This is a genomic window from Streptococcus sp. 23.2 (genome assembly GCF_016648665.1).
GTDB lineage: Bacteria > Bacillota > Bacilli > Lactobacillales > Streptococcaceae > Streptococcus > Streptococcus salivarius_E.
In genome coordinates, this window is record NZ_JACLQJ010000001.1 from 114,652 (window position 1) to 172,322 (window position 57,671).

At 41.2% G+C, this 57,671-nt stretch carries 57 protein-coding genes and 3 pseudogenes (2 of these 60 only partly in view); 53 read left to right on the forward strand and 7 right to left on the reverse strand.

Features of this window, described 5'->3' with window-relative positions; all coding sequences use genetic code 11:
• The 18 genes and pseudogenes from pbp2X to H7T98_RS00645 form a co-directional block, all read left to right on the forward strand.
• A protein-coding gene (pbp2X, locus tag H7T98_RS00570; protein ID WP_201061005.1) for a penicillin-binding protein PBP2X crosses the window boundary here: on the forward strand, positions 1-1,290 show its 3' portion. Its footprint begins 978 nt before the window's first position; only the last 1,290 of its 2,268 coding nucleotides appear in the window; its start codon lies off the left edge, out of view; its stop codon occupies positions 1,288-1,290.
• A gap of 1 nt (position 1,291) precedes the next feature.
• Entirely contained in the window at positions 1,292-2,314 is a 1,023-nt protein-coding gene (gene mraY, locus H7T98_RS00575; RefSeq protein WP_002891748.1) for a phospho-N-acetylmuramoyl-pentapeptide-transferase, read from the forward strand.
• Between the two features lie 72 nt (positions 2,315-2,386).
• A complete protein-coding gene (locus tag H7T98_RS00580; protein WP_070839243.1) occupies positions 2,387-3,730 on the forward strand; it encodes a DEAD/DEAH box helicase in 1,344 nt (447 codons plus the stop codon).
• 479 nt (positions 3,731-4,209) lie between these two features.
• Positions 4,210-4,440 carry a Blp family class II bacteriocin gene (locus H7T98_RS00585; protein WP_002884558.1) on the forward strand — a complete coding sequence of 77 codons (231 nt, stop codon included), beginning with the start codon at positions 4,210-4,212 and terminating at the stop codon, positions 4,438-4,440.
• Between the two features lie 273 nt (positions 4,441-4,713).
• The gene (locus H7T98_RS00590; protein WP_201061007.1) at positions 4,714-6,069 is read left to right on the forward strand and encodes a bifunctional metallophosphatase/5'-nucleotidase; all 1,356 of its coding nucleotides are present in this window, start codon (positions 4,714-4,716) and stop codon (positions 6,067-6,069) included.
• Positions 6,070-6,123: 54 nt separating this feature from the next.
• Positions 6,124-6,852: a YutD family protein gene (locus tag H7T98_RS00595; RefSeq protein ID WP_002891743.1), complete on the forward strand. Its 729-nt coding sequence runs from the start codon at positions 6,124-6,126 to the stop codon at positions 6,850-6,852.
• 63 nt (positions 6,853-6,915) lie between these two features.
• Positions 6,916-8,025: a 23S rRNA (adenine(2503)-C(2))-methyltransferase RlmN gene (rlmN, locus tag H7T98_RS00600; RefSeq protein WP_096832658.1), complete on the forward strand. Its 1,110-nt coding sequence runs from the start codon at positions 6,916-6,918 to the stop codon at positions 8,023-8,025.
• 1 nt (position 8,026) lies between these two features.
• Positions 8,027-8,554 (forward strand): VanZ family protein, encoded by a 528-nt coding sequence (locus H7T98_RS00605; protein WP_195918165.1) that lies wholly within the window; start codon positions 8,027-8,029, stop codon positions 8,552-8,554.
• Positions 8,555-8,713: 159 nt separating this feature from the next.
• Positions 8,714-9,103 carry a hypothetical protein gene (locus H7T98_RS00610; RefSeq protein WP_223896453.1) on the forward strand — a complete coding sequence of 130 codons (390 nt, stop codon included), beginning with the start codon at positions 8,714-8,716 and terminating at the stop codon, positions 9,101-9,103.
• Between the two features lie 63 nt (positions 9,104-9,166).
• Positions 9,167-10,927 (forward strand): ABC transporter ATP-binding protein, encoded by a 1,761-nt coding sequence (locus tag H7T98_RS00615; protein WP_201061016.1) that lies wholly within the window; start codon positions 9,167-9,169, stop codon positions 10,925-10,927.
• Positions 10,917-12,665, forward strand: a complete 1,749-nt coding sequence (locus tag H7T98_RS00620; protein ID WP_398578495.1) for an ABC transporter ATP-binding protein — start codon at positions 10,917-10,919, stop codon at positions 12,663-12,665. Before H7T98_RS00615 ends, H7T98_RS00620 begins: the two co-directional genes overlap by 11 nt.
• A gap of 159 nt (positions 12,666-12,824) precedes the next feature.
• Positions 12,825-13,004: a Blp family class II bacteriocin gene (locus H7T98_RS00625; RefSeq protein ID WP_002891738.1), complete on the forward strand. Its 180-nt coding sequence runs from the start codon at positions 12,825-12,827 to the stop codon at positions 13,002-13,004.
• Positions 13,005-13,019: 15 nt separating this feature from the next.
• On the forward strand, positions 13,020-13,187 hold the full coding sequence (locus H7T98_RS00630) for a hypothetical protein (protein ID WP_002891737.1): 168 nt from the start codon (positions 13,020-13,022) through the stop codon (positions 13,185-13,187).
• Positions 13,188-13,328: 141 nt separating this feature from the next.
• Positions 13,329-13,418 (forward strand): ComC/BlpC family leader-containing pheromone/bacteriocin, encoded by a 90-nt coding sequence (locus H7T98_RS00635; protein ID WP_022495887.1) that lies wholly within the window; start codon positions 13,329-13,331, stop codon positions 13,416-13,418.
• Positions 13,406-13,531 carry a hypothetical protein gene (locus H7T98_RS10150; protein WP_022495888.1) on the forward strand — a complete coding sequence of 42 codons (126 nt, stop codon included), beginning with the start codon at positions 13,406-13,408 and terminating at the stop codon, positions 13,529-13,531. Before H7T98_RS00635 ends, H7T98_RS10150 begins: the two co-directional genes overlap by 13 nt.
• A 74-nt stretch (positions 13,532-13,605) precedes the next feature.
• On the forward strand, positions 13,606-13,773 hold the full coding sequence (locus tag H7T98_RS00640) for a hypothetical protein (protein WP_022495889.1): 168 nt from the start codon (positions 13,606-13,608) through the stop codon (positions 13,771-13,773).
• A 329-nt stretch (positions 13,774-14,102) separates the two neighbouring features.
• Positions 14,103-14,503: pseudogene (locus tag H7T98_RS10240) on the forward strand (hypothetical protein).
• A gap of 769 nt (positions 14,504-15,272) precedes the next feature.
• Positions 15,273-15,569 carry a bacteriocin immunity protein gene (locus tag H7T98_RS00645; protein ID WP_021152512.1) on the forward strand — a complete coding sequence of 99 codons (297 nt, stop codon included), beginning with the start codon at positions 15,273-15,275 and terminating at the stop codon, positions 15,567-15,569.
• A 198-nt stretch (positions 15,570-15,767) separates the two neighbouring features.
• Here H7T98_RS00645 and H7T98_RS00650 read toward each other — a convergent pair whose 3' ends face one another.
• A complete protein-coding gene (locus H7T98_RS00650; RefSeq protein ID WP_201061018.1) occupies positions 15,768-18,035 on the reverse strand; it encodes a Xaa-Pro dipeptidyl-peptidase in 2,268 nt (755 codons plus the stop codon).
• A gap of 120 nt (positions 18,036-18,155) precedes the next feature.
• On the opposite strand from H7T98_RS00650, the gene gla reads away from it, so the two are divergent.
• Positions 18,156-19,022: an aquaglyceroporin Gla gene (gla, locus tag H7T98_RS00655; RefSeq protein ID WP_037602504.1), complete on the forward strand. Its 867-nt coding sequence runs from the start codon at positions 18,156-18,158 to the stop codon at positions 19,020-19,022.
• 88 nt (positions 19,023-19,110) lie between these two features.
• Here gla and H7T98_RS00660 read toward each other — a convergent pair whose 3' ends face one another.
• The gene (locus tag H7T98_RS00660; RefSeq protein ID WP_201061020.1) at positions 19,111-19,782 is read right to left on the reverse strand and encodes a CPBP family intramembrane glutamic endopeptidase; all 672 of its coding nucleotides are present in this window, start codon (positions 19,780-19,782) and stop codon (positions 19,111-19,113) included.
• A 173-nt stretch (positions 19,783-19,955) separates the two neighbouring features.
• Here H7T98_RS00660 and H7T98_RS00665 point away from each other — a divergent pair, with 173 nt between their 5' ends.
• The 3 genes from H7T98_RS00665 to H7T98_RS00675 are packed head-to-tail and all read left to right on the forward strand — an operon-like array spanning position 19,956 to position 22,316.
• On the forward strand, positions 19,956-20,711 hold the full coding sequence (locus tag H7T98_RS00665) for a CppA family protein (protein WP_022495893.1): 756 nt from the start codon (positions 19,956-19,958) through the stop codon (positions 20,709-20,711).
• The gene (locus tag H7T98_RS00670) at positions 20,711-21,658 is read left to right on the forward strand and encodes a serine hydrolase domain-containing protein (RefSeq protein WP_201061022.1); all 948 of its coding nucleotides are present in this window, start codon (positions 20,711-20,713) and stop codon (positions 21,656-21,658) included. The genes H7T98_RS00665 and H7T98_RS00670 overlap by 1 nt, the downstream gene beginning before the upstream one ends.
• Positions 21,642-22,316: a hypothetical protein gene (locus H7T98_RS00675; RefSeq protein WP_201061023.1), complete on the forward strand. Its 675-nt coding sequence runs from the start codon at positions 21,642-21,644 to the stop codon at positions 22,314-22,316. Before H7T98_RS00670 ends, H7T98_RS00675 begins: the two co-directional genes overlap by 17 nt.
• Positions 22,317-22,332: 16 nt before the next feature.
• On the opposite strand, the gene H7T98_RS00680 is transcribed toward H7T98_RS00675, so the two are convergent.
• The 3 genes from H7T98_RS00680 to pflB form a co-directional block, all read right to left on the reverse strand.
• A complete protein-coding gene (locus H7T98_RS00680) occupies positions 22,333-22,785 on the reverse strand; it encodes a GNAT family N-acetyltransferase (protein WP_073688431.1) in 453 nt (150 codons plus the stop codon).
• A gap of 85 nt (positions 22,786-22,870) precedes the next feature.
• Positions 22,871-23,653, reverse strand: coding sequence for a carbonic anhydrase (locus H7T98_RS00685; protein ID WP_145516610.1), 783 nt, complete (start codon positions 23,651-23,653; stop codon positions 22,871-22,873).
• Positions 23,654-23,913: 260 nt separating this feature from the next.
• Positions 23,914-26,226, reverse strand: coding sequence for a formate C-acetyltransferase (pflB, locus tag H7T98_RS00690; RefSeq protein WP_022495898.1), 2,313 nt, complete (start codon positions 26,224-26,226; stop codon positions 23,914-23,916).
• A 267-nt stretch (positions 26,227-26,493) separates the two neighbouring features.
• On the opposite strand from pflB, the gene dinB reads away from it, so the two are divergent.
• From dinB to H7T98_RS00760, 14 genes are all read left to right on the forward strand, one after another.
• Complete coding sequence (dinB, locus tag H7T98_RS00695) at positions 26,494-27,603, forward strand: DNA polymerase IV (protein WP_060971655.1); 1,110 nt, start codon at positions 26,494-26,496, stop codon at positions 27,601-27,603.
• Between the two features lie 100 nt (positions 27,604-27,703).
• The gene (locus H7T98_RS00700) at positions 27,704-28,594 is read left to right on the forward strand and encodes a peptidase (RefSeq protein ID WP_201061025.1); all 891 of its coding nucleotides are present in this window, start codon (positions 27,704-27,706) and stop codon (positions 28,592-28,594) included.
• Between the two features lie 215 nt (positions 28,595-28,809).
• Complete coding sequence (locus H7T98_RS00705) at positions 28,810-29,640, forward strand: transporter substrate-binding domain-containing protein (RefSeq protein WP_201061027.1); 831 nt, start codon at positions 28,810-28,812, stop codon at positions 29,638-29,640.
• A 387-nt stretch (positions 29,641-30,027) separates the two neighbouring features.
• Positions 30,028-30,774 carry an amino acid ABC transporter permease gene (locus H7T98_RS00710; RefSeq protein WP_195187891.1) on the forward strand — a complete coding sequence of 249 codons (747 nt, stop codon included), beginning with the start codon at positions 30,028-30,030 and terminating at the stop codon, positions 30,772-30,774.
• Entirely contained in the window at positions 30,774-31,517 is a 744-nt protein-coding gene (locus H7T98_RS00715) for an amino acid ABC transporter ATP-binding protein (protein WP_002891704.1), read from the forward strand. Before H7T98_RS00710 ends, H7T98_RS00715 begins: the two co-directional genes overlap by 1 nt.
• A 211-nt stretch (positions 31,518-31,728) precedes the next feature.
• Positions 31,729-31,953: a DUF4059 family protein gene (locus tag H7T98_RS00720; protein ID WP_002884393.1), complete on the forward strand. Its 225-nt coding sequence runs from the start codon at positions 31,729-31,731 to the stop codon at positions 31,951-31,953.
• Between the two features lie 32 nt (positions 31,954-31,985).
• A complete protein-coding gene (trxB, locus tag H7T98_RS00725) occupies positions 31,986-32,939 on the forward strand; it encodes a thioredoxin-disulfide reductase (protein ID WP_311636323.1) in 954 nt (317 codons plus the stop codon).
• A gap of 93 nt (positions 32,940-33,032) precedes the next feature.
• Positions 33,033-33,629 carry a 16S rRNA (guanine(966)-N(2))-methyltransferase RsmD gene (gene rsmD / locus H7T98_RS00730; protein WP_311636324.1) on the forward strand — a complete coding sequence of 199 codons (597 nt, stop codon included), beginning with the start codon at positions 33,033-33,035 and terminating at the stop codon, positions 33,627-33,629.
• Positions 33,630-33,661: 32 nt separating this feature from the next.
• A complete protein-coding gene (gene coaD / locus H7T98_RS00735) occupies positions 33,662-34,159 on the forward strand; it encodes a pantetheine-phosphate adenylyltransferase (protein ID WP_073949696.1) in 498 nt (165 codons plus the stop codon).
• A complete protein-coding gene (locus H7T98_RS00740; RefSeq protein WP_037598428.1) occupies positions 34,137-35,213 on the forward strand; it encodes a SepM family pheromone-processing serine protease in 1,077 nt (358 codons plus the stop codon). The genes coaD and H7T98_RS00740 overlap by 23 nt, the downstream gene beginning before the upstream one ends.
• 85 nt (positions 35,214-35,298) lie before the next feature.
• On the forward strand, positions 35,299-36,243 hold the full coding sequence (locus H7T98_RS00745) for a TIGR01212 family radical SAM protein (RefSeq protein WP_060971650.1): 945 nt from the start codon (positions 35,299-35,301) through the stop codon (positions 36,241-36,243).
• Positions 36,240-36,788: a tRNA (mnm(5)s(2)U34)-methyltransferase gene (locus H7T98_RS00750; RefSeq protein ID WP_060971649.1), complete on the forward strand. Its 549-nt coding sequence runs from the start codon at positions 36,240-36,242 to the stop codon at positions 36,786-36,788. The genes H7T98_RS00745 and H7T98_RS00750 overlap by 4 nt, the downstream gene beginning before the upstream one ends.
• Positions 36,785-37,027, forward strand: coding sequence for a hypothetical protein (locus H7T98_RS00755; RefSeq protein WP_002891697.1), 243 nt, complete (start codon positions 36,785-36,787; stop codon positions 37,025-37,027). Before H7T98_RS00750 ends, H7T98_RS00755 begins: the two co-directional genes overlap by 4 nt.
• 8 nt (positions 37,028-37,035) lie before the next feature.
• Positions 37,036-39,102: a cation:proton antiporter gene (locus H7T98_RS00760; RefSeq protein ID WP_037602478.1), complete on the forward strand. Its 2,067-nt coding sequence runs from the start codon at positions 37,036-37,038 to the stop codon at positions 39,100-39,102.
• Positions 39,103-39,285: 183 nt separating this feature from the next.
• On the opposite strand, the gene H7T98_RS00765 is transcribed toward H7T98_RS00760, so the two are convergent.
• Positions 39,286-40,068 (reverse strand): ABC transporter ATP-binding protein, encoded by a 783-nt coding sequence (locus H7T98_RS00765; protein ID WP_175057281.1) that lies wholly within the window; start codon positions 40,066-40,068, stop codon positions 39,286-39,288.
• A gap of 109 nt (positions 40,069-40,177) precedes the next feature.
• Between H7T98_RS00765 and H7T98_RS00770 the strand changes: the two genes are divergently transcribed.
• The 4 genes from H7T98_RS00770 to H7T98_RS00785 all read left to right on the forward strand — a co-directional run bounded on the left by H7T98_RS00770 (position 40,178) and on the right by H7T98_RS00785 (position 44,412).
• On the forward strand, positions 40,178-41,509 hold the full coding sequence (locus tag H7T98_RS00770; RefSeq protein ID WP_013991098.1) for a hemolysin family protein: 1,332 nt from the start codon (positions 40,178-40,180) through the stop codon (positions 41,507-41,509).
• A 353-nt stretch (positions 41,510-41,862) separates the two neighbouring features.
• Positions 41,863-42,603, forward strand: a complete 741-nt coding sequence (locus H7T98_RS00775; protein WP_037602472.1) for an LPXTG cell wall anchor domain-containing protein — start codon at positions 41,863-41,865, stop codon at positions 42,601-42,603.
• A 186-nt stretch (positions 42,604-42,789) separates the two neighbouring features.
• Positions 42,790-43,590 carry a pyruvate formate-lyase-activating protein gene (gene pflA / locus H7T98_RS00780; RefSeq protein WP_021143691.1) on the forward strand — a complete coding sequence of 267 codons (801 nt, stop codon included), beginning with the start codon at positions 42,790-42,792 and terminating at the stop codon, positions 43,588-43,590.
• Positions 43,591-43,659: 69 nt separating this feature from the next.
• Complete coding sequence (locus H7T98_RS00785; RefSeq protein WP_014634961.1) at positions 43,660-44,412, forward strand: hypothetical protein; 753 nt, start codon at positions 43,660-43,662, stop codon at positions 44,410-44,412.
• A gap of 78 nt (positions 44,413-44,490) precedes the next feature.
• Here H7T98_RS00785 and H7T98_RS00790 read toward each other — a convergent pair whose 3' ends face one another.
• Positions 44,491-44,943, reverse strand: a complete 453-nt coding sequence (locus tag H7T98_RS00790) for a universal stress protein (protein WP_002891687.1) — start codon at positions 44,941-44,943, stop codon at positions 44,491-44,493.
• Positions 44,944-45,302: 359 nt separating this feature from the next.
• On the opposite strand from H7T98_RS00790, the gene H7T98_RS00795 reads away from it, so the two are divergent.
• The 13 genes and pseudogenes from H7T98_RS00795 to yqeH form a co-directional block, all read left to right on the forward strand.
• Positions 45,303-46,517, forward strand: a complete 1,215-nt coding sequence (locus tag H7T98_RS00795) for a pyridoxal phosphate-dependent aminotransferase (RefSeq protein WP_002884715.1) — start codon at positions 45,303-45,305, stop codon at positions 46,515-46,517.
• A 267-nt stretch (positions 46,518-46,784) separates the two neighbouring features.
• A complete protein-coding gene (codY, locus tag H7T98_RS00800; RefSeq protein ID WP_002884784.1) occupies positions 46,785-47,570 on the forward strand; it encodes a GTP-sensing pleiotropic transcriptional regulator CodY in 786 nt (261 codons plus the stop codon).
• Positions 47,571-47,635: 65 nt separating this feature from the next.
• The gene (locus H7T98_RS00805; RefSeq protein ID WP_151404292.1) at positions 47,636-48,187 is read left to right on the forward strand and encodes a cysteine hydrolase family protein; all 552 of its coding nucleotides are present in this window, start codon (positions 47,636-47,638) and stop codon (positions 48,185-48,187) included.
• A gap of 191 nt (positions 48,188-48,378) precedes the next feature.
• Positions 48,379-49,818, forward strand: coding sequence for a 6-phospho-beta-glucosidase (locus H7T98_RS00810; RefSeq protein WP_049546025.1), 1,440 nt, complete (start codon positions 48,379-48,381; stop codon positions 49,816-49,818).
• A 20-nt stretch (positions 49,819-49,838) separates the two neighbouring features.
• Positions 49,839-50,279 (forward strand): annotated as a pseudogene (locus H7T98_RS00815) (glycosyltransferase); the annotation flags it as partial.
• 139 nt (positions 50,280-50,418) lie between these two features.
• Positions 50,419-50,721: an Asp-tRNA(Asn)/Glu-tRNA(Gln) amidotransferase subunit GatC gene (gatC, locus tag H7T98_RS00820; protein WP_002884769.1), complete on the forward strand. Its 303-nt coding sequence runs from the start codon at positions 50,419-50,421 to the stop codon at positions 50,719-50,721.
• On the forward strand, positions 50,721-52,187 hold the full coding sequence (gene gatA / locus H7T98_RS00825) for an Asp-tRNA(Asn)/Glu-tRNA(Gln) amidotransferase subunit GatA (RefSeq protein WP_155211479.1): 1,467 nt from the start codon (positions 50,721-50,723) through the stop codon (positions 52,185-52,187). Before gatC ends, gatA begins: the two co-directional genes overlap by 1 nt.
• Positions 52,187-53,629, forward strand: coding sequence for an Asp-tRNA(Asn)/Glu-tRNA(Gln) amidotransferase subunit GatB (gene gatB, locus H7T98_RS00830; RefSeq protein WP_201061031.1), 1,443 nt, complete (start codon positions 52,187-52,189; stop codon positions 53,627-53,629). The genes gatA and gatB overlap by 1 nt, the downstream gene beginning before the upstream one ends.
• Positions 53,630-53,724: 95 nt before the next feature.
• Positions 53,725-54,108 carry a hypothetical protein gene (locus H7T98_RS00835; RefSeq protein ID WP_195950663.1) on the forward strand — a complete coding sequence of 128 codons (384 nt, stop codon included), beginning with the start codon at positions 53,725-53,727 and terminating at the stop codon, positions 54,106-54,108.
• A 157-nt stretch (positions 54,109-54,265) separates the two neighbouring features.
• On the forward strand, positions 54,266-55,309 hold the full coding sequence (locus H7T98_RS00840) for a 2,3-butanediol dehydrogenase (protein WP_060971912.1): 1,044 nt from the start codon (positions 54,266-54,268) through the stop codon (positions 55,307-55,309).
• 97 nt (positions 55,310-55,406) lie between these two features.
• Positions 55,407-56,323, forward strand: a pseudogene (locus tag H7T98_RS00845) (DMT family transporter).
• A gap of 136 nt (positions 56,324-56,459) precedes the next feature.
• Positions 56,460-56,987 carry a YqeG family HAD IIIA-type phosphatase gene (locus H7T98_RS00850; protein ID WP_002891674.1) on the forward strand — a complete coding sequence of 176 codons (528 nt, stop codon included), beginning with the start codon at positions 56,460-56,462 and terminating at the stop codon, positions 56,985-56,987.
• On the forward strand, positions 56,987-57,671 hold the 5' portion of the coding sequence (gene yqeH / locus H7T98_RS00855) for a ribosome biogenesis GTPase YqeH (protein WP_175057754.1). The gene runs 434 nt beyond the window's last position; only the first 685 of its 1,119 coding nucleotides appear in the window; the start codon lies at positions 56,987-56,989; the stop codon falls past the right edge of the window. Before H7T98_RS00850 ends, yqeH begins: the two co-directional genes overlap by 1 nt.

Sequence of the window (57,671 nt, forward strand, 5' to 3'; positions counted from 1 at the left end):
AACTATGACTGGGTTAACCGTCTTTACGAAGCTCAGTATGAGCCTGGATCAACCATGAAGGTCATGCTCTTGTCAGCTGCTATTAACAATGGAAGTTTCAACCCGAATGCGACCTACAGTAATGCTAATGGTATTAAGGTTGACGACGTTGAAATTAATGACTGGTCAATCAATGAGGGTATCTCAACAGGTCGTACCATGTCATTTGCTCAAGGGTTCTCTTATTCAAGTAACGTTGGTATGACCATGCTGGAACAAGAGATGGGAGACAAAGTTTGGTCTAACTACTTATCTCTTTACAAATTTGGTCTTCCAACCCGTTTTGGGATGGTCGGTGAATCTTCAGGGGTTGTCTCTCGAAACTCTGTTAATATAGCTCAATCGTCCTTCGGACAAGGGATTTCGGTGACTCAGGTGCAGATGCTTCGAGCCTTTACCGCTATTTCAAACAATGGTATAATGCTAGAACCTCAATTTATCAAACAAGTTGCCGATACTAACCAAGGCACAGTTCGTACAGCGAAGAAGGAAGTTATCGGTAAGCCAGTTTCTAAGCAGGCTGCCTCTGAAACGCGTAACTATATGATTTCCGTTGGTACGGATCCAGAGTTCGGTACCCTTTACAATAAATCTGAAGGGTCACCTATTATCCAAGTTGGCAATTATGATGTTTCAGTTAAGTCTGGAACGGCTCAGGTTGCTGATGAGAAGACTGGGACCTACAAAGTTGGTTCCAATGAAACCCTCAATTCAGTTGTAGCCATGGTACCTACAGATAATCCAGAATACATCATGTATGTGACTGTGCAGGAGCCTAAGACTTGGGATAATAATTTTTATGCAACTGTGGTTAACCCGGTTTTGGAAGAAGCCATGTCTATGGGAGACACCCTAGATACTTCTGTGTCTGAAGGTAGTGAAAAGACCGAGGAAACGAGCTATCAAACCGGCGATATTATCGGTAAGAGTCCGGGCGAGACAGCTAACACCCTTCGTCAAAACTTGATTCATCCGATTGTTCTGGGTGTTGGTGATAAGATTGAGAAGGTTTCTGTAGATGCCAAAGCCAATATCAAGGCTAATGAACAGATTCTTATCATGACCAATGATTTCACAGAACTTCCAGACATGTATGGTTGGACCAAGAAGAACGTTGAAACCTTTGCCAAATGGAAAGGCATTAAAGTTACTTATAAGGGTGGCAAGTCAGGGACTGTTACCAAACAAAGTGTTGCGGCAGGAAAAGCCCTGTCTAAAACCAAGAAGATTACCATTACTTTAGGAGACTAAGATGACTATGAGTCTGATAGCAGGTGTGGCCGCCTTTGTGTTGACGGTGCTCGCCATGCCTCACTTTATTACTTACTACAAAATCAAGAAAATCGGTGGCCAACAAATGCATGAAGATGTGAAGCAGCATTTGGCTAAGGCTGGAACACCAACTATGGGAGGGACAGTCTTCCTAGTGGTTGCCATCTTGGTTAGCTTGATTTTTAACTTCCACGTCTTTAGCGAGGGCCACCAAGCCTATGGTGCTACAGTAGGGATTCTCTTTGTAATTTTGATTTATGGAATTATCGGCTTCCTTGATGATTTCCTTAAGATTTTCCGTCAAATCAATGAGGGACTTAAACCTTGGCAAAAGATGGCCTTGCAGATTATTGCGGGTTTGCTTTTCTACTTTATCCACGTACTCCCTAGTGGGACAGATAGCCTAGCTATTGGTGGATTAACCATTCATCTCGGTGTCTTTTATGTTCTATTTGTTTTATTCTGGATTGTCGGTTTCTCAAATGCTGTGAACTTGACAGACGGTATTGATGGTTTAGCTTCTATCTCTGTGGTTATCAGCTTGATTGCCTATGGGATTATCGCTTTTGTCAAGGGTGAGTTCGCTATCTTGACTATCATTATCACTATGATTGGGGCACTTCTTGGCTTCTTCGTCTTTAACCACAAGCCAGCCAAGGTCTTTATGGGAGATGTCGGTTCCTTGTCACTTGGAGCTATGCTTGCGGTTATCTCTATTGCCCTACGTGTAGAGTGGACCCTACTCTTGATTGGTGTGGTTTATGTCTTTGAGACAGCTTCTGTCATGCTACAGGTCAGCTATTTCAAATACACTAAGCGTAAGTATGGAGAAGGTCGTCGTATTTTCCGTATGACACCATTCCACCATCACCTCGAATTGGGTGGTCTTTCAGGTAAGGGTGACAAATGGTCAGAGTGGAAGGTTGATGCTTTCCTTTGGACAGTTGGAGCACTTGCAAGTGCCATTACCCTTTGGATGGTTCTTGGAAACGTTATGAAATAAATGAAAAGAGCAGAAATGCTCTTTTTCTGTTATAATGATAGGGATAGACTAGATAGAAAAGAAGAAGTAAACATGTCATTTAAAGATTTTAATTTTAAAACATTTATTCAGGAGGCTCTTGACGAGATTAAGTTTAAGGAGCCAACACCTGTTCAACAGAAATTGATTCCTGTAGTCCGTTCAGGTCGTGATTTGGTTGGTGAATCAAAGACGGGTTCAGGGAAGACACATACCTTCCTCTTGCCAATTTTTGAGAAACTAAATCCAAAGAGTGGTGATGTTCAGGTTGTTATTACAGCACCATCACGTGAATTGGCTACACAAATTTACCAAGCGACAAAACAAATTGCCAAACACTCTGAGACTGAAATTCGTGTAGTCAATTATGTGGGTGGTACAGACAAGCAACGTCAGATTGAGAAACTCAAGGTAGCACAACCTCATATTGTTATTGGGACACCAGGTCGTATTTATGACCTAGTTAAGTCTGGGGACTTGGCTATTCACAAGGCCCATACCTTTGTTGTTGACGAAGCTGATATGACCATGGATATGGGATTCTTGGATACTGTAGACAAGATTGCGGCAAGTCTACCTAAGGAAGTTCAAATTTTGGTCTTCTCAGCAACCATTCCTCAAAAATTGCAACCATTCTTGAAGAAGTATTTGACCAATCCAGTCATGGAACAAATCAAAACTTCAACAGTTATTGCGGATACTATTGATAACTGGTTGGTATCTACCAAGGGTCGCAACAAGAATGAGCAGATTCTTGAGATGCTTAAGGGGATGCAACCATATCTGGCAATGATTTTCGTCAATACCAAGGAACGTGCTGACGATTTGCACAGTTACCTAGTGTCAAATGGTCTTAGGGTTGCCAAAATTCATGGAGGTATTCCACCACGTGAACGTAAGCGTATCATGAATCAAGTCAAGAAGCTTGATTTTGAGTACATTGTAGCGACGGACCTTGCAGCGCGTGGGATTGACATTGAAGGGGTTAGCCATGTAATCAATGATGCCATCCCTCAAGACTTGTCCTTCTTTGTTCACCGTGTAGGGCGTACTGGACGTAATGGCTTGTCAGGAACAGCCATCACCCTCTATCAACCAAGCGACGACTCAGATATTCGTGAGCTTGAAAAGATGGGGATTACCTTTGAACCTAAAGTCTATAAGGACGGCGAGTTTCAAGATACCTATGACCGTGACCGTCGTGCCAATCGTGAAAAAGCCTATCAAAAACTTGATACGGAAATGATCGGTTTGGTTAAGAAGAAAAAGAAAAAAATCAAACCTGGCTACAAGAAGAAAATTCAGTGGAAGGTTGACGAAAAACGCAAACGTGAACGTCGTGCGGCTAACCGTGCTAAGGGGCGTGCTGAGCGTAAAGCTAAGAAGCAAAGCTTCTAAGCATTGGCTTCTAGGTGAGAGCAAATTTTAATTTAAAAATTCAAAAGATTGAAACCAAAGTGTTTCAGCTTTTTTGATTATTATCAAACTTTTTGGAAACTCAAAAGACCTTATTTAGTTTGAAGATATATTTTTCTTTTGAGCCTAAGGTCTCAAAACTTCCCAACGCTTATGACTACAAAGTCTTAGTCGTCATTATCACAGCGACAAGTCTCAGTATATGCTCACTACACTCGCAAAATAATTGGCTGTCTTAAGAACTGAAACTATGACAGATTTTAAATAGTTTTATCACAGACATTTTTAAGAAGCTTTCCGTTTAAAGTAAAATAATGTGTAAGTTTGAGGTTATTAGTTGAGTCAACTCTCAAAATCAGGTAGTGACATTTATGTCACTACTTTTTTGTTGGCTTTCTATCTATAATACAATCATAGCTTTTGAGAAAAGGCTAAAAAATATTTTAAAGGAGGTTGTTTTAATGACAACACAAATCATTAACAATTTTAACTCACTTAATTCCGAAGATCTTTCTACTGTTAAGGGTGGAGCATGTAGTTTTTGGGGAGCTACAGCTGCCGTAGGCGTCGGGGCTGTTGGAGGAGCCATTAAAGGTGGTATTCAAACAGGTACTTGGCAAGGTGCAGCCTTAAAGGGTATTGGTTATGGTATTAAAGATGGGATTACTTATGGACTTATTTGTCGTTATTAGGCGATTACTGAGTCAATTTTTTGGCCAAATAGTACTTGCTCTCCTAATTTATGGGCTTATATTCTTTGCTTGGCAACACTTTAGAGGAGAAATTTTCTCAATTGTGTGCATCTATGTCAGTATATCCCTAGCAGATGACGTCTATCATCTCGCAGAAGAATATGTTAAAAAGAAAGTTAACTAGGAATACGTTCCTGTTTGAAAAATAGCATGTAAAAACTTGGCAAAATGATTGTCAAGTTTTTTTATAGCAAAAGTGCTACAATAGGAGTCATGAAAGACAAGATTCGAATTCTTCATATCAATGATTTACACTCTCATTTTGAACAGTATCCACAACTCAAGCGAGCTGTGGATGATTTGAGTCAGACAGATAGAGAGCTGATTAAGGTAGATCTTGGGGACAATGTGGATAAGTCCCATCCCTTATCTGATGCGACAGCCGGGCGTTTTAATGTAGCCCTGATGAATGAGTTGGGGATAGACTATGCGACTATTGGAAATAATGAGGGGATAGGTCTGGCCAAGGAGGAGCTAGACTGTCTTTATGAGCAGGCTAAGTTTCAGCCGATCATAGGAAATCTCAAGGATGAAGGGAGACAGCCTGAATGGGCCAAACCCTATCTTATCCATAAAACTAAAGCAGGTACAAACATTGCTTTCTTGGCCTATACCTTCCCATATTACATCACCTATGCTCCCAACGGTTGGCAGGTGTTAGAGCCTATGGCTAGGTTGGAAGAGGATTTGGCTCGTCCTGAGGTAAGGGATGCAGATATAGTCGTCGTTCTTAGTCACCTAGGTGTACGTTATGATGAGCAGATTGCAGAGACTTATCCACAGGTAAATCTTGTCATCGGAAGCCACACGCATCACCTTTTTGAAGAGGGTAAATTAGTCAATGAAACCTATTTGGCAGCTGCTGACAGATATGGCTATTATCTTGGCTGTATTGACCTTACTGTGGAAAATGGGCGATTGATAGAATGTCAGATCGAGGCTATCCCCACCAAGTCCTACATCTTGGATTTAGACAAGGAGGACGAAGCCTTTATCAAGGCTATGCGTGAGGAAGGCCATCGTCGTTTAGCTCAGAAAAAAGTAGCTAATCTAGGTCGAGAACTAGATTTTGATGAGACCTGTCAATTGGTTTTACAGGCTGTTTGTCAGGAAACTCATAGCCAATTAACGCTTTTAAATACTGGACTTATCATGAAAACACTAGGCCCTCAAGTGACCATGGCAGACCTGCAAGAAGCCCTTCCTCACCAGATGCGGATGGCACGTCTAGTCGTGACAGGACAAGAGCTCAAAGAAATCTGTCAGGAAGTTTTTACTAAGGCTGAACTCCTTAAAAATCAAGCTATTAAAGGTATGGGATTTAGAGGGAAGACATTTGGTGAAGTAATCACAGGGAATTTTGCTTACAAAAACGGTAATTTGTTGTATAATAGAAGGGTTGTAGATTCCAATGAGAAGTTTAGTTTGGTCCTTGTGGACCAGTACTACTTTGCTTCTTACTTCCCTACAATTAAGGAAAAGGAAGTTACTCTTCTTTTTCCAGATTTGTTAAGGGGACTTGTGGCCAAGTATTTAGGAAAAAATGGTGCCAATTGGGATAAGATATAGAGACATTATTACAGCATCAGAATAGAAAATAAGAGAGAGCAGAAAGGATGGCACATGCGTAAAGAAATCTTGCCAGAAATGTTTAATTATAATAAATATCCAGGGCCAGACTTTGTGTATGTGGCTGACCTTCTGAAATCAGATGCCTGTCAGTTTACGGTTCTTGAAAATCACAAGGATGCTTTAGACGCTACCCGCTTTGGGCAACGTTTTTCTGAAATCATGCTCAAGTATGATTATATTGTTGGGGACTGGTCTAATGACCAGCTTCGCCTTAAGGGATTTTACGAGGACGAGCGCCCTAATACGCGTAAGACAGACCGCATTAGCCGATTGTCAGAGTATTTACGTGAATACTGTGCCTTTGGTTGTGCCTACTTTATTTTGAAAAATGAAGAGCCACAGTTAATCGTCTTTGAAGAGGAGACTGAGCCTCGTCGCAAGCGCCGTCGTTCTAATAATCGTCGTCATTCTTCTCAGGAATCTAGAGATAGAGAGCACAATGCTTCTCAAAAGAATAAGGGGCAAAAAGCTTCTGCTAAGCAAAAGCCAGACAAGTCCAAACGAAGAGATAGGGATCAAGAGGGCCCAAACTTTGAGAAAATCAAGCGTCGTCCTAAGTTTAAATCTAGATCCGAGGACGGTGGCCGTGAGCGTAAGTCTAACTTCAAGAAGAGTCAGAAGCAAGCTCCAAAATCTAAAGGTCAAAACACCCCATCGAAGAAACAAAGCCAGACCAAGTCAGATGGTCAGCATTTTACAATCAGAAAAAAAGGAAATTAAACTATGTCAGAAGTAACAACACAAGCAAAACCAGAACGCCGTAAACGTCAGAAGTTAGAGGATATGGAAGGCTACAAACCTTCTATTTATGGTCTTACTCGTGATGAGTTGATCGACTGGGCTATGGAACACGGTGAAAAGAAATTCCGTGCGACTCAAATTTGGGATTGGCTCTACAAGAAGCGTGTGCAGTCTTTCGAAGAAATGACCAACATTTCTAAAGATTTCATTGCCAAGTTGAATGAGAATTTCTGCGTAAATCCATTGAAACAACGTATCGTTCAAGAATCTAAAGATGGTACAGTTAAGTATCTTTTTGAATTGCCTGACGGTATGTTGATTGAGACTGTTTTGATGCGTCAACACTACGGTTTGTCTGTCTGTGTGACAACTCAGGTTGGATGTAACATCGGTTGTACTTTCTGTGCCAGTGGTTTGATTAAGAAACAACGTGACTTGACTGCTGGTGAGATTGTGGCACAAATCATGTTGGTACAAAAATATTTTGATGACCGTGGCGATGGTGAACGTGTCAGCCACGTGGTTGTTATGGGTATCGGTGAGCCATTTGATAACTATGACAATGTGCTTCGTTTCTTGCGTACTATTAACAATGACAATGGTCTTGCTATTGGAGCTCGTCACATTACAGTGTCAACATCTGGTTTGGCACCAAAAATTAAGGAATTTGCTAACGAAGGTGTTCAAGTTAACCTTGCCGTATCACTTCACGCGCCTAACAATGACCTTCGTTCAAGCATCATGCGTATTAACCGCTCATTCCCACTTGAAAAACTCTTTGAAGCGATCGAGTATTACATCCAGACAACCAACCGTCGTGTAACTTTTGAGTACATCATGCTTAATGAGGTCAATGACCACCCTGAAAACGCTCAAGAGTTGGCTGATTTGACTAAGAAAATCCGTAAGTTGTCATACATAAACTTGATTCCATATAACCCAGTATCAGAGCACGACCAATATAGTCGTTCAACCAAGGAACGTGTGGCGGCCTTCTACGATGTGCTCAAGAAAAACGGGGTTAACTGTGTCGTTCGTCAAGAACACGGTACAGATATCGATGCTGCTTGTGGACAATTGCGTTCAAACACTATGAAACGTGACCGTCAAAAGGCTGTAGCAGAAGCTTCTGGTAAATCAGAAGGTAAGTAAGATGTTTCAGCTGACGACTTGGGTAGAAAAGGACGGAGAACTAACACCAAAAGGAAGAAAGCTAAGCCAAGTTTTGGTCTGTGCTTATCTTCTTTGTTTAGTACTCCTTTGTTGGACACCACAGTATGGACTAGTTGAAGGTGTTGAAACTCCTGGGATTCAACATTTTGGTCGTGTAGTGGTCCTCTTGACCCCATTCAATAGTTTGACCAACTTTTATCAGTTGGATAGTCTTAAAGAGATTGTCTTTGTGCTTGGGCAAAATGTGACCAACATTTTCTTGCTGAGTCCGCTGATTTTAGGACTTTTAGCCTTGTACCCCAGATTTAGGTCTTGGCAAAAGGTCCTTTTAGCCACGTTTATCATGTCTTTGACGATTGAGGTTGGGCAAGTTATTCTAGATCTCCTCATTGATGCGAATCGTGTCTTTGAGTTAGATGATTTATGGACCAATACCTTGGGAGGTTTGGTGGCATTAGCTGCCTACCGCCTTCTTGTAAAACTGATTCAAACGCATTTTAAAGAGTAAAAAACCTGGGAGCTTACGCGTCTCAGGTTTCACTTATTTTCTATCATACAAATACAACACATTCAAAAGAGGGAAAAATGAATAAACACGTTTGGAGAAACAATGAAACACTTAATGATGACAGTAGTCACCGTATTAACGTTAGGAGTAACAATGACGATGGTTAAGGCAGATACCTATCAAAGTGGCCGTGATGCCGATATCATGCGAGAAAGAGGACAGGTTTGGAATTATTCTGAGGCTAAGAGAGAGCCTCAATTAGCTAACTACAACACCGATGGTCGCTATCTCAGTGAGGCAACTAACTTTGAATTGTACAATTTTGTCAGAGAGTATAAGACATCTGATGAAATCAGACGCATTTGGAACCCTAAGAAAGATGAATCCGTTATCCATGATAAGGATAGCTACTCTATGGATGATGGGCACAAGGTCTATAATTTTGATTCCTTTGCTTATCAATTGCCAGAGTCTACTGATTTTGGGAAGTTATCTTATATTGGTCACTTTCAGTTAGAAGATGGCACAATCTATCGCTATTGGAAGTAACCTTATCATACGAGACTTATACGAGGTCTATTATTAACCATTTGTAAGGATAGGAGGAGTAACTTGTCTTTTAAAGAATCAATCATTGCAAAACTTTGGTGGTTTTTCAAGTTAGAAAAACGCCGGTATATTGTCGGGATTTTGGCACTGAGTCTGGTTTCGGTACTCAATCTGATTCCTCCTATGGTTATGGGGCGGGTCATTGATGCTATTACATCGGGGAAATTGACCAATCAGATCTTGCTTTTGAATCTTGTGTATTTGCTTTTGGCAGCTTTAGGAATGTACTATTTGCGCTATGTTTGGCGGATGTATATCTTAGCGACCTCTTATCGCTTGGGTCAGATTATGAGGTCACGCCTTTTTGAGCATTTTACCAAGATGTCGCCTTCTTTTTATCAAAAGTACCGAACAGGGGACCTCATGGCTCATGCAACTAATGATATCAACTCCTTAACCCGCTTGGCTGGTGGGGGTGTCATGTCAGCCGTAGATGCGTCTATCACAGCCTTGGTAACCTTAATCACCATGTTCTTCAGCATTTCCTGGCAGATGACCCTGTTGGCTGTCTTACCCCTACCCTTCATGGCTTTTGCGACTAGTCGTTTGGGACGCAAGACCCATAAAGCTTTTGGTGAATCCCAGGCAGCCTTTTCAGAACTTAATAATAAGGTTCAGGAGTCGGTATCAGGGATCAAGGTAACCAAGTCTTTTGGCTATCAGGAGGCTGAGCTTCAGTCCTTCCAAGAGACCAATAAGATGACTTTTAAAAAGAATATGCATACCATGAAGTATGACAGCCTTTTTGATCCTTTGGTCTTGCTCTTTGTTGGCTCATCTTATGTTTTAACCCTTCTTGTCGGGGCCTTTATGATTCAGACTAATCAGATAACGGTCGGAAATTTAGTAACCTTCATTACCTATTTGGATATGTTGGTTTGGCCTTTGATGGCCATTGGCTTTCTCTTTAATATCACACAGAGGGGAAATGTATCCTACCAACGTATTGAAAATCTTCTGGAGCAGGAATCAGATGTTCAAGATCCTGCTCATCCTCTCCCAAGCATTGAAAATGGTCGTTTAGAATATGCGATTGACCGCTTTGCTTTTGAGGATGAGGATACTTTGAGAGATATTCATTTCACCTTGGACAAGGGCCAAACCCTTGGTTTGGTTGGACAGACTGGCTCAGGAAAGACGGCCCTTGTCAAGTTGCTCTTGCGGGAGCACGATGTTAATCAAGGAGCCATCTATTTGAATGGTCATAACATCCGAGATTATCGCCTATCAGACTTGCGTAGCTTGATGGGCTATGTTCCTCAAGACCAGTTTCTCTTTGCCAGCTCCATTTTAGACAATATCTGCTTTGGTAATCCGGATCTCTCCTTTGACAAGGTAGAAGAAGCGACTAAGTTAGCTCAAGTTTATGATGACATCAAGGATATGCCTGAAGGCTTTGAAACAATCATTGGTGAAAAGGGTGTCAGCCTATCAGGCGGTCAAAAACAACGTCTGGCCATGAGTCGGGCCATGATTTTGGATCCAGATATTTTGATTTTGGACGACTCCCTATCTGCGGTTGATGCCAAGACAGAATATGCTATTATTGACAATCTCAAACATACCCGCAAGGACAAGACAACTATCATTACCGCCCATCGTCTGAGTGCGGTGGTGCACGCTGACCTTATCTTAGTCATGCAGGATGGTCGTATCATTGAACGTGGCCGTCATGAGGATTTGCTAGCTCAGGGTGGTTGGTATGCCAAGACCTATGAGTCTCAACAGTTAGAAATGGAAGGAGGAGAAGAAGATGATGCCTAATCAAAACCAATGGTCTGTGTTTAAGCGTCTCTTGACCTATCTCAAGCCTTACAAATTCTTGACCTTTCTAGCTTTAGCCTTCCTCTTGTCCACTACGGTTATCAAGAGTATCATTCCCCTTGTGGCCTCTTATTTTATCGACCACTATCTGCATGATATGAATCAGGCGGCAAGCTTGATTCTGATTGGTTACTATGGTCTTTATCTCTTACAGACGCTAGTCCAGTATTTGGGAAATCTCTTTTTTGCGCGTGTGTCCTACAGTATTGTCAGGGATATTCGCCGAGATGCCTTTGCCAATATGGAGAAACTAGGTATGTCTTACTTTGACAAAACTCCAGCAGGCTCTATCGTTTCCCGCTTGACCAATGATACAGAGACTATTAGCGAGATGTTCTCAGGGATTCTGTCTAGCTTTATTTCGGCTATCTTTATCTTTGTTACCACCCTTTACACCATGATGATCTTGGACATTCGTCTGACCGGGCTTATTGTGCTCTTTCTTCCTCTGATTGTTCTTTTGGTTAATCTCTACCGCAAAAAATCAGTGGTCATCATTGAAAAGACCAGAGCCTTGCTTTCAGATATAAATGCCAAACTGTCAGAGAGTATCGAAGGGATTCGCATCATTCAGGCCTTTAACCAAGAGAAACGTCTCAAAAAAGAGTTTGATGCCATTAATGAGGAACACCTGATTTACGCCAGCCGTTCCATGTCACTGGATTCTCTCTTTCTACGCCCAGCCATGAGCTTACTGAAGCTCCTGGGCTATGCTGTTCTCATGGCTTATTTTGGCTATCGTGGCATCTATCTGGGTATCACAGCAGGTACCATGTATGCCTTTATCCAGTACATTAACCGCCTCTTTGATCCTTTGATTGAAGTGACACAAAACTTCTCAACCTTGCAAACCTCGATGGTCTCAGCAGGTCGGGTCTTCGCTTTGATTGACGAGCGCACCTATGAGCCTGAGCAGAGAGACACAGATGCCAAGGTTACTGAGGGGAATATTCGCTTTGAAAATGTCTCTTTCTCCTATGATGGTAAACACCAGATTTTAGATAACATATCCTTCTCTGTCAATAAAGGTGAGACCATCGCCTTTGTCGGTTCTACAGGTTCCGGAAAATCCTCTATTATCAATGTATTCATGCGTTTTTATGAGTTCCAATCAGGACGAGTTCTTCTTGACGGTGTAGATATTCGCGATTATAGTCAGGCAGAGCTGCGTAAGAACATTGGTCTTGTCCTTCAGGAACCCTTTCTCTATCATGGTACAATCAAATCCAATATTGCAATGTATCAGGATTTAACTGATGAAGAGATCAAAGCCGCTGCTGAGTTTGTGGATGCCAACCACTTTATCGACAAACTTCCAGAAGGTTATGATGCTCCAGTTTCCGAACGAGGTTCAAGTTTTTCAACCGGTCAACGTCAGCTTCTAGCCTTTGCTAGGACCGTTGCTAGCCAGCCTAAAATCTTGATTTTGGATGAAGCGACAGCCAATATCGATTCGGAGACAGAGGCTATTGTTCAAAACTCTCTAGCAAAAATGCGTCAAGGACGTACAACCATTGCCATTGCCCACCGCCTATCGACTATCCAAGATGCCAACTGCATCTATGTCTTAGACAAGGGCCGCATCATCGAACACGGTAGCCACGAGGAACTCCTAGCCCTCGGTGGCACCTATCATAAGATGTACAGCCTACAAGCAGGCGCTATGGAAGGAGCGTAAGCTAATCTAGACCATAGATTCTATATTCGAAAAGATTTCTTAAAAATCAAAATCGAGTGGTGACATACATGTCACTACTTTTTTGTTGGCTTGCAACCTATAATAAAACCATAGCTTGAGAGAAAAAGCTAAAAAATAATATTTTAGGAGGTTGTTAGAATGACAACACAAACAATGAACAATTTTGAAACACTCGATCTCGAGGCACTTGCAAACGTTGAAGGTGGTGGATGGGTTAAGTGTTATGCCGGCACAATCGGATCTGCTCTAGTAGGATCAGCAGGAGGCCCAGTAGGTTACTGGGGAGGAGCTTTAGTTGGTTATGCCACATTCTGCTAATATTTAGGTGATTCTATGCTTAAAGATAAAAAAATGTATTTACTAGCCATTTTCCTTTTAGGATTTGGCATTGCTAACCTTTTCAGAAATTTAGATTTTGTTCATCATATCATTAATTTGGTAGGGTTGGCATTAATCACTTATAGTCTGATTTTTAGCAAATGGGAGCGACTCAAAAAATAGAAGTATTCGAAATGTAGAGTTCCTAAAAATCAAAAACGAGTAGTGACATTTATGTCACTACTTTTTTGTCGGCCTACAACCTATAATAAAATTCATAGCTTGAGAGAAAAAAGCTAAAAAATAGTTTAGGAGGTTGTTGCTATGACAAGGCAAACAAATAACAATTTTGAACTCCTTGACCTTGAGGCACTTGCAAACGTTGAAGGTGGTGATGGATTATGTTTGATTTGAAAAGTTATATTTTAGGGATGGTTTTCATGGCTGTGATGAGTTTTTTGGATAAGCCTATTATGTCATTGCTTGAAAAACACAAAGCTACCAATTCCGCTAAAAAGAAATCCTAATTGAGATACCTTGTCAATTGCTAGTCTGTGAATAGCTTTGCACAGAACGCTAAAAACACTTTAAGGAGAAAAGTATGTTTAAAAACTCAAAACCGTATTTACTGGCTACCATTCTCATCGGAATGGGCCTCGCTAATCTATTTAGAAGTTTGGATGCAGTCCACCATACCATTAACTTGTTGGGGCTAACCTTGCTTCTTTATAGTCTCCTTTTTAAAAAATGGTCACAGTTTAAAAAGTAACCTTTTGCCCCTTTGAACGTGAGGTGCTTGCAAATGCTTATTTTTGATGTTCCCGAAGTAAAATTATTCTTGCTAATGATAGCGGAGATTGTATTATATTTGATTGCATATTTTTGTAATAGAAAAAATAAAGATATGTATATTCGCTTATTTAAAATATCAGTGCTAATGACGCTATTGTATTACATCTCCAGTAGAATTTAATCGCTAAGGGATTACTTGAGATCTTACAGCAGTATAAAAAAATACAGAAAGGAATAGAGTTAAATGTAATAGCTTATTCGGTTTACAAGACTGACTGAGGTTATTCATAGCTTAAGTGTTTTATCATGAAGTTAAAGAGTATTAGTTCGAGAGTATTGCGATTTTTAGGACCATCACTGCTGTATTGGCAGTCTTTCTTATAAGTACCAGTATTTCTCTCTACAAAAGTAAGACTTCGCCAGAGATTTGGTTATCAGTCGGAGCACTAGCTTTAGTAGTCATTTTTGTAAATGGACTGCTCTACCGTTTGCTTAAGAAGCGTCCCGATTCAGTAAATCCGTTAACAATATGGCAGTCCTTCATTGTCTTTCTGGTCATCTCATTTCTAGTGCTTTGTGTAGAGTTTTACACATTACTAACATTCAGTGATACCACAGACCGCATAGTACTAGTCGTATTAATGCTTTTGTTAATTCTCTGTGATTTTCTAGCTTACTTGCAAGTCAAAAAATATTTTAAAAGATAGAAAATATAGTAACCATTTGTGACATTATTCAATTTACGTTGCATAAAGTGCATAAAAACGCTATAATAAGAAAGTGATTAATGAAAAATGTGAAAATTAGAGTAGGATTTCTATGGCTTGACGGATATTCTTCTATCGTATAGACAAAACTTGCAAGGTCTGGGTCTTCAAAATATGTCATGAAAGGAGGATTACTATTGGAACAATCTGTTTTTTCTAGAAAATACATAATATTTATCCTACAAGTTATCTTGGCTGTCTGTATTCAATGTGTGATAACATTTTTCTGGCATCAAGAAAGAACATTTTTATTTTATACCTTGTCACTTTATGTTTCTTTATCGTTCTCTGATGATCTTAGTCAGCTGATTTTTAGAAATGAGAAGTGATGTATTTGTTTTAAGCAGCATGGAAAGTGACAGATTCGTGTCTTTAGCCATGCTAGATTCAGAATAATAGCCAATCATTCTTTAGATAACGCCCTAGTAGTTTATGTAAATGACTCAAGTAGAAAAGGAATTACCATGGTGATATTACAAAAAATTAGTTCTGCTGTGTTACGTTCGTTACGTGTCGTATCAGCAATCCTAGGAGTAGTCATTGGGAATATAGATTTAAATGCTCTATCTATTCAGCATCCAATCTGGATTTGGCTACCATTTAGGACATATAGCCACTTTTTGGGACGCTAGCTCTGATAGAAAGACTTGAATGCTATACTAAAGATGTGATTGAAAAATTAGTTGAAAGAAATAAGGAGGTTTTCTTAATGACAGGACTTAAATGGTTTGCAGGAGGCAAAGAGAGACGAGAACAAGCAGTAGCTATCATCGATGAAGTAATTGAAACTATTGGAGATAAGCCAGATTATGCTGATTTGAAGCAGGTCCTGCACTCCTACCGAACGGAACTTGCAGACTCTCGTTCAGCCACTCCCTATATCTTAAGCAGGATGTCACTGGAAATATCCGAAGTGGTCAGAAAAGACCAGCTAACCTTGTCTCCCTTTATCGAGGAGCGAATGGCAGAGTTGCGAAAATTGCTAGCGATTCGTTATGGCTATTGATGTCATTAGGGAGGATTTCTCGGTTTTAAGGTTGAGTTGTCCATTGAGAATTTGTGTTATTCCACTGTCTTGGCTACATCATTTGTTTAAATAACATTAAAATGAATCGTAAAAATTGAAGATTAAATCTTGTTTATTTTCACACAATAAAAAAATCCCATGGGAGTTCTCATCCTATGGGATTTTTTGCGATAAATACTAATAAGGCAATGTCATCTGACTTTGGCTTAGGTCCACGGTTAATTCGTAGTCACTATTGTCACGAATAGTGTGTTCAAAGTCTGTGGTATAGAGAACAAGTCGGAGTTTGTCGCCCTTGTTGAGTTTGTAGATGGTTGGTTGCAAGTCCAGGCCGATAGTCATCCATTCATTTGGAGTGACATTCTCAATGGTGAGGAGGTCTTTACGATTTTGCAGGTTAAGGTGTCCCTTGGTAATGACACGGTATTTTGCCTGCTTGAATGGTAATTCACGTAAGGCTTCTTCCTTGAAGAGACGTCCGTTATCTAAACTCATGCGTTTTAATTCAGGTATTGGAGCTAGGTATTTTTTATCTCCCATTTCCAGAACCTGGGCCGAGATAAAACCACGGTTTGTGCTAGATTTGACCTTGAGTTCTAGGTGGACACGACCATTGATTTGGATGTCTTGATCCAGTTCAAAGTCTAGAGTGATGGCATTGGCTTTATCCACAAAGAGATCATCCTTGAAGCTTTGGTAAGTCTTACCGTATTTGGCGAAGGTTTCCTCTTCATAATGGTTAGCGATGCTAGCTTCAGCCTCACCAAGCTGAATGTTTTTACCATTGTCGTGTCCAAAGTTATCGAGAACTTCCCAGGTCTGTTCAGACTGGTTGTTTTGCCAGATAAGAGTAGGCAGTGTGTAGCCATTCTCCAAACCAAGGAGTTTCTGACAAATCAAGGCGTTCATGCTTTCTCGGAAGTCAATAGACTGCCAAGCATTCATGTAAACGTGGGCACCATTGTGGAAGAAGAGGTGTTTTCCAAGAGAGTCTGGAAGAGCATTGAACATTTGATAGACGTTAATCGGTTTGACATTCCAATCCTGACTACCATGTGTAAAGACAACAGTGGCTTTAACACGATCTGCGAATTGCACATAGTTACGGTCATGCCAGAACTGGTTATAGTCCCCATGCTTACGATCAATGGCTTTGCTTAGCTCTTTGAGGTAGGTCTCATAGTCTTTTTGGTGGCGTAGGTATTCTCCAGCTAATAGGGCACGAGAATAGGTAAATTCAGTCAAAGTGTCGAGATCTTCACCAGGGTAGCCTCCAGGGCTGACGAGGAGCCCATTTTCACGATAGTAGTCGTACCAAGAAGAAATACCTGCTTCAGCGATTACCATCTCCAAACCGTCAACGCCAGTTGTAGCAAGGGCGTTGGACATGGTACCTAAGTATGAAAGTCCAGTAGTAGTCACCTTACCAGAAGCCCAATCAGCAGTGATTGTATGCTGTCTGCTACGGCTAGTAAAGGCGCGTGCACGACCATTGAGCCAGTCGATGACAGCTTTATAGGCCAGAACCTGTTGATAGTCTCCAGAGGTCATGAAACCTTCTGAGTTGAAGGTACCAACACCGGATACATAGATAGAGGCCACACCACGAGCCAACATGTAATCGTTAAGTGTGTAGGTATCTGTGTGAGCAAAACTCTCCTGAACCTTTGTGACAGGATTGATAGGCGTAAGGTCTGCTTCAGGTGCCTTGATTTCAGGTTGTCTAAGAGAGATTTTACCTGCTGGTTTGACGAGCAAGTCTCCCTCCATCTTGTGGGTGAGCTTATCTGAAGCAGGCTCGTTAGTCCCTTGTTGATAAGGGCTTGCGGTCATCATGGCTGGAACTGGGAAGTCCACATCAGGACGTAAGATAGTCACCTTGACCAAGTCTAACTGCCCGTCTTTATCAGTATCTACAGGTGTTTCGACATAAACCACTTCACGGTGAAGCTGATTAGTGTCAAATGTTGCTAAGCTCTTACCATTAAAGAAGACGTAGTCATTACTTACAGGGATTAAATCCTGAGCTATTAACTGATCAATTAAGGTATTGCCAGACTGTGTGCGTGTCGCTAACAATTGATGCAGGTTGTTAAGACTACCATCAAAAGTGATTGGAAAGGCCATTTTCTCTAGGAAAGCCGCACTGTCTGTAAAGTCCACATTAGGGACAAATCCTAGCAGTTGAAGAGCCACCAAACTAAAGACATCAGCAGTCAAGGGACGGTCTGACTGGAAGAAGGTTAGGAGGTCAGTCTCTGAATCAGCAATCCAATTTTTCAAAGCTAAGTCGGTGTCTTCAAAGAAGAGGAAGGACTTGCGAACAAAGGCCTCAAAATTGGCTTTGGCACTAGCATCTAGAGAGACTTCAAATCCTAAAGAACGAAGTTCCTGACAAGCTATTTCAGGACTAACTGGGATGTAACTAAACTGATTAAATTTCATATTCAAAAACCTCAAAAATAATACGTAAACATTTCAGAAATATCTTTACATCAGACATTATACTTGATAAAATGATAGATGTCTAAATTATTGTAAAATCGAAAGGAAATAAAGAGACAAATGAATGATTTTCTAAAAGAAGCGTTCACCAGTGAATGGGTTTTGAAATACCTCACTGAGTTTATCGCGACTGCTTTTCTTGTAGCCCTTGGTAATGGTGCTGTTGCCAACGTTGAGCTTAAGGGAACAAAAGGTAACAAATCTGGTTGGATTGTTATCGCCTTTGGTTATGGTTTTGGTGTTATGATGCCAGCCCTTATGTTTGGTGATGTTTCTGGTAACCACATCAACCCTGCTTTCACACTTGGACTTGCTGCTTCTGGCTTGTTCTCATGGGTAGGCGTTCCTGGATACCTTATTGCACAGCTTCTTGGTGCCTTTGTAGGTCAAGCTATCGTGGTTTGGGTTCACCAACCTTACTATGTACAGACTGAGAATCCAAACAATATTCTTGGTACTTTCTCAACGATCTCAGCAGTTGACGATCATGATGATACTCCAGAAAATCGTAATCGTGCATGGGCTAACGGTTTTGCCAATGAGTTTGCAGGTTCATTCCTTCTCTTCTTTGGTGCCCTTGCCTTGACTAACAACTACTTTGGTCACAAATTGGTCTCACAAGCAGTCCAATATGGGTATGATAAAGAAGCTGTAACAGGCCAAATGGCGAATGGATCTCTTGCTGTAGCTCACATCGGTGTTGGTTTCTTGGTTTGTGCCTTGGTTCTATCATTTGGTGGACCTACAGGACCAGCCCTTAACCCAGCCCGTGACTTGATGCCACGTCTTCTTCACCACATCTTGCCAACATCAGTTCTTGGTGAGCACAAAGGTGATTCTAAATGGTGGTATGCTTGGGTTCCAGTTGTAGCTCCAATCCTTGCAGGAATTTTGGCTGTATACTTGTTCAAAGCCCTCTACCTTTAATCAATACAAAAAATCTGAAGTTCAAGCTTCAGATTTTTTTACGCTAAAAATTTTGAAAGTAGCAAAAAAACTGAGAAAGTTTTCTCAGTTACATAGGAGTAGTTATGACTAGGATTGTAGCACCTAAGGTGAAAAGATTCCATAGGACATGAAGTGAGATACTTGTAGATAAGTTCTCTCTTTTTTGGTAGACCATAGAGAGGGCTAATCCCATTCCGATATAAAGGAGGAGGTGGGCAAGGTTGGTAGGCATATGGAATAGGCAAAAGAGACCGGTACTCACTAAAACAGCAACTGTCGAATAAGGAGCCAGCCAAGAGAAAATCCACTTGCGAAAGAGTAGCTCTTGTAAGAAGGCTGTGGTCATCATGCCAATGGCTACTGGTAGGATAGGCGTTGTCGTAAGAGTTCTTTGAAGTTCTGCATGGTAGTTGGTGTGAGTCAGTAGCATAAGATTGCTCCCAATAACCCCCATCAGAAAAATAAGCACAAAGCCCCAGATAATAGCTTTAGTATCCTTTCGGTCTAGTCTAAAGTGAGTAACCAAACCTTCATTTTTAGCCCAAAGATAGGTAATATAAAAAATAATGAGATTGACAGCGATAATTCCCCAGCTTTCAAGGCTAGTGAAGGTCAACCCAGTCTGATTGTTATATGACGTTGTCATACCTAAAGCCAGGTTTGGGATAGCTATCATCAGCAGTAAAAAGAATCCCTGATAGGTATGTCTAAACGCCAAATGATTGACGAGAGTTTTCATAGTCTCTATTATACTCTAAAATGAGGAAATAGCTAGTCCTAAGGTAAATATAATATAATGATTTTCATAATTTATGTGAAAGAATGTGAAAAAATTACAATCCTGTTTTTTCTTAGGAAAATCCTTGTCACACAGGCTCTTTTCGGATAAAATAGAAAAGAATGGAGGTTGTCATGACGCAATCAGGGAATTTTAAGTTTCACACACCAATCTTTCGTGTGAATAACAGACAAGAAAATATTGATTTTTACCAAAATACATTAGGATTTAAGCTTTTGACTGAGGAAAATGCCCTTGCGGTCTTCACAGATTGGACAGACCGTAACTCACTTTTTGTGATTGAGGAGTCACCAGCTTACCGTTGCCGTGCGGTTGAAGGCCCTAAGAAAATTAATAAAGTGGTTATCAAGGTTTCAGATCCACTTGAGATTGAGTACCTTTTGGCGCGTGATGATCACCAAGCCAAGGCTATTTTCCAAGGGGAAAAAGGGTATGCTTTTGAAACAATCTCACCTGAGAATGGTCTTATTTTGATGCATGCCGAAGATGACTTGTCTACTCTCAAGACAGTTGAATACGCAGATGTTGAAGAAAAAGAAGATTTCAAAGGAGTGTCAGACTTTACGGTCGAGTCTTTGACCTTGAACGTTGTTGATACAGCTCAAGCAGCTTTCTTTTACGACAATCTTTTTGGCGAAGAATTGCCTTTGTCTATCCACTTTGAGAAAGCAGAAGGTCCTGACCTCCAAGTGAGTCCAGACCAGACTTGGGATTTGGAAATTCTAGAATTTAAGGTAGCTGAAGACTACGACTTGGTTGCCTTGCATGAGAAACTTGAAAAGGAACAGTTCTCAAGTTATCTAGATACTAAAGAAAGCCTACTTGCACTGACTGATATGAGTAATATTGAGGTTTGGCTAACAAAATAATGACTAATTTTAAACAAACATTGTCAACAATTACAGACTACATCAAGGCTGACATCTTCCCGGGTGCCAGCCTTGCACTTTATGACGGACAAGATTGGCAGGAGCATTATCTAGGAACTCAGGATGGAAATATTCCGGTAGTTCCAGGACTGACCTATGATCTAGCTAGTGTTTCCAAGGTGGTAGGAGTAGGGACCCTCTGTCTTTTCTACTTGCAGGCGGGAAAATTGGACTTGGACGAGAAACTATCGACCTATTATCCTGCAGTAGTGGATAAGACGCTAACCCTTCGTCAGCTTCTTTCTCACAGTAGCGGCATTGATCCTTTTATTCCAAACCGTGATGAGTTAGACCAAGCTGGCTTGATTTCTGCTATTAATGCCATCAAAGTTAAGTCTGATAAACCTTTCTTGTATACCGATATTAATTTTATTCTCCTAGGCTTGATGCTTGAGAAAGTCTCTGGACAAACACTGGATAAGCTCTTTGACAGCGAAATTTTTCAACCTTTTGGTATGACTGAAACACGGTTTGGGCCAGTTGAGGTTGCTGTTCCAACTGTTGAGGGAATTCCGGGAGGAACTGTTCACGATCCCAAGGCTCGAGTGCTCAAAGAGCATACAGGTTCAGCAGGCCTCTTTTCAACCCTAAAGGACTTGGAAATCTTTGTTAACCATTATTTGAGGGATGATTTTGCTAAAAATATGACGCAGAATATCAGCCAATCCAATAAGGAACGTAGTGTCGCTTGGGACCTCCAAGGCGATTGGATTCTTCATACTGGTTATACAGGTACCTTTGTGCTTATCAATATCCCAGCTCAACGTGCAGCTATTTTCCTCAGTAATCGTACTTACTACAAGGATGAGAGAGCTCAATGGATTAAAGACAGAGATGTTTTAATTGAGATAATGAAAAAGGAGCTGATTCGTGAAACGTTCGAGTAGACATTCTAAGGAAAGCAAACTTGTCCCTTGGTTTTTGAGTCTCCTCTTTTGTGTGCTTAACGGGAGTAGTCTCTTTGTCTGTGGTATGTTTTTTGGTGTGATGGTCGACTTGTTGGCATTTGATAAAGATTCCTTCTATTTAGGTGTTCTTGTATTTTCTTGTATAGTAGTCCCTATAATCGCTTCTTCTTATATCTTGATAAGAGAGATACTATACAAATTGCTTCATTGCCTTGGTTATCGTGCCCAACCCAACTTAAAAGTTATTCATATGAGGAGAGGATTTGATATTCACTTTCCTGTATTTGAAAAGTACAGTCAGGACTATAAGTTACTCTACAAGAAGCGTTCCAAGAAGCTTCAAATAGGGTATTTGCTTATATGTTTAGGATACTTTAGTGGACTTAGCCTTATAATGATTACCTTTACAGTTCTATTGAGAGGACTGTTTGAGCTCCTAAAACTAGAATCAAAACTGTCATCTTCTGAATATAAACAATTTCTTGGTTTTTTGGTCTGCATGGGAGTGTTTGTCCTTCTTTTTAAAGGGCAGAAATACTGGAAAAAGATCGTAGAGATATTAAAGAAAAGAGAATATGTATCAGTTCTTGCTGTCGAGCATGGCTATCCTATATTTGCGACAAAAGAAGAAGCTTAAGCAGTTGACCTACTGCTTAAGCTTTTTTACTTAGTAATGATTTTTCAACAGTAATATGTTGGATACCAGCCTCTTCAAAGATTTTACCGACTTCCTGATAGCCATTATTGAGGTAGAACTTAAGTGCCCCGAGTTGAGCATGGAGAGAAATAGTCTGGAAGCCTTGCTCTTGTGCAAAATCTTCAGCTTCTTTCAAGAGAATGCTTCCCAGACCTTGACCTTGGTAGGCCTCGAGCACCGCCATACGTTGGAGGGTAAGCTGAGTCAAATCTTTATTAGGCAGTAGGCGTACGGTTGCTGCAGCCTTGTCTTTATCATCGTATAAAACAAAGTGAATACAGTAGGCTTCATTTGCGTCAATCTCGATAGAGTGAGGAACTCCTTGGCCTTTAACGAAAACGGTGTTCCGAATAGCCACAGCATCTAGATAAGTCTCTGAAAGTGTATCTCTTGTATGTTTGATAATCATAGAACCAGTGTAACAAAGATTCTAGTATATCGTCAACGAAAAAAAGCTTGATGAGAGGAGTTATCATCAAGCTCTTTATCTTGTTTTATTCTTTTATCTTTCGACCGTTTGTATCTTGGATAGGACGGTTATTTTCAAATCCAAGGGTTTGAGTGAATTTCTCCACTTGTTCCTTGCTGACAGTTTCTTGATTCTTGAAGACAATCCAGTTAACACCTTCAGTACATGGAGGTGTTGTTAGGGAACCTTCAAAGTTGTAGTAGTCCTTGTCTTCAGGATAGAAATCATCAAGTGAGATGGCCTGAGAAAGCTCAGTTTCAGTATTGGCCGCCTGAGGCATTTTGTCCCAGATTTGTTTTAAGGCTTGATTTTCATCGCCATAATTATAGAGAACTGAGATAACTGTGATTTTCCCATTATCTGTCTTATAGACGAAGTGTCCCTCTAGAGGATAAGTCTGACCATCAATTTCATTCTCAGCTGGTGCGTGAAAATGGAACTGTTGCAACTTGTAAACTTCGTTACCAATCGTTAGGGTATTCTTTGGATTTTTAAAGCTGACTTCAATAGTATGCCCGTTATTTTCAACTTGAGCTTCTGATTCTTGATTATTAAGGTTTAGTTCAGGAAGATCAACATCCTCAGCTCCGGTGATATTGATTGGAGATTGTTCTTTACCATTTTTGCTGAGTTCATAATCTTTCGAAAGGTCCCCCCAATGGTCTGGACCAGTAGAGCCAGTATAACCCCATTGAACGTCCTTGGACTTTGAGTTTTCGGTTTTGGTCTCGGATTGGCAGGCTACGAGTAGGACTGTACTTGCTACGAGAGCTACTAATCCAATTAGCTTAAAACTTTTCTTATTCATCTTTCTTGTACTCTTTTATTTTATTGTCATACTAGTTGACCTGTTATTTGTAAACTAGCAGTTAGACAGTGATAGAGTGTCATTTCTCTGAGGTGCTTCTGAGAGTGAAGTGTTTGGAGAAACCAAACGGAAACGCTTTTATTTTATAGCTAATCTGAGAAAAAGTCAAATATAAATTATAGTAGATTTAGAAAAATATAATGAAAATAAGTGTTTTACAAAAAGAAAAGAACTCGCTATTGCGAGCTCTTTATTCGTTTTTATCCCAAAGCGTCGTCCATTGAAAGAACTTCGTGGAAGACACGTTGTGTCAATTCAGTTTTTTGTTCTGGAGTGAGGTACTTAGTGTTTACACAGTATCCAGAGATACGTACGATAACATCTTCACCGCTCATGATCTTTTCGTAAACGTCTGACAAGTCCATTACGTTCAAGTTAACGTGTTGTCCACCATTTTCGAAGTATCCGTCGAGGATAGTTACGAGGTTATCAACTTGTTCGTCGTGAGTCTTACCAAGGGCACGAGGTGATACTTGAGTAGTAAGTGAGATACCGTCAGCTGCATAACCGAAGTCAAGGCTTGCAAGTGAGTTCAAGTTTTGCAACCATCCACCTTTAGCTTTGTTAGATGGGTTAGCACCTGGTGAGAAGAATTCCAATTTAGACAAGTTCACTGAACCATCTTCGTTGAGGTATACACCTTTGTGGACTGGTGAGTTACCAGTTTGTTTAGAGTAAGCAACGTTAGATGTGATTGTCAAAAGTGATACAGTAGCTTCTGCGTCTTTGTAAAGTTTGTGGCTACGAAGACGAGTAGTGTAAGCTTCAATCAACCATTCTGCCAATTCGTTTGAACGTGGGTCATCTTCACCCCAACGTGGGTATTCACCGATTGTTTCGTAGTCGTAGATGTAGCCATCTTCGTCACGGATTGGTTTAACTGTAGCGTATTTGATTGCTGACAATGTATCAACAGTATTTGCGAAACCACAGATACCGAATCCCATGTTAGCACGTTGTTTAGTTGGCAAGAAGGCCATTTGAACAGCTTCGTAGTTGTACTTATCAGTCATGTAGTGGATGATGTTAAGGGCATCTACGTAAGTGTCAGTCAACCAGTCAAGAGATTTTTCGAAGTTAGCTTTAACAGTGTCAAAGTCAAGAACTTCATCACGGATTGGATCGATGTCAAATACTTTGTAGTCTTTATGAACATCATCGTAACCACCGTTCAAACCAGTAAGAAGGGCTTTAAGTACGTTAACACGAGCACCGAAGTATTGGATGTTGTGGCGTTGTTCTTCGTTTTCTGGGTCAAGTGGTGATACACAACATGAGATACAGCTCATTTCACCGTATCCGTCTTTAGCCATAGTAGTCACACCTTCGTATTGGATAGAAGAGTGTTTGTGGCTCATGTGCATACAGTAGCGACGGAATGAGTAAGGCAATTTGTCAGTCCAAAGAACTGTCAAGTTTGGTTCTGGAGAGTTACCGATATTGTCAAGAGTGTTCAAGAAACGGTAGTCCATCTTAGTAACACGGTGACGTCCGTCAGCACCCATACCAGCCATAGAAGTTGTGATGAATGTTGGGTCACCTGAGTACAATTGGTCGTAAGCTTTTGTACGAGCAAACTTAACTGTACGAAGTTTCATAACGAAATCATCAACGAATTCTTGGATTTCTGATTCAGTGTAAGTACCACGAGCAAGGTCACGTTCTGCATAGATATCAAGAACGATTGGCACACGTCCAAGAGATGTAGCGGCACCGTTGATCACACGACATACTGCCATGAAGGCGATGTTTGTCCATTGGATAGCTTCTTTAGTATCGAAGGCTGGGCGACGAACATCTACACCGTAAAGGTCACCAAGGCGAACAACGTCTTGAAGTGCTTGATATTGAAGGTTAACTTCTTCACGAAGACGGATTGTTTCTTCGTCGATTTCTTTGATAGCATTCCAGTCGTTAACTTTTTCTTGCATCAAGTAGTCAGCACCGTAAAGGGCAAGACGAGCATAAACCCCGATGATACGTCCACGTGAGTATGCATCTGGAAGACCAGTAACTGTGTGAGCGTGACGTGCACGACGGATGTTTGAAGTGTAAGCACGGAAGATACCATCGTTAACTGTAGTTACGTATTTTGTGAAAATTTCGTGTACAGCTGGATCTGGTTCATAACCGTGTTCTTTCAAAGCAGTTTCCGCCATACGGATACCACCTTTAGGCATGAAGTTCAATTTGAAGAGCTCATCATTTTGGATACCATAGATAAGTTCATCTTCTTTTGAAATGTATCCTGCGTCAATGTCAGCGATTGAAGTTGGACGAGTATCCATTGGGAAGCGTCCTTCAGCTTCATAGCCAGCTTTAGTTTCATCTACAATTTTTTTAATTTTTAGAGAGCGTTCAGTTGGTCCTGCAAGGAAGCTTTCGTCACCATCATAAGGTGTGTAGTTTGCTTGAACGAAACGTGAAACGCTAGCTTTTTCTTTCCAGTCAGTTCCTTTAAAGCCTTCCCACGCTTTTTCAAAAACATCTGTGTTAGTTTTAACCGTTGCCATAGTTTGGATCTCCTATAATTCTAGTAACAAAATCATCTGTTACATTCTCTAGAAGTATTCTATCACACAGTAACCGCTTACACAACTTTAAAACTGTGTTTTTAGAGACATTCTTTTATAATACAGTTTTGAAAATGAGAAATCTGTATTATAAATTTCTGTTTTTTGGTAGATTTTGGTATCATAAGGGGAGAATGCTTTGTAGTCCCAAAGTTTTATGTGAAAAGCTTTACAATGAGATAAATCTGAGAAAGGAGGCAGGGAGCCATGTTAGAGTTTCCTCTAATAAATGATACCAGTCGGAAAATCATCCATATTGACATGGACGCCTTTTTTGCTCAGGTCGAGATGAGGGATGACCCCAGTCTAAAAGACAAGCCGGTTATTATCGGTCACGATCCTAGAAAAACAGGGGGACGTGGTGTGGTATCAACCTGTAATTACGAGGCTAGAAAATATGGTGTCCATTCAGCCATGTCTTCTAAGGAAGCCTATGAACGTTGTCCTAATGCTGTCTTTATCTCAGGAAATTATAGTCATTACAGAGAGGTAGGAATGCAGATTCGTGAGATTTTTAAACGCTATACCGACTTGGTAGAGCCCATGTCTATCGACGAAGCCTATCTTGATGTGACGATAAATAAACTTGGTATCAAATCCGCGGTTAAGGTAGCCAAACTTATCCAGTATGACATCTGGCAGGAACTTCACCTGACTTGTTCAGCAGGCGTTTCCTACAATAAATTTATCGCCAAACTAGCTTCTGATTTTCAAAAGCCTGCTGGTTTGACGGTGGTGCTTCCAGAGGAGGCTCAGGAATTTTTGGAAAAGCTCCCTATTGAAAAGTTTCATGGAGTAGGTAAAAAGTCAGTTGAACGTCTTCACGACATGGAAATATACACCGGTGCCGATCTTCTGAAGATTCCTGAGATGACGCTGATTGATCGTTTTGGACGCTTCGGATTTGATCTCTTTCGTAAGGCTAGAGGGATTTCCAATAGTCCTGTCAGGCCCAATCGTGTCCGTAAATCTATCGGAAGTGAGCGAACCTATGGCAAGCTTCTTTATAATGAAGATGATATCAAGGCTGAGTTGACAAAGAATGCTAGACGGGTGGCTGAAAGTGCCCAGAAAAATAAAAAAGTTGGTCGAATCGTTGTCATTAAGGTCCGTTATTCGGATTTTTCGACCTTAACCAAGCGTATGACCTTGGACAAATCAACCCAGGGTTTTGAGGCCATCGAAAGGACTGCCCATACCATTTTTGACCAACTGGAGGAAAATAGTAGTGGTGTTCGCCTGCTCGGTGTGACGCTGACGGGTCTGGAAGATCAAGAAGGCAGGCAATTGGACCTAGATGATTTGGAGTCATTATAATAGTAGAGTTTTGATTTTTTCTTTTGGAAAGTGACCTTGAAGAATCATCAGACCTATGCTATCTTAAATAGTAACTAAAAGAAATGAGGGAATAATCTTAATGAAAAAAGTTCTTACCTATTTAGGACTGATTCTGGCAGCTTGCTTGCTTCTCGTAGCTTGTGCTTCCAATAAGCCAGCTGAGAAGAAAAAAGCGACACCAACTCCGACAGAACGTGCCAAGGCTGATGCGACAGTTTTAATTGATACTATGCTTGGAAAATCTAGTAACGGTTTTTCAAAACTCTACGGTGAAAATTACGAAGCCTGGACTGAAACGAAAGTCTTTGAAAAACAAGTTGCAGATACTATCGAAGAAAAGGGGTATACACCGGAAGACAAGTATACGTTTAAATACATTGAAGGTTATGATGCTAAGACACCAACCCAAGTGCTTTCTAAGTTCCTCAAGGTCCGTCGTAATATGATTGGTAAGATTCAGGACTATAAGCTGAAAGATGTCAAAGTTAAAGGAAATGAAGCGACAGTTACCTTTACTTCACGCTCTGTTAGTGCCTATGGTGCTGCAGCTGCTGTTCGTACTCTCCTTATGAGTCTCTATGATAACGACATTGACAAGTTGAAGCAATGGAATCAAGCTGATAACAACGATGTGGAAAAAGGTAAGGCCAAAGATCTCACAACGAAATTCCTTTATGGTGAAAACTTTAACGGTGATTTGACGCAATTTAAGGACGTTGATAAAGAAATGTCCTATACACCTTTGACAGGTGCTGATAATCTGGAAAAGACCTTCAAGCTTACCAAAGATGATGGTGGAAACTGGACTATTTCTGTAGAAGATTATAAAGAGCTTGCCGAAGCCTTGGTCGACCATGACGAATCAGGAAGCAGAGCCGTTTACGCCGAACGTATCCATAAGAATTTGTCAGACTATCAACCTGAAGATAGTAGCGACTCAAGCAGTAAGTCATCAGATAAGGATAAGTAGTGTTTTATTGGATTTGATGTTAAACATGTACGGAAAGCTGTTTTGGACGAAAAGAGTTGTCACATAAGTGGCAACTCTTTTCTATCTTGTTATTTCTACCCATACCCCTATAACCATTTTCTATCACCACTTAGTTTTTTATTATTAGACGAGTTGGGATGAAGATGGTAAACTGTTATCACTAACTATTAATGAAAGTTTCGAGGAATATAGATATGAAAAAATGGCTTGCAGGTTTAGGAATTCTTGGCTTGTCAGTTCTGACTTTGGCTGCTTGTGGAAACAAGAGTGACGGTAAGGCATCTGGTGAGAAGCAGACGATTACTGTTGCGACAGACTCTGATACGGCGCCTTTCACTTTCAAAAAAGGTGACGACTTCAAGGGGTATGATATTGATTTGGTCAAGGCTATTTTCAAGGATTCAGACAAGTATGAGGTCAAGTTTGTGACGACACCTTTTGATTCCATCTTGACAGGGGTAGATTCTGGACGTTATCAGATTGCGGCTAATGACTTCAACTACAATGAAGAACGTGCTCAGAAATATGGTTTCTCAGATCCGATTTCACGTTCTAACTACGCCATCACTAGTGCTGAGGGGACCAAGTATACCAGCCTAGACGATTTGTCTGGTAAGACGACAGAAGTACTTCCTGGCTCTAACTATGCTCAATTGCTTGAAAATTGGAACCATGCCAATGCGGACAAGACACCAATTACAATCAACTACGCTTCTAGCTCAACTGGTCTTTCAACACGTGTTCAACACATTCAAGAAGGAAAAATTGACTTTATCCTTTATGATGCCATTTCGTCTGAGTACATTGTCAAAGATCAAGGCTATAAGTTGGCAGTAAACAAGATTAAAGACGATATCGGTATGAAGACTGATGGTCTTGAATATCTTCTTTTCTCAAATGATAAGCAAGGTAAGGAACTCAAGACTTTTGTCAATAAACGTATCAAAGAGCTTAAGAGGGATGGAACCCTTGCCAAACTCAGCAAGGATTACTTCGGTGGCGATTACGTCAGTGATTTGAAATAATACGGTTAAAAGTTGAGACTGCTGTCTCAGCTTTTTGACGTTAATAAAGCTGAATTATCAGTGATATGATTTCCTTATCACTTTGATAAGAAAAGACTATTTCACAGACTTTCTGAGTCGTGCTAAAATGAATATTATAAAATTTATGATAAGATATTTGAACGGTTAGCACTAGGCTAACCGACTTTTTTAGAAAGAAAGGGCGACATTGTGAAAAAGAGTATAGAAGCATTTAATCGGTCACCTTGGTATCTCCAAGTTATTCTTGGCTTGGTTGGTTTGGCAGTAGCTGTTGCTTTAGCCATTCCCTTATCATGGCTAGTGGAAATCCTTTGGGGCTATGTTTTGCAACTGGTTGCGGTTGTCTTCAAATGGATTTCATCTTGGATGCCAGCTGGTAAGCTCTTCTCATGGAAGGCTGTCTTCGATGCTGTTCCTAAGATTGTGGAACGCTTGCCTTTAACTTTGGGATTGACTATTGCAGGTGCCTTCTTCGGTTTGATTTTGGCCCTTGTCTTTGCGGTTGTTAAAATCAATCGAGTACGTATCCTTTATCCAATTCAAGCCGTTTTTGTGAGCTTCTTGCGTGGGACACCAATCCTTGTACAACTCATGTTGACTTACTATGGTATTCCACTCTTCCTTCGTTACTTGAATGGTGAGTTCGGCTTAGATTGGAACATTAATGAGATTCCACCAGCTATCTTCGCTATTACAGCCTTTGCCTTTAATGAAGCAGCTTACATGAGTGAGACCATCCGTGCAGCGATTCAGGCCGTTGACGCTGGGGAAATCGAAGCTGCCCGTTCTCTTGGGATGACATCAGCACAAGTTTACCGTCGTGTCATCATTCCAAATGCGGCGGTTATTGCGACTCCAAGTTTGATTAACAGTTTGATTGGTTTGACTAAGGGAACATCACTTGCCTTTAGTGCAGGTATCGTCGAAATGTATGCACAGGCTCAAATCTTGGGTGGTGCCGACTACCGTTACTTTGAACGTTATATCTCAGTTGCCCTTGTATACTGGGCAATCTCAATCTTGATTGAGTACATTGGTCGTTCAGTTGAAAATCGCATGGCCATTAAGGCTCCTGAAGCGACTGACATTTCTGGCATTGGAGGTGACCGCTAATGATTAGTATCAAAAATTTGACCAAAGAATTTTCAGGACAAAAGGTTCTTGATGGCATTGATATTGACATTGAAAAGGGTGAAGTTGTAGCTCTTGTTGGTGCCTCTGGTGCAGGTAAGTCAACAATCCTTCGTAGCTTAAACTATTTGGAACAACCTGATTCTGGTACCATTACCATTGATGATTTCAAGGTAGATTTCGAAACAATTACCAAAGAGCAAATCCTTACTCTTCGTCGTAAGTTGTCCATGGTGTTCCAACAGTTCAACCTCTTTGAACGTCGTACAGCCTTGGATAATGTTAAGGAAGGTCTTAAGATTGTTAAGAAACTTTCTGACGACGAAGCTACCAAGATTGCTAAAGAAGAGCTCGCTAAGGTTGGGCTTTCTAATCGTGAAAATCACTACCCACGTCACTTGTCGGGTGGTCAAAAGCAACGTGTGGCCTTGGCTCGTGCCCTTGCAATGAAGCCTGATGTGCTCTTGCTTGACGAACCAACATCTGCCCTTGACCCTGAGTTGGTTGGTGAGGTTGAAAAATCAATAGCTGATGCGGCTAAGTCAGGTCAAACCATGATTTTGGTTAGTCACGACATGAACTTTGTTTATCAAGTGGCTGACAAGGTGCTTTTCCTTGAAAAAGGTCATATCCTTGAACAAGGAACACCCGATGAAATCTTTAACCATCCAAAAGAAGAACGAACAAAAGAATTTTTCGCTTCTTATTCAAAACAATATCTTTAAGATGGGATTTTTGTTACAATAGAAAAGGTAGTGGGATAGGACTACAGTTTAGTCCATAGTCAAAATCCCACAAGGATGATTAGGAACTTTTGAATGTTTCAAAGGCGACTATAGTCCAATCAGAGGCTGCATCGTGCAGTTATTACTAGTCGAATTTAGAGGTTGGAGAATGTTATCTCAGCCTTTTCTATTTCTCACTTTAGGATGATTTATGTTATTAAATATTTTTAAATTTTATCTCTTAGGCCTTGTGATTGCTTTCTTTGTGTGCTTGGTGATTGGTGCCATTTGGCTTGGATGGCGTGCCTTACGTCGTGCAGACAAAACTGTTAAGGAGCGTCAAGGTGCTCTCTATGATGCTATTATGATGTCGATGGTTTCGATTCCAGTTTTGGCATTTGCTTTTATGGCGATTCTTATCGTGCTGAATGCATAATTCTAGCTTTGTTGGCACATTAGGTGTAAGATATCTCTACAAGAAAATCATATAAGGAGTTACTCATGTACGATACAATTGTTATTGGAGCTGGTCCTGCGGGGATGACTGCAGCACTTTATGCAGCTCGTGCCAACCTTAAAGTGGCAACTTTGGAGCAAGGTGCTCCTGGTGGACAGATGAATAACACGTCTGATATTGAAAATTACCCTGGTTTTGAAAGTATCTCTGGTCCAGAATTGTCAATGAAGATGTTTGAACCCTTGGAAAAATTGGGCGTTGAAAATCTTTACGGTATCGTGTCTGGTATTGAAGACAAGGGTGACTATAAAGTTGTCAAAACTGGTGATGAGGAGTACCAAACCAAGACTGTTATCATTGCGACGGGTGCCAAACACCGCCACATCGGTGTTGCTGGTGAAGAAGAGTACAACAGTCGTGGTGTTTCTTACTGTGCGGTGTGTGATGGGGCTTTCTTCCGTAATCAAGACCTCCTGGTCGTTGGTGGTGGTGACTCTGCCGTTGAAGAAGGAATTTATTTGACACGCTTTGCCAATAGCGTGACCATTGTTCACCGTCGTGATGAATTGCGTGCACAAAAGGTTCTTCAAGACCGTGCCTTCGCCAATGAAAAGGTCAAGTTTATCTGGGATTCAGTCGTTGAAGAAATCAAGGGTGATGATATCAAGGTTCGCAGTGTTGATATCAAGAATGTCAAAACTGGTGAGGTGACTAACCACGAATTTGGCGGTGTCTTTGTTTATGTGGGACTTGATCCAGTTTCAGATTACTTGACAGGTCTTGACACCACTGACCAAGATGGTTGGGTAATTACAGATGATAAGATGGCGACACGTATTCCTGGTATCTTTGCCATTGGGGATGTCCGCCAGAAAGACCTTCGCCAAATTACAACAGCCGTAGGGGATGGTGCCACAGCTGGTATCGAAGCCTACAACTACGTGACTGCACTTGGTGATAAGTAAAATAAATGAAAACTCGGGAGCTTCTCGAGTTTTTTGTGTGGTCTTGTAGGTATTTAGCATGACTAGATTTCTTTGTGGCAACATTTATGTGTAATTTTTTGTTATAATAGAAAAGTCTTACTAAAAATCAGTAAAAACGAGGTGACCAACTTGCGTGTTGTAGCAGGTGATTTTGGCGGGCGTCCGCTTAAAACGTTAGAAGGCAAAACGACTCGTCCAACAACGGACAAGGTCAAGGGTGCCATTTTCAATATGATTGGTCCTTTCTTTGATGGGGGGCGTGTTCTGGATCTCTTTTCTGGGAGTGGTAGTCTGGCTATTGAGGCTATCAGTCGTGGTATGTCGTCTGCTGTCCTCGTGGAAAAGGATCGTCGGGCACAGGCTGTTATTCAGGAAAATATCAAGATGACCAAGAGTGAGAAGCAGTTTCAACTTTTGAAGATGGATGCAGCGCGTGCATTGACACAATTGACAGGTCAATTTGACTTGGTGCTTTTAGATCCGCCTTATGCCAAAGAGCAGATTGTGGCCAATATTACTCAGTTAGAGGAGCAAGGACTCTTGGCTGAGGAGGTTATGTTGGTTTGCGAGACAGATAAGGCTGTGGAATTACCTGAAGAAATTTCAAACTTTGGGATTTGGAAGCAGAAAACCTATGGTATCAGTAAGGTGACCGTTTACGTGCGTTAGCCTTTGATAGGGAAGTTGTAGAAAGGAATGCTATGACAAAGATTGCTATGTTTACGGGGTCTTTTGATCCAATTACCAATGGGCATGTGGATATCATTGCCAGAGCCAGCAAGCTCTTTGATGAGCTCTATATTGGACTATTTTATAATAAAAATAAGCAGGGCTTCTGGGACATTGAGACTCGCAAGCGTATCTTGGAAGAGGTTGTAGCAGATTTTCCCAATGTCAAGGTTATAACGGCTCACGATAGTCTGGCTGTAGATGTTGCCAGAGATCTTGGGGTGACTTATCTGGTTAGAGGTCTTCGCAATGCGACAGATTTTGACTATGAGGCTAATATGGATTATTTCAATAAGGGGCTGGCGCCTGAGCTTGAAACGGTTTATTTGATTGCTAGTCATGAGGTGACACCAGTGTCATCGAGTCGTGTGCGTGAGTTGATTTATTTTGAAGGGGACATTAGTTCTTATGTTCCGCAAGCAGTTGTTAAGGAAGTGGAGGCCAAGCGTGGCAAACAAGAACGAATCTAAATCACTATTAGGGAAAATTTGGCGGATTAAGTGGTGGTTATTAAGTATTTTTACGGTACTTTTCCTCCTCTTTTCCCTCTTTTTCCCGCTAAATAATTATTATGTTGAGCTTCCGGGTGGGGCTTTTGATACTAAGGAAGTTTTGACTGTAGATAAGAAAGCTGATGATTCAAAAGGATCCTACAATTTTGTGGCGGTGGCTCAAACCAAGGCGACCTTGGCCCTCATGCTCTATGCTCAGCTTAATGATTTTGCAAAGCTTCAAACAGCTGAAGAGGCGACTGGAAATTACTCTGATGAAGATTTCATGCGTATCAATCAATTCTACATGGAGACTTCCCAAAACCAGGCGATTTATCAGGGCTTGACTCTGGCTGGTAAGGAGGCTAGCTTGGAGTATATGGGTGTTTATGTGCTTCAGGTGGCTGATGACTCTAGTTTCAAGGGTGTCCTTAATATTGCGGATACGGTGACAGCTGTCAATGGCAAGACCTTTGATAATTCTACTGACTTGATTAAATACGTCCAAGGACTTAAGTTGGGTTCAAAAGTCAAGGTCACTTATACGACAGAGGACAAAGAAAAGACTGCCACTGGTAAGATCATTAAGATTGCTAATGGTAAAAATGGTATCGGTATTGGTTTGACGGATCATACTGAGGTCAAGAGTCCTGAAAACGTGAAGTTTAAACTTGATGGTGTTGGTGGACCAAGTGCGGGGCTTATGTTTACTTTGGCTATTTACGATCAGGTGTCTGGTCAAGACCTCAAGGCTGGCCGTAAAATTGCTGGAACAGGTACTATTGAAAAGGATGGGGCTGTCGGTGATATCGGTGGGGCCTACCTCAAGGTGAAATCAGCGGCTGATAGTGGCGCAGATATTTTCTTCGTGCCAAATAATCCAGTAACTAAGGAAATGAAAAAGGCTGATCCGGATGCCAAGACTAACTATCAAGAGGCCAAGGAAGCTGCCAAGAAACTGGGGACCAAGATGAAAATCGTTCCTGTTAAAACAGCTCAAGAAGCCATTGATTATTTGAAAAAGACTAAGTAAGAAGAGAGAGTAGGACAGGCAGAAATCCATGATTTTTGTCCTAGTCTTACTCTCTTTTTAAGGTCAAAGTGTTATAATAGTCTTTATGAAAAAACGTTATAGAACAGTCAATGATTACTATCGTGAAATTTTTGGCGAAAAGATTTTCAAACTTCCTATAGATGCGGGCTTTGATTGTCCCAACCGTGATGGCACAGTGGCTCACGGTGGCTGTACCTTTTGTACGGTATCGGGGTCTGGGGACGCCATTGTAGCTCCTGAGGCGCCGATTCGTGAGCAGTTTTACCATGAGATTGACTTTATGCACCGCAAGTGGCCAGAAGTTCAGAAATATCTGGTTTATTTTCAAAATTTTACCAATACCCACGCTCCGCTTGAGGTTATCAAGGAACGCTACGAACAGGCTATCAATGAGCCTGGTGTTGTTGGCATCAATATCGGGACTCGCCCAGACTGTTTGCCAGATGATGTGATTGATTATCTGGCAGAACTCACAGAACGTATGCATGTGACTGTTGAACTTGGTTTGCAGACGACTTATGAAGAAACGTCAGAACTCATTAACCGAGCACACAGCTATGAACTCTACGTGGAGACCGTGAAGCGTCTGCGTGAGCGTGCACCAAAGGCTGAAATTGTATCGCACTTGATTAATGGATTGCCAGGGGAAACCCACGAGATGATGGTGGAAAATGTTCGCCGCTGTGTGACGGACAATGACATTCAGGGAATCAAACTCCACCTCCTCCACCTGATGACCAATACGCGTATGCAAAGAGATTACCACGAGGGGCGTCTCAAATTGCTGAGCCAGGAAGAGTATGTGTCAATCATCTGTGACCAGTTGGAAATCATCCCTAAGGATATCGTCATTCATCGGATTACTGGTGATGCGCCGCGAGATATGTTGATTGGTCCTATGTGGAGTCTCAACAAGTGGGAAGTCCTTAATGCCATTGACAAAGAGATGGAACGTCGTGACTCATGGCAAGGGTGTAAAGTAGTTAGCGACAAGGAGGAAAAAGCATGATTAAGCGTCCCATTCATCTGTCTCATGACTTTCTAGCAGAAGTGCTGGACGATGAGAGTGTAGCTATCGATGCGACCATGGGAAATGGCAATGATACAGCCTTTCTGGCTGGCCTTGCCAAGAAGGTCTATGCTTTTGACGTGCAGGAGCAGGCGCTTGAAAAGACCAGTCAACGCTTGTCAGACCTGGGAATTGAAAATGCGGAACTCATTTTAGATGGTCACGAAAATCTGGACCATTATGTCACGGAACCTATTCGAGTAGCTATTTTCAATCTGGGCTACCTGCCATCTGCAGACAAAAGTGTCATCACTAAGCCCCATACGACTCTTGAGGCCATTGAGAAAATCCTTGACCGCTTAGAAGTTGGTGGGCGCTTGGCTATTATGATTTACTACGGTCATGATGGTGGTGATATGGAGAAGGATGCTGTGCTTGAGTACGTTATCGGTTTGGACCAGCGTGTTTTCACAGTCATGCTTTACCAACCCCTTAATCAAATTAATACCCCACCATTTTTGGTGATGTTGGAGAAATTACAATGATTACAGATATTAAAGAAAAACTTGCAGATATGCAGGCCAAATATATTGATAAGCAGAGTGCCGAGGGTACTTTGAAAAAGGTTGATAATCGTAAAACGGCTAAGATCAAGAAAAAGTTAGCTAGTCTTGAGGTCGAACGTTGCCATAAACTTTTAGCCAAGGAAGATGTCACTGCCATTGATAAAAAAATTAGTAAGCAAAAAGAACTATTCTCAAACTGTTGTCATAAGGAAGGGTAGGAGGAGCTATGCATCTATCGTTAGCTTTGCTTGTTCTTCTTTTTAGCTTGATTTTATCGAACGTTATCAATCGTATCTTTCCACGTCTTCCCTTACCCTTGATTCAAATTATTTTTGGAGTGGGTATCGGTTTTCTTTTTAAGGGACGTGCTTTCGAGCTTGAAACGGAACTTTTTCTAGCTTTCATTATTGCTCCCTTGCTGTTTCGTGAGGGTGAAGAAAGTGATATTACCAGTATTTTACGTAACTGGAAGCTCATTCTATTTTTGATTTTTCCAGTCATCTTCGTGTCTACACTGGGAATCGGTTATCTTGCTAAGGCTGTCTTGCCTGCCTCAGTGCCTTTGTCTGCCTGCCTAGCTATTGGGGCGGCTCTTGGGCCAACGGATTTGGTGGCCTATTCAGCTATTTCTAAACGTTTCAGTTTTCCAAAGTGGATTAGCTACATTTTGCAGGGGGAAGGTCTTCTGAACGACGCCTCTGGCTTGGTCGCCTTTCAGGTGGCGGTGACTGCATTGACCACAGGTACCTTCTCTCTCCTTGGGGCGAGCTGGAATTTGGTTATTTCTGTGCTTGGTGGTTTTTTAGTTGGCTTGATTACAGCCTTATTTAATCGTCTCTTTTTAACCATTTTGGACAATATGGATGCTGCTGATGTCACAGGTGCTCTCTTACTAGAGTTGGTACTACCGATTTCCTCTTACTTTGTAGCCGAGGAAATTCATGCTTCTGGAATTATTGCTGTTGTCGTAGCAGGGATTTCGCTTGCCAGTCGTTTCAAAAAAATCACCGTTTTTGATGCTAAGTTGGATAGTGTTTCTCATACGATTTGGGGAACCATTACCTTCATGCTTAATGGCATGGTCTTTTTCCTCTTGGGAACAGAACTTCCAACCCTAGCAGCCCCAGTACTGCGTAGCAGTACTTACGATAATCTCTGGATGCTTCTTGCTATCATCCTTCTAACAGCGACCATGTTTGGTATTCGTTTTGTTATGATTAGTGCAGTATTTGCTCAAAGAGCTTGGAGGGCCAAACGATCACTAAAAAAAATCTGGAAGGGTGCTACTCTGTTAACCTTTTCAGGTGTTAAAGGAACGGTTTCCATTGCAACCATCCTTTTGCTTCCAGTTGCCAATATGACTGCTCTGGAACATAGTCTTTTGCTTTTTACGGTAGCGGGTGTGACCTTGCTGAGCTTCTTAACAGGGATTTTAGTCCTACCTAAGCTAGCGACTGGACCAGCGCACACGACCAACCATTATATGCAGATTGCCATTCTCAATGATGTGGTCGATGAGTTGGAAAAAGATCTAAAACAGTCTACCAATCAAGGGGCTGTCTATGCTACTATTGACAACTACAATCAACGCTTGGAAGATTTAATCTTGGAGCAGGAATCAAATGATGTCAAAGAAGAGTTGGCCAATATCCGAGTAATGATTATGGAAATTGAGAGTGAGGGTCTGGAATATGCCTACAAGAAGGGTAAGATTTCAGAACTCGAATACAATCTCTACCAACGTTATATCAAGGGCTTGGAACGTCGTATCAACCGTGGTTTTGTCTCTAGCCTTTCTTACGCCCTAGCTGTCTTTGTGCGTGGCCTTCGTAGATTGTTACACTTAGCTCTTACTTTCAAGTTTCATATTGATCAGGATGAAACGAGAAGAGGTCCTAGGTTGACGGAAGAAAACCGCGACCATATGACTGAGCTCTATTTGACAAATACTGAGCAGATTTTGGAAGCCCTGAGTAATCTGGAAGGTGTTTATCATTCAGATCTCTTGTCTTATCTGAAACGCAGTCGCCTTCAAGAGGCTGAGATTATTCAATCAGGTGCCTTTGTTGAGCGGGTTATCACCCATCTTCATCCAGACAATATTGATGAAATGTTGCGTGGCTACTATTTGGAACGTAAGGTTATCAACGAGTACGAGCAGGCTGAACTTATTTCTAGCCGTTATGCCAAGCAGCTTCGTAAGGAAGTCAATACTTTGGAGGATTACTCTCTCAAAGAAACTAGCAACACGTTAACCTATGATATGATTAATCTGGCTCGAGGTCGAGCTTAAGCAATGAATGTTATCACAAAAAGAAGCCAAGAAAAATTTTGGCTTCTTGTTCATATATTTTTATAGAACAGCTTGTCGTTCCAGCCTTAATTTTGTATGGCGTATCGAAAATAAAAGAGGAGTAGTGATAAAAGAACAAGTCCCCTAGACATTATCTGGGGGACTTGTTTCTTTGAGTGATTTTTATAGAAGAGGGTTAATGTAAAAACGATGGTTATCAATTGGAATAATTTGAACAGGATTTTGGTAGAAGTCAGCTAAAACTTCTGGTGTGATGATATCATTTTTTGGTCCTTGTGCCACGATTCTTCCCTGACGGAGTAGGAGAATGTGGTCCATCTTTTCAGTAATCTCTTCAGCATGGTGGGTGACGTAAAGTACCAGTGGTGCGTGAGGAAGCGAGGTGATACGGTCAATCTGACGTAAAAGTTTTTCGCGGGCAAATAGGTCCAAGCCAACAGTCGCTTCGTCAAGGATAATGATGTCAGGATCTTCCATGAGACTGCGAGCAATCAAACAAATTTGTTTTTCTCCTTGAGACAGGCCATGGTATTTACGACCTATCAAATCTCCAGCACCAAGTGAGGTCAGCATGTCCTTGGCTTCTTGCAACTCCTTATCCCCATATGCCTTGTAGAGGATTGAGCTCTTGTATTTACCAGTAAGGACGATTTTTTCAGCAGTCATATGCTTAGGCAAACGCTCAGTGATGAAGGAGCTGACGATACCGATATGTTGACGAAGACCTGTGATGTCTCCATTCCCAAAGGTGTAGCCTAGTATCTCAGCCTTTCCCTCAGAAGGGAAGAATTCAGCTGTCAACAAACGTAGGAGGGTTGATTTTCCAGCACCGTTAAGTCCCAGGATAGCCCAGGTTTGTCCTTTTTCAACTGTCCAGTTAAGGTCAGACAAAAGTGTTTTTCCTTGGCGGGCCAAGCTGACATTTTCTAAGCGTATAAGTGACATGAGTCTCTCCTTCGATGATAAATTACTCTAATTATAGCATAAAATAGGAACCTGTATTGGGAAATTGTGATATAATGGAAGTCAGAATTTTTTTAGAGGAGAAGAAAAAATGGAAGACTCCAGTGGTCAGTCCTTATTATTTCAATCTATTTTATTACTAATTTTAACCTTGCTTACGGCCTTTTTCTCAGCATCAGAGATGGCTTTAGTATCACTAAACCGTTCACGTGTGGAACAAAAGGCTGAAGAAGGCGACAAGAAATTTATTCGCCTGCTCAAGGTTCTTGAAAATCCAAATAACTTCTTATCAACCATTCAAGTTGGTATTACCTTTATCAGTCTCTTACAAGGGGCTAGTCTCTCCGCTTCACTAGGTGCAGTGATAGCGACTTGGTTTGGTCATGCAGCCTGGGCTAAGACAGCAGGTAGTATGATTTCTTTAGTTGTCTTGACCTATATCTCGATTGTTTTTGGGGAACTTTATCCTAAACGTATTGCTATGAACCTCAAGGAAAATCTAGCCATCTACTCAGCACCAGTTATTATTGTTACTGGTAAGATTGTTAGTCCCTTTGTTTGGATTCTTTCAGCATCGACAAATCTTGTGTCTCATTTGACGCCTATGACCTTTGATGATGCGGATGAGCAGATGACTCGGGATGAGATTGAGTACATGTTGGCCAAGAGTGAAGATACACTTGAGGCTGAAGAAATTGAAATGCTCCAGGGGATTTTCTCTCTTGATGAATTGATGGCACGTGAGGTTATGGTCCCTCGTACAGATGCCTTCATGATTGATATTGAAGACAATACTCAAGAAAATATCCAAGCTATTCTCAAGGAAAGTTTCTCTCGTATCCCTGTTTACGAGGATGACAAGGATAAGATTATCGGTGTCATTCATACTAAAAACCTTCTAAAAGCAGGTTTTGAACTTGGTTTTGAAAATATCAAACTTCGTCGAATCATGAACGAACCTCTCTTTGTTCCAGAGACTATCTTCGTAGATGATCTCTTGGCGGCCTTTCGTAACACCAATAATCAGATGGCTATCTTGCTTGATGAATACGGTGGCGTTGCTGGTCTTGTTACCTTCGAGGACCTTTTGGAAGAAATCGTTGGTGAGATTGACGACGAAACAGATAAAACTAGTGTGGAAGTTCGTGAAATTGGTGAGAATACTTATATTGTCGAAGGAGCTATGACTCTTAACGACTTCAATGAACATTTTGATACAGAACTTGAGAGTGATGACGTTGATACTATCGCAGGTTATTATTTGACTGGTGTGGGGGCCATCCCAACTCAAGAAGTCAAGGAACACTATTCAGTTATCAACAAGGACAAACACCTCGAATTTATCAATGATAAGGTTAAGGATGGTCGTGTAACCAAACTTAAGGTAATCATCACAGCCGCTCCAGAAGAAGCAGAAGAATAGTTTTTTCCACGTTTTTATTAGAAAATGTTGGAACTCAAAAGCGACTATCTACTAATTAGGCACTTTCTCTCATTATGAGTGAAAGTGCTTTTTCTTATCTATCTTGGAATATCATCTTATCAAAATAATAAGATTAGAAAACGTCTATAAAACACGTCATAAAGCCTTTTTTACCTATCAAAACTGCCGGACTTTGTCAGGAAAACAACCATAATTTTGAAGATAATCTAACATTTTTCAGCGTATTGATAGATTTAGAATAAAAATAAATAAGATTTTAATTAAAACAGTCTTTTATTACTTTTTTATGGTAGAATATAAATTAACTGATAAATGAAAAAAGGAGAATCTTGATGGCTTCTAAAAAATCTATATATAGTAGCTTGCTTTTACTCACCCTTACCCTAGGAGCTTTTGTACCAGTAACTTCTTTTGCGGACGATGGTATTGCGACAAATGATGCTGTTCTTACACAACCAACGACAGATCGTGCAGTAACTGGTCCTTCAACAGCCCCAAGTGATGGAGACTTGGCTCGTAGCAATGATTCAAACACAGGTGCGGCAACGCCAACAACACCAACACCTACAGTTCCTGAAGTACCAGCTGAACCAACAACACCAGCAACTCCAGAAACACCTGCGACACCGGCTCCAACAGCTGATTCATCTACAAAACCAGCTGATAAACCAACTGAGAAACCAGCCGATAAGCCGGAAGACCCAGCTTCAGCAACTGATAAAGGGACAAGCGAAGCACCTCAAAACCCTGAAACTCCAGCAGTGAATGTTAATGGACAACCTGTTGTTACTGTAACACCGACAGCTCCAGTTATCACTGCAGCTGGCCAAACAATTGTGTCTACACAAAATAGCCAAATTGTTATCGCTAACACTGATGGTACAACAAGTGTTGTTGCTCCTGAAACAGTAGGATTCAAAGTGAACGCTGACGGTACATTGACTGGTAAAGATGCTAAAGGTAAGGAAGTTACACTTCCTAAGACTGGTGAAGCATCAACAGTAATCTTGACAATGGTAGGAACATTCTTCCTTGCTGCTGCAGCCTTTTTGGGGCTTAAGAAACGTGCCTAGTAATATAGATGATAAAAGACTGGATTTTTCCAGTTTTTTTGTTTTTCTTCTGGTATAGTATAGATATTCCTTAATTTCAGATGTATTATAGTATAACCTTTGCCTGAATTCAGGCAGATATGGAGCATGTTTCTGATAAAAGAGGTATAATAAAAACATGTAAAAAGCGTTTTCAAGGAGGCTGCCATGGCAGAAATTGATTACAGTCAGGTGACTGGACTTGTTCATTCAACCGAAAGTTTTGGATCCGTAGATGGTCCTGGTATCCGTTTTATTGTTTTCATGCAAGGCTGTAAGATGCGTTGCCAATATTGTCATAACCCAGATACTTGGGCTATGGAGTCAAATAAGGCTGTTGAACGTACAGTTGAAGATGTCTTAGATGAGGCTCTTCGTTTCCGTCATTTCTGGGGTGAGCATGGTGGTATCACTGTATCAGGTGGTGAGGCCATGCTTCAGATTGATTTTGTCACTGCCCTCTTTACAGAGGCTAAGAAGCTAGGGATTCATTGTACGCTTGATACTTGTGGGTTTGCTTACCGCAATACTCCTGAGTATCATGAAGTTGTTGACAAACTTTTGGCTGTTACTGACTTGGTCCTACTTGACATCAAAGAGATTGATCCTGAACAACACAAGTTTGTGACCCGTCAACCTAATAAAAATATTTTGGAATTTGCTCAATATCTGTCTGATAAACAAGTTCCAGTCTGGATTCGCCATGTTTTGGTACCTGGTTTGACAGACTTTGACGAACACTTGGTTAAGCTTGGTGAGTTTGTAAAAACCTTGAAAAATGTCGATAAATTTGAAATTCTTCCCTATCATACAATGGGTGAGTTCAAATGGCGTGAGCTCGGTATTCCATATCCTTTGGAAGGGGTCAAACCACCAACGGCAGATCGGGTTAAAAATGCCAAAGCTCTCATGCACACTGAAACGTATCAAGAGTATAAAAATCGTATCGGTGTTAAAACCTTGGATTGAAAAAGAAGCTCTTGACAAGAGCTTTTTAACTTTGCTATTATTTAGGGAGCAATAAAGAGTAGGTAAATTATGTTTCGTATTTTAAAATTTGATGATGACTTTGTTTATCTCAGTCATCCTGACGGGCGACTTAAGAAAATAGATCGCACGCTTTTTGATTTTGATATAAAATTAGGAGACCGTATAGATGTCTATCAGGATGGGGACTTGACAGTTGTTACTCCGGCAGAAGTCCAAACGGACTTGAGCCTAGAGGGAGACAAATCTGTTAAATCACACCTCTTGCAGGGGATTTTAGATCTTTTCCTTGAGACCCTTAATATTCACAATAATCATTTGGGTGACTTGAAGAAGATTTTCACACAGTTATTGATTACACTCTTCATGGCTTGGAGCTTGTTGGGAGTTATTCTGGTTGAGATTCTTCTCTTTGCAGAGTCAATTATTGTCTTCCTATGGAGACTCTTGGTTCGTCTTATTAAGTGGATGCATATTAAAGACAATACTAAGGTCTTGATTGATGAGACGCAAAAACGTCATGCTAAGCGTGAGCGTCAAAAAGCCCAAAGACGTGAGCAGGAAAGACGTCGTCAGGAAGAACTTGAAGAACGTGAATATCTTCGTGAAACAGAACGTCAAAAGGAACTCATGATTGTTGAAGCTAGCCTTAGTCAGGAAGCAGAGCGTGAGAGCCTTTCAACTAGTCTTGCTTTGGAGCAAGCAGGTGCCTCAAGTCAATCTGCTAGTGAAGACTTGGCCGAAGAAAGCCAGTCAACTTCAGAGTCAGAAGTGATGTCTGAATCAGCAAAGTCTGAAAAATAGAACAAAAAAAGAACTGAGATTTAGGATCTCGGTTCTTTTTCATATGAGAAAAGCACCAGAGGTGCTTGTGAGAGGTGACTAAAGTGTTTTTTCAGAGTCACGAACAATGAGCAAGTCAACTTTTGCGTGACGGAGAATGTATTCAGAAGATGAACCAATAAGCAAGCGTTCAAAAGTATTGAGACCTGTGGCACCAACCATAATAAGGTCAACATTTTCCTTATCAGGGATATCAACAGCCAAGAGGCTCTTAGGATTACCGAACTCAATAACTTTGCGAATCTTGGTTAAACCAGCTTCTCTGGCTTGGCGTTCAAAGTCAGCCAAAACAGCTTTAGCTTCGTCTTCTAGTTTTTCATAGATGTAAGAGTCGAAAGTCGCAACGCTTTGAAGGGCGCGTGTATCGATAACGTGTACCAATAGTAACTGAGCATTATTACGTTTTGCAACGTGCACACCTTTAATAAAGGCCAGTTCTGATTCGTAAGAACCGTCGATAGCTACCATAATACGTTCATATTGTTGAGACATAAGCTCTACCTCCTATCTTTAGCTTTATTATACTCCTTTAATCTAAAAAATGAAAGCGTTGTTATAGATTTTCTGAAATCTTTTTTTGACTGCTTACTTTAGGACGCTCTTAGTAATGTGAAGATTTCAGTATTATCTAAAAATTGAAGATTGCTTGAAAAAGAGGTATAATACAATCTGTTATTAGCTTCGTAAGAAACATGATAATTAAAAAAGAGGAAGACAAGTCTTCAGAAATGATACCAAATGGCCAAGCCTAAAGTTGGTGTCAATAAAAGTGGAAATCCCCATCAGGTGTTGAATTTTCTTATTTTCTGCTAGATGTATCTACTTTTAGTATCTTTTGAAAGGATTAACTTATGAAAACATTTGATAAATCATCAAAGTTGGATCACGTTGCCTATGATATTCGTGGACCAGTTTTGGATGAAGCCAACCGTATGATTGCCAATGGTGAAAAGATTCTTCGTCTTAATACAGGAAATCCTGCGGAATTTGGCTTTACAGCACCGGATGAAGTCATTCGTGATTTAATTATGAATGTTCGTAACAGTGAAGGGTATTCGGATAGTAAGGGGATTTTCTCAGCTCGTAAGGCGATTATGCAGTATTGCCAGCTAAAGGGATTCCCAAATGTAGATATTGATGATATTTATATTGGTAATGGTGTTTCAGAAATGATTTCCATGTCTATGCAGGCCTTGCTTGATGATGGAGATGAGGTCTTGGTCCCAATGCCAGACTATCCTCTTTGGACAGCTTGTGTCAGTCTAGCTGGCGGTAATGCCGTACACTATGTCTGTGATGAAAAATCTAACTGGTATCCAGATATTGATGATATCAAATCAAAGATTACGTCAAATACTAAGGCAATTGTAGTCATCAATCCTAATAATCCTACAGGTTCGCTCTATCCTAAGGATGTTCTTGAACAGATTGTGGATATTGCTCGACAAAATGATTTGATTATCTTTGCGGATGAGATTTATGACCGCTTGGTTATGGATGGTAAAAAGCATACTGCGATTGCTAGTCTTGCACCAGATGTTTTCTGTGTGTCTATGAATGGTCTTTCTAAGTCTCACCGTATCTGTGGTTTCCGTGTAGGTTGGATGGTTCTCTCTGGACCTAAAAAGAATGTCAAAGGCTATATTGAAGGGCTTAATATGTTGGCCAACATGCGTCTTTGTGCTAATGTGCTCTCCCAACACGTTATTCAGACTTCACTTGGTGGTTACCAATCCGTGGATGAACTCTTGATCCCTGGTGGGCGTATCTATGAACAACGTGAGTTTATCACGAATACCGTAAACGCTATTCCAGGGCTTTCGGCTGTTAAGCCTGACGCAGGGCTTTACATCTTCCCTAAGATTGACCGTAACATGTATGATATTGAAGATGATGAAGAATTCTGTCTTCGTCTCTTGAAGAAGGAGAAGGTTCTCCTAGTTCCAGGTAAAGGCTTTAACTGGAATGAACCAGATCACTTCCGTATTGTCTACCTTCCTCGTGTGGAAGAGTTGGCTGATCTCGGTAACAAAATCGAACGAGTCTTGTCATATTACAAGCGTTAATTTCTTAAAAAACTGGACAAAAAGGCTTGTCCAGTTTTTATTGTCTCTAAAAAGGGGATGTATTTGAGTAAAATCCGAACATTTTTCCTAAAAATGCCATAATATACATAATATAATGAATAGTAAAATAATAAATAATTTTCAGACAATTGTTTGCAATTTCTGGGTTAAGTGTGCTATAATGATAGGGCTAGTAGGTCTTGACGCAGAAGATTAGTACAAGGCTTGATATTATTATGATTACAATAGAAAGTGAAGACAATAAATATGGCAAATTTGCTGGCTAAAACACGTAAAATTACATCTATCTTGCAACGCTCAGTAGACAGCTTGGAAGGAGATCTTCCATACAACAATATGGCTGCTCAATTGGCAGATATCATTGATTGTAACGCTGCTATCGTTAATGGTGGTGGTGCTCTCCTTGGTTTTGCCATGAAGTACAAAACCAACAATGATCGTGTAGAAGAGTTTTTTGAAGCCAAACAGCTTCCAGAAGAGTATACACGTGGTATCAGCCGTGTTTATGACACTCAAGAAAACATTGGTATTGACAGTGACTTGACCATTTTCCCTGTGGAATCAAAAGACGACTTCCCAGATGGTTTGACTACAATTGCCCCTATCTATGGTGGTGGTATGCGTCTTGGTTCTTTCATCATTTGGCGTAACGATCATGACTTTGTAGATGAAGATCTTATCTTGGTTGAGATTGCCTCTACAGTAGTTGGGTTGCAATTGTTGAATCTTCAAACAGAGAACTTGGAAGAAACAATTCGTAAACAGACAGCTATTAACATGGCTATTAATACCTTGTCTTACTCAGAAATCAAGGCAGTTTCAGCTATCTTGAATGAGTTGGACGGTTTGGAAGGCCGCTTGACAGCGTCTGTTATCGCTGACCGTATCGGAATTACACGTTCAGTTATCGTTAATGCCCTTCGTAAGTTGGAATCAGCTGGTATTATTGAGAGCCGTTCACTCGGTATGAAAGGGACTTATCTTAAAGTCCTTAACGAAGGTATCTACGATAAATTGAAAGAATACGAATAAGAAGAATACTGAAAGAAAGTGAGGTAGGAGGAGCCTGCCCCACTTTTTTAAAAGGAGAAAGTAATATGACAAAGGCATTGATATCAATTGATTACTCTTATGATTTTGTGGCAGATGATGGGAAGTTGACGGCTGGAAAGCCTGCCCAAGCCATTGAAGACCGCATTGCCCAGGTAACTCAAGAGGCCTATGATAATGGGGACTATATCTTCGTTGCTATGGACCGACATGATGAAGGAGATACCTTCCATCCTGAAACCAAGCTCTTTCCACCTCACAATATTGTAGGGACGTCTGGGCGAGAACTTTATGGTAAGTTGGCTGGTGTATATGATGCTATTAAGGATGATAATCGTGTCTTTTGGATGGATAAGCGACACTATTCAGCCTTTTCGGGAACGGATTTAGATATTCGTTTGCGTGAACGTCGTGTGACGACAGTTATCTTGACAGGAGTTTTAACAGATATTTGTGTGCTACATACAGCCATTGATGCCTATAATTTGGGCTATGATATTGAGGTTGTAGCGAGTGCAACAGCTTCCTTGACGCCTGAAGCTCATGACTTTGCTATCGGGCATTTTAAAAATGTTCTTGGAGCAACAATTGTGGAGTAAGAGTTAGTTCTTACTCTTTTTTATCATTGTCATAATGGAGAGAGGATTGAGAGTGGGAATCTGTCCTACTCTCAATTTTTTGTCTAAAATCATAGGATAGTATCAGTTTTCCGTAGTTTACTATAAGAAAACGATTACAGGCTATTGTATACTATTACCATATTAAGTCGAAATATATAAGAGGTAGAATAATGACTAAAAAATTAACTTTTCCTGACGGATTTTTGTGGGGTGGTGCGACAGCAGCTAACCAATGTGAAGGTGCCTATGATGCTGATGGGCGTGGTTTAGCCAATGTTGATGTGGTGCCAATTGGTGAGGATCGCCTTTCGATTATCACTGGACGTCGCAAGATGTTTGATTTTGAGGATGGTTATTTTTATCCGGCCAAGGAAAGTATCGATATGTACCACCGTTACAAGGAAGATATTGCTCTCTTTGGTGAAATGGGCTTTAAGACTTATCGTCTTTCTATTGCTTGGTCACGTATTTTTCCTAAGGGTGATGAGGCTGAGCCAAATGAAGCTGGGCTTGCCTTTTACGAGGACCTCTTCAAGGAATGTCACAAGCATGGCATTGAACCTTTGGTGACGATCACACACTTTGATTGTCCAATGCACTTGATTACCGAGTATGGAGGATGGCGTAATCGTAAGATGCTTGGCTTCTATGAAAATCTTTGCCGTACCCTTTTCACACGCTTTAAAGGTTTGGTTAAGTACTGGCTCACTTTCAATGAAATCAACATGATTCTTCATGCCCCATTTATGGGAGCAGGACTCTGCTTTGAAGAGGGTGAGAATGAGGAGCAGGTTAAATATCAGGCTGCTCACCATGAGTTGGTAGCCTCAGCTATGGTGACGAAATTGGCTCATGAGATTGACCCTGAAAATAAGGTCGGTTGTATGTTGGCAGCAGGTCAATATTATCCAAATACAGCCCATCCACGTGACTACTGGGCAGCTATTCAAGAAGACCGTAGTAGCTATTTCTTTACTGATGTTCAAGCTCGTGGAGAGTATCCAAATTATGCTAAGAAACAGTGGGAACGTGATGGCATTGAGCTTGAGATGACGGAAGAAGATTTGGCCCTTCTTAAAGAGCATACTGTTGATTTTATTTCCTTCTCTTACTATGCAAGTCGTGTGGCTTCAGGTGATCCAGAAGTTAATGAAGAGACTGCTGGAAATATCTTTGCCTCTATTAAAAATCCCTATTTGGAAGCTTCAGAGTGGGGCTGGCAAATTGACCCACTAGGCCTTCGTATTACCCTCAATGCTATTTGGGATCGTTACCAAAAACCGATGTTTATCGTTGAAAATGGGCTTGGTGCTGTGGATACGCCAGATGAAAATGGCTATGTTGAAGACGATTATCGTATCGACTACTTGGCAGCCCACATCAAGGCTATGCGTGATGCTATTAATGAAGATGGTGTAGAGCTTTGGGGCTACACAACCTGGGGCTGTATCGACCTTGTTTCTGCTGGAACTGGTGAAATGAAGAAACGTTATGGCTTCATCTATGTGGACCGAGATAACGATGGTAATGGTAGTCTTAAACGCTCTAAGAAGAAATCATTTAACTGGTACAAAGAAGTTATCGCAAGTAACGGTGCCTCTGTAGAATAGGGTGTGAGTTCTCGACTAATGACATCTATGGCAAAGGTGGCGAGCAAGAGAATCTACAAGATCTGATTGATGCTCTTGGGGCAGGTGACTTCATCCAACTTCGGGGTCATGCGGATTTACGTGAAGTTTACCCACAGTATGAACTTTATGTCACCACCTCTCAGTGGGAGACCTTTGGCTTGACTCTGATGGAAGCGGTGGGAGCAGGTCTAGCCTTGGTTGGCTTTGATGCCCGTTATGGCAATCCAACTTTCATCAAAGATGGTAAAAATGGTTTTCTGGTTCCTTATAGCGAGACTTTGGATGAGGACCTACTCGTTTCTCAGATGGCCGACAAGATTGTATTTGCCTTAGAAAGTGATCTTGAGTCTATGCACCGAGCCTCATATGACCTGGCAAAACAGTATTTGAAACCAGAAATTTTAGAAGTCTGGAGAAAGCTCTTGATAGCCATACGATAAGTGTTTTGAAAAAGCTCTATCTCTGTAAACTGTAGTGACAAAAAAGTTACTACAGTTTTTTTATCCTCCAAGCAAAATAGGCCTAATTATGGTAAAATAGAACGTATTGAAAAATCATCATTTCACGAAAGGAAGCAAGATGAAAATTACGCAAGAAGAGGTAACCCACGTTGCCAATCTTTCAAAATTGAAATTCTCTCCAGAAGAGACAGCTGAGTTTGCGACAACCTTGTCTAAAATTGTCGACATGGTGGAATTGTTGGAAGAAGTGGACACAACAGGTGTTGCCCCAACAACGACTATGGCTGATCGTAAGACCGTATTGCGTCCGGATGTTGCTGAAAAAGGGACAGACCGCGACCGCTTGTTTAAAAATGTACCTGAAAAAGATAACTACTACATCAAGGTACCAGCTATCCTAGAAGATGGAGGAGATGCCTAATGTCATTCAACAATAAAACCATTGAAGAGTTGCACGACCTCCTTGTCTCTAAGGAAATTTCAGCAACCGAATTGACCCAAGCGACACTTGACGATATCAAGGTGCGTGAAGAAGCGGTCAATGCCTTTGTGACGGTGGCTGAAGAAGCAGCACTTTCCCAAGCTAAGGCTATTGACGAAAAAGGAATTGATAAAGATAACCTCTTGTCAGGGATTCCACTCGCTGTCAAAGACAATATCTCAACAGATGGTATCTTGACGACTGCGGCTTCAAAAATGCTCTACAACTACGAGCCTATCTTTGATGCGACAGCTGTTGCCAATGCAAAAGCCAAAGATATGATTGTCATCGGGAAGACCAACATGGATGAATTTGCTATGGGTGGATCTGGTGAAACATCTTACTATGGGGCGACTAAAAATGCTTGGGACCACAGTAAGGTTCCTGGTGGATCTTCTAGTGGTTCAGCAGCTTCTGTCGCTTCAGGACAAGTCCGCTTGTCACTTGGTTCAGATACAGGTGGTTCTATCCGCCAACCAGCTGCCTTCAACGGAATCGTAGGTCTCAAACCAACTTACGGAACGGTTTCTCGTTTCGGTCTTATTGCCTTTGGTAGCTCACTTGACCAAATTGGTACTTTCTCACCGACGGTTAAGGAAAATGCCCAATTACTCAATGTCATTGCCAGTGAAGATGCCAAGGATTCAACTTCTGCACCTGTTCGTGTAGCAGACTTCACTTCTAAGATTGGTCAAGACATCAAAGGCATGAAGATTGCCCTCCCTAAGGAATACCTCGGTGAAGGGATTGACCCAGAAGTCAAGGAAACTATCCTTAACGCTGCTAAACACTTTGAAAAATTGGGAGCAACTGTCGAAGAAGTCAGCCTACCTCATTCTAAATACGGGGTTGCCGTTTATTACATCATCGCTTCATCTGAAGCTTCTTCAAACTTGCAACGTTTCGACGGTATTCGCTATGGTTTCCGTGCAGAAGATGCTAAAAACTTGGATGACATCTACGTGAACACTCGTAGCCAAGGCTTTGGTGATGAGGTCAAACGCCGTATCATGCTTGGTACCTTTAGTTTGTCATCTGGTTACTACGATGCCTACTACAAGAAAGCTGGTCAAGTCCGTACCCTCATTATCCAAGACTTCGAAAAAGTCTTTGCGGATTACGATCTTATCCTTGGTCCAACAGCTCCAAGTGTAGCCTTTGATTTGGATTCGCTCAACCATGATCCGGTTGCCATGTACTTGGCTGACCTCTTGACCATTCCAGTCAACTTGGCAGGTCTTCCAGGAATTTCGATTCCTGCAGGTTTTGCGCAAGGTCTTCCAGTTGGTTTGCAGTTGATTGGTCCTAAGTATTCTGAAGAAACAATCTACCAAGCTGCAGCTGCCTTTGAAGCTACGACGGATTACCACAAGCAACAACCCCTTATTTTCGGAGGTGACAATTAATGAACTTTGAAACAGTCATCGGACTTGAAGTCCACGTTGAATTGAATACAAACTCAAAAATTTTCTCACCAACCTCTGCCCACTTTGGGAACGAGCAAAATGCCAACACTAATGTGATTGACTGGTCTTTCCCAGGGGTGCTTCCTGTCTTGAACAAGGGTGTTGTGGACGCTGGGATCAAGGCTGCTTTGGCCTTGAATATGGATATCCATCAGCACATGCACTTTGACCGTAAGAACTATTTTTACCCTGATAATCCAAAGGCTTACCAAATTTCACAATTTGACGAGCCAATCGGTTACAACGGTTGGATTGAAGTGCAATTGGAAGACGGCTCAACGAAGAAAATCGGGATTGAACGGGCCCACTTGGAAGAAGATGCTGGTAAGAACACGCACGGAACAGATGGATTCTCTTACGTAGACCTTAACCGTCAAGGGGTTCCATTGATTGAAATCGTGTCTGAAGCAGATATGCGTTCTCCAGAAGAAGCCTACGCCTATTTGACAGCTTTGAAAGAAGTCATCCAATACACTGGTATTTCAGACGTCAAGATGGAAGAAGGATCTATGCGTGTGGATGCCAACATTTCCCTTCGCCCATACGGTCAAGAGGAATTTGGTACCAAGACTGAGTTGAAAAACTTGAACTCTTTCTCAAACGTCCGTAAAGGTCTTGAATACGAAGTGCAACGCCAAGCGAAAATCTTGCGTTCAGGTGGTGTCATTCGTCAAGAAACACGTCGTTATGATGAAGCTAATAAGAGCACTATCCTTATGCGTGTCAAAGAAGGAGCAGCGGATTACCGTTACTTCCCAGAACCAGACCTTCCATTGTTTGAAATTTCAGATGAGTGGATTGAGGAAATGCGTACTGAGTTGCCAGAGTTTCCAAAAGACCGTCGTGCTCGCTATGTGGCAGAGCTTGGCTTGTCTGACTATGATGCCAACCAATTGACAGCGACGAAAGTCACTTCTGACTTCTTTGAAGCAGCTGTAGCCCTTGGCGGAGATGCCAAACAAGTGTCTAACTGGCTCCAAGGTGAAGTCGCGCAATTCTTGAACGCAGAAGGCAAAACGCTTGAAGAAATCAAGTTGACACCAGAAAACTTGGTCGAAATGATTGCCATCATCGAAGATGGAACCATTTCATCTAAGATTGCCAAGAAAGTCTTCGTTCATTTGGCGAAAAACGGTGGCGGTGCGCGTGAATACGTCGAAAAAGCTGGATTGGTACAGATTTCAGATCCTGAAGTCTTGATCCCTATCATCCACCAAGTCTTTGCAGACAATGAAGTAGCTGTAGCCGACTTCAAATCAGGTAAACGGAATGCAGACAAGGCCTTCACAGGCTTCCTCATGAAAGCAACCAAAGGCCAAGCCAACCCACAAGTAGTCCTCAAGTTACTTGCCCAAGAATTGGCTAAGTTGAAAGAAGAGTAACAGATAAACAACCAGCCGAAAGGTTGGTTTTTTCTTTGCAATATTTGTGTTAGACTAGTTGGGAATATTTTTATAGAAGATTTTAGGAGCAAGCAATGAACAAATTCTTAAGAGTCCTATTTATCCTTGTCATCCTAGCCATGACTGGTGCTATTATTTTTCAGCTATTCTTCCCAACCTATATGGGAAGTCACTCGGGGTACGGTATTTCAGTTGGTTGGCAGAGGGAGATTGGTATTTGGAATGTGGCAGTCCTTGTCATCCTGATTGCCGTAAACTTCAAGTACGATTGGTTTTATCTGAGAGCTGCACTGATAGCTTTGATTATTGGAGGCCTTGGAATTGGGACCAATCATTTCCTTAGCTATCTTCAACATCATCACTCAGTCAACGCCATAGGTGCTCTTGAAAATTATCTTTTAGTCCTTGGTTGGATTGTCGGTTGGTGGCTAGAGGTGTCTCGAATCAAAAAGAAATAACGTATATAATTCTGAGATTAGGGAAGTATCTTATAGGTGCTTCTTTAATCTCTTTTGTCCAGTTTTTCCTTGACAAGTAAAAAGAAAACGTTTACAATTTGAAATATAAGGTTTCCTGAAAAGAAAACAAAAAACGTGAAAACAAGGAGATTATCAAATGGCTACAATGAAAGCAGCTCGCTGGCATGCAGCGAAAGACGTTCGTATCGAAGAAGTGGAAGTACCTGAAGTACAACCTCATCAAGTAAAAGTAGCGGTCAAGTTTACGGGAATCTGTGGTACTGACTTGCATGAATATTTGGATGGACCAATCTTCATTCCAACTGAAGAACATGTTTATTCTGGTCAAAAAGCACCGGTTACTTTGGGACATGAATTCTCTGGTGAGATTGTAGAAGTCGGAAGTAATGTGACTCGTGTCAAAGTTGGCGATCGTGTAACCATCGAACCAATTCTTGCAGAGCACAACTTGATTGGCGATTATAACCTTGATCCAAACTTGAACTTCGTCGGCCTCGCTGCAGATGGTGGTTTTGCGAAATACTGTGTCCTTGATGGTGATCTTGTCCATGTGATTCCAGATAGCTTGAGCTATGAACAAGCTGCTCTTACAGAACCTGCTGCTGTAGCTGTGTATGCAGTCCGTCAATCTGCTTTGAAAGCTGGGGATACAGCTGTTATCTTTGGCTTGGGTCCAATTGGTCTTTTGATCGTTGAAGCCCTTCGTGCAGCAGGCGCATCAAAAATCTATGCGGTTGAATTGTCTCCTGAACGTCAAGCGAAAGCAGAAGAATTGGGAGCAATTGTTGTTCGCCCAGAAGAAGGGGAAACAGTCGTAGAGGCTATCCATCGTTTGACAGGAGGTGGAGCAGATGTTTCTTACGAAGTTACTGGGGTTCCGGTTGTTTTAGGCCAAGCCCTTGCAGCTGTTCATAAAGCTGGGGAATGTATGGTCGTATCTATCTGGGAACGTGAAGCCAGCATCAATCCAAATGAATTCGCCATCCAAGAAAAATCTCTCAAAGGAATTATTGCCTACCGTCACATCTTCCCTAAAGTTTTGGAATTGATGGAACAAGGCTACTTCCCTGCTGATAAATTGGTTACTAAGAAAATTAAATTGGAGAATATCGTTGAAGAAGGATTTGTTGAATTGACCCAAGATAAATCTCAAATTAAGATCTTAGTTGAACCAGAATAAGCTTATAAAGGTCGAATGAATAGATAAAGGTCGAAACCGTTTTGTTTCGACCTTTTTGTGTTACAATAACAGAAACAAATAGATTTGGGAGGCGACTATGTCAAAGACGCTAAAAGGTAGTCTGATGGTCATAACTGCAGGAATTGCCTGGGGATTTTCAGGAGTTTCTGGTCAATACCTAATGGCTCATGGTGTTAATGTCAATCTTTTGACGAGTTTACGTTTGCTTCTGTCTGGTATTTTACTAACGGCTTCGGTCTTTTTTAGGCAGCGAGACAAATTAGTACAAGCTATTAAAGATAGAAAAACCTTAGTAAGTATCGCCTTATTTGCTCTCTTTGGTCTGGTACTAAATCAGTACGCCTATCTTAGTGCTATTCAATACACTAATGCTGGGACAGCGACGGTCTTGCAGTATGTCACCCCAGTTATCATCCTGGCTTTTGTATGTGCAAATATCGTAGGTTCCCAACAGCAGCAGAGCTAGTGGCGATTATCATGGCTATTGTGGGAACCTTTACCATCGCAACGCATGGTCAGATAAGGGAGCTGGCGATTACACCTCTGGGCTTGTTCTGGGGTCTCTTTTCGGCGGTGACCTATGCACTTTATATCTTACTGCCTGCTAAGGCTATTGAAAAATGGGGTAGTTTGATTGTCATTGGTTTAGGCCTGTTGCTCGGTGGTTTAATCTTTCCGATTGTTATCCAAGCCTGGAAGTATAAGCTTCCTTTGACTGGCGGAAATCTCTTAGCGCTTTTTGGTTTGGTCTTCATTGGGACAGTCTTTGCCTACACTGTTTTCCTTAAGGGGACGATCATGGTTGGAGCTGTCAAAGGGAGTCTCTTGGCTTCGGTAGAACCCGTAGCATCGGTCATTTTGACCGTATTAATTATGGGGGACCGCTTCTTTGCCATTGATGTGGTTGGGATGATTTTAATTGTTCTTGCTGTTATCATCATATCGCTTAAGAATTTAGTTGCCCTTAAAAAACAAGAAAAAATTCAAAGATAAGAATGGAGCCTGAGTGATTGTGGCTCTTTTCTTTATTGTTCTGTAAAGGATGTTCTTAAAAAATAGGACTTAAGTCCCACACATAAACCTTAAAAATATGGTAGAATAAGAGGTAAACTAACATTTTGGAGAGAAAATGACTATAGACGATTATAGGCCCCATTTTATGGTGGAGGCTGTTTATGATTTGAAACCTGACCAACTACGTGAACACGGTATTCGTGCCGTCTTGGTCGATTTGGACAATACCTTGATTGCTTGGAACAACCCTGATGGGACTCCTGAGCTACGTGCTTGGTTGGATGAGATGACAGAGGCTGATATTCCGGTAGTTGTGGTCTCTAACAATAAATATGAACGTGTTGAACGTGCGGTTGCCAATTTCCATGTGGATTTCGTGAGTCGTGCCATGAAGCCTTTCACTAAAGGCATTAATGAAGCGATTGAGCGTTACCACTTTAATCGAGATGAGGTCGTTATGGTGGGAGACCAGCTAATGACTGACATCAGAGCTAGCCACAGAGCTGGAATTCGCTCGATTTTGGTCAAGCCTTTGGTGAAATCAGATGCTTGGGTAACCAAGTTTAACCGTTGGCGTGAACGTCGCATGTGGAAAAAGATTGAAAAAGCATATGGTCCAATGACCTTCAACAAAGGAATTTAATGGAAGAATTATTTTGTATTGGGTGTGGAGCCCAAATTCAAACAGAAGATAAAGAAAAAGCAGGTTTCACACCTGCTAGCTCTATTAAAAAGGCCGAAGAAACAGGTGAGTTATACTGCCAACGCTGTTTCCGTCTTCGTCATTACAATGAGATTGTGGATGTCCACATCACAGATGATGAATTTTTAAAATTGCTTCATGAAGTTGGTGATAGTGATGCCCTCGTTGTCAATGTCGTTGATATTTTTGATTTTAATGGATCAATCATACCAGGCTTATCACGCTTTGTTTCGGGTAATGATGTGCTCTTGGTTGGAAATAAAAAGGATATCCTACCTAAATCAGTAAAAGATGGTAAGGTAACCCAATGGTTGACAGAACGTGCCCACGAAGAAGGGATGCGTCCCGTGGATGTCATGTTGACGTCTGCCCAAAATCACCACGCCATTAAAGAGTTGATTCAACGTATTGAAAAACTCCGTAAGGGTCGTGATGTCTATGTTGTTGGTGTTACGAATGTTGGTAAATCAACCTTAATCAATGCCATCATCAAAGAAATTACTGGTGATAAAGATGTTATTACAACCTCTCGTTTTCCAGGAACGACCCTTGATAAGATTGAAATCCCATTGGATGACGGTAGCTATATTTTTGATACACCAGGAATTATTCACCGACACCAGA

What these genes read in the sequence shown, in the direction of transcription:
- mraY (WP_002891748.1), top strand. Translation starts at nt 1,292, where the DNA reads ATGACTATGAGTCTGATAGCAGGTGTGGCCGCCTTTGTGTTGACGGTG.
- H7T98_RS00580 (WP_070839243.1), top strand. Translation starts at nt 2,387, where the DNA reads ATGTCATTTAAAGATTTTAATTTTAAAACATTTATTCAGGAGGCTCTT.
- H7T98_RS00585 (WP_002884558.1), top strand. Translation starts at nt 4,210, where the DNA reads ATGACAACACAAATCATTAACAATTTTAACTCACTTAATTCCGAAGAT.
- H7T98_RS00590 (WP_201061007.1), top strand. Translation starts at nt 4,714, where the DNA reads ATGAAAGACAAGATTCGAATTCTTCATATCAATGATTTACACTCTCAT.
- H7T98_RS00595 (WP_002891743.1), top strand. Translation starts at nt 6,124, where the DNA reads ATGCGTAAAGAAATCTTGCCAGAAATGTTTAATTATAATAAATATCCA.
- rlmN (WP_096832658.1), top strand. Translation starts at nt 6,916, where the DNA reads ATGGAAGGCTACAAACCTTCTATTTATGGTCTTACTCGTGATGAGTTG.
- H7T98_RS00605 (WP_195918165.1), top strand. Translation starts at nt 8,027, where the DNA reads ATGTTTCAGCTGACGACTTGGGTAGAAAAGGACGGAGAACTAACACCA.
- H7T98_RS00610 (WP_223896453.1), top strand. Translation starts at nt 8,714, where the DNA reads ATGGTTAAGGCAGATACCTATCAAAGTGGCCGTGATGCCGATATCATG.
- H7T98_RS00620 (WP_398578495.1), top strand. Translation starts at nt 10,917, where the DNA reads ATGATGCCTAATCAAAACCAATGGTCTGTGTTTAAGCGTCTCTTGACC.
- H7T98_RS00625 (WP_002891738.1), top strand. Translation starts at nt 12,825, where the DNA reads ATGACAACACAAACAATGAACAATTTTGAAACACTCGATCTCGAGGCA.
- H7T98_RS00630 (WP_002891737.1), top strand. Translation starts at nt 13,020, where the DNA reads ATGCTTAAAGATAAAAAAATGTATTTACTAGCCATTTTCCTTTTAGGA.
- H7T98_RS00635 (WP_022495887.1), top strand. Translation starts at nt 13,329, where the DNA reads ATGACAAGGCAAACAAATAACAATTTTGAACTCCTTGACCTTGAGGCA.
- H7T98_RS10150 (WP_022495888.1), top strand. Translation starts at nt 13,406, where the DNA reads ATGTTTGATTTGAAAAGTTATATTTTAGGGATGGTTTTCATGGCTGTG.
- H7T98_RS00640 (WP_022495889.1), top strand. Translation starts at nt 13,606, where the DNA reads ATGTTTAAAAACTCAAAACCGTATTTACTGGCTACCATTCTCATCGGA.
- H7T98_RS00645 (WP_021152512.1), top strand. Translation starts at nt 15,273, where the DNA reads ATGACAGGACTTAAATGGTTTGCAGGAGGCAAAGAGAGACGAGAACAA.
- H7T98_RS00650 (WP_201061018.1), bottom strand. Translation starts at nt 18,035, where the DNA reads ATGAAATTTAATCAGTTTAGTTACATCCCAGTTAGTCCTGAAATAGCT.
- gla (WP_037602504.1), top strand. Translation starts at nt 18,156, where the DNA reads ATGAATGATTTTCTAAAAGAAGCGTTCACCAGTGAATGGGTTTTGAAA.
- H7T98_RS00660 (WP_201061020.1), bottom strand. Translation starts at nt 19,782, where the DNA reads ATGAAAACTCTCGTCAATCATTTGGCGTTTAGACATACCTATCAGGGA.
- H7T98_RS00665 (WP_022495893.1), top strand. Translation starts at nt 19,956, where the DNA reads ATGACGCAATCAGGGAATTTTAAGTTTCACACACCAATCTTTCGTGTG.
- H7T98_RS00670 (WP_201061022.1), top strand. Translation starts at nt 20,711, where the DNA reads ATGACTAATTTTAAACAAACATTGTCAACAATTACAGACTACATCAAG.
- H7T98_RS00680 (WP_073688431.1), bottom strand. Translation starts at nt 22,785, where the DNA reads ATGATTATCAAACATACAAGAGATACACTTTCAGAGACTTATCTAGAT.
- H7T98_RS00685 (WP_145516610.1), bottom strand. Translation starts at nt 23,653, where the DNA reads ATGAATAAGAAAAGTTTTAAGCTAATTGGATTAGTAGCTCTCGTAGCA.
- pflB (WP_022495898.1), bottom strand. Translation starts at nt 26,226, where the DNA reads ATGGCAACGGTTAAAACTAACACAGATGTTTTTGAAAAAGCGTGGGAA.
- dinB (WP_060971655.1), top strand. Translation starts at nt 26,494, where the DNA reads ATGTTAGAGTTTCCTCTAATAAATGATACCAGTCGGAAAATCATCCAT.
- H7T98_RS00700 (WP_201061025.1), top strand. Translation starts at nt 27,704, where the DNA reads ATGAAAAAAGTTCTTACCTATTTAGGACTGATTCTGGCAGCTTGCTTG.
- H7T98_RS00705 (WP_201061027.1), top strand. Translation starts at nt 28,810, where the DNA reads ATGAAAAAATGGCTTGCAGGTTTAGGAATTCTTGGCTTGTCAGTTCTG.
- H7T98_RS00710 (WP_195187891.1), top strand. Translation starts at nt 30,028, where the DNA reads ATGCCAGCTGGTAAGCTCTTCTCATGGAAGGCTGTCTTCGATGCTGTT.
- H7T98_RS00715 (WP_002891704.1), top strand. Translation starts at nt 30,774, where the DNA reads ATGATTAGTATCAAAAATTTGACCAAAGAATTTTCAGGACAAAAGGTT.
- H7T98_RS00720 (WP_002884393.1), top strand. Translation starts at nt 31,729, where the DNA reads ATGTTATTAAATATTTTTAAATTTTATCTCTTAGGCCTTGTGATTGCT.
- coaD (WP_073949696.1), top strand. Translation starts at nt 33,662, where the DNA reads ATGACAAAGATTGCTATGTTTACGGGGTCTTTTGATCCAATTACCAAT.
- H7T98_RS00745 (WP_060971650.1), top strand. Translation starts at nt 35,299, where the DNA reads ATGAAAAAACGTTATAGAACAGTCAATGATTACTATCGTGAAATTTTT.
- H7T98_RS00750 (WP_060971649.1), top strand. Translation starts at nt 36,240, where the DNA reads ATGATTAAGCGTCCCATTCATCTGTCTCATGACTTTCTAGCAGAAGTG.
- H7T98_RS00755 (WP_002891697.1), top strand. Translation starts at nt 36,785, where the DNA reads ATGATTACAGATATTAAAGAAAAACTTGCAGATATGCAGGCCAAATAT.
- H7T98_RS00760 (WP_037602478.1), top strand. Translation starts at nt 37,036, where the DNA reads ATGCATCTATCGTTAGCTTTGCTTGTTCTTCTTTTTAGCTTGATTTTA.
- H7T98_RS00765 (WP_175057281.1), bottom strand. Translation starts at nt 40,068, where the DNA reads ATGTCACTTATACGCTTAGAAAATGTCAGCTTGGCCCGCCAAGGAAAA.
- H7T98_RS00770 (WP_013991098.1), top strand. Translation starts at nt 40,178, where the DNA reads ATGGAAGACTCCAGTGGTCAGTCCTTATTATTTCAATCTATTTTATTA.
- H7T98_RS00775 (WP_037602472.1), top strand. Translation starts at nt 41,863, where the DNA reads ATGGCTTCTAAAAAATCTATATATAGTAGCTTGCTTTTACTCACCCTT.
- pflA (WP_021143691.1), top strand. Translation starts at nt 42,790, where the DNA reads ATGGCAGAAATTGATTACAGTCAGGTGACTGGACTTGTTCATTCAACC.
- H7T98_RS00785 (WP_014634961.1), top strand. Translation starts at nt 43,660, where the DNA reads ATGTTTCGTATTTTAAAATTTGATGATGACTTTGTTTATCTCAGTCAT.
- H7T98_RS00790 (WP_002891687.1), bottom strand. Translation starts at nt 44,943, where the DNA reads ATGTCTCAACAATATGAACGTATTATGGTAGCTATCGACGGTTCTTAC.
- H7T98_RS00795 (WP_002884715.1), top strand. Translation starts at nt 45,303, where the DNA reads ATGAAAACATTTGATAAATCATCAAAGTTGGATCACGTTGCCTATGAT.
- codY (WP_002884784.1), top strand. Translation starts at nt 46,785, where the DNA reads ATGGCAAATTTGCTGGCTAAAACACGTAAAATTACATCTATCTTGCAA.
- H7T98_RS00805 (WP_151404292.1), top strand. Translation starts at nt 47,636, where the DNA reads ATGACAAAGGCATTGATATCAATTGATTACTCTTATGATTTTGTGGCA.
- H7T98_RS00810 (WP_049546025.1), top strand. Translation starts at nt 48,379, where the DNA reads ATGACTAAAAAATTAACTTTTCCTGACGGATTTTTGTGGGGTGGTGCG.
- gatC (WP_002884769.1), top strand. Translation starts at nt 50,419, where the DNA reads ATGAAAATTACGCAAGAAGAGGTAACCCACGTTGCCAATCTTTCAAAA.
- gatA (WP_155211479.1), top strand. Translation starts at nt 50,721, where the DNA reads ATGTCATTCAACAATAAAACCATTGAAGAGTTGCACGACCTCCTTGTC.
- gatB (WP_201061031.1), top strand. Translation starts at nt 52,187, where the DNA reads ATGAACTTTGAAACAGTCATCGGACTTGAAGTCCACGTTGAATTGAAT.
- H7T98_RS00835 (WP_195950663.1), top strand. Translation starts at nt 53,725, where the DNA reads ATGAACAAATTCTTAAGAGTCCTATTTATCCTTGTCATCCTAGCCATG.
- H7T98_RS00840 (WP_060971912.1), top strand. Translation starts at nt 54,266, where the DNA reads ATGGCTACAATGAAAGCAGCTCGCTGGCATGCAGCGAAAGACGTTCGT.
- H7T98_RS00850 (WP_002891674.1), top strand. Translation starts at nt 56,460, where the DNA reads ATGACTATAGACGATTATAGGCCCCATTTTATGGTGGAGGCTGTTTAT.